The sequence below is a fragment of the Constrictibacter sp. MBR-5 genome, assembly GCF_040549485.1.
Taxonomy (GTDB): domain Bacteria; phylum Pseudomonadota; class Alphaproteobacteria; order JAJUGE01; family JAJUGE01; genus Constrictibacter.
Genome location: NZ_JBEPTK010000007.1, coordinates 225,918 through 282,358, shown reverse-complemented (window position 1 = coordinate 282,358; position 56,441 = coordinate 225,918). Strand labels below are relative to the sequence as shown.

47 protein-coding genes and 1 other RNA gene (1 of these 48 only partly in view) are annotated in these 56,441 nt (G+C 70.5%); 36 read left to right on the top strand and 12 right to left on the bottom strand.

Annotated features, from left to right (window positions below; genetic code table 11):
- Window positions 1–84 precede the first annotated feature (84 nt).
- The 18 genes from ABIE65_RS16630 to ABIE65_RS16545 all read left to right on the top strand — a co-directional run bounded on the left by ABIE65_RS16630 (window position 85) and on the right by ABIE65_RS16545 (window position 24,291).
- Window positions 85–483, top strand: coding sequence for a hypothetical protein (locus tag ABIE65_RS16630; RefSeq protein ID WP_354079163.1), 399 nt, complete (start codon window positions 85–87; stop codon window positions 481–483).
- A 2-nt stretch (window positions 484–485) separates the two neighbouring features.
- A complete protein-coding gene (locus ABIE65_RS16625) occupies window positions 486–1,811 on the top strand; it encodes a Pvc16 family protein (protein ID WP_354079161.1) in 1,326 nt (441 codons plus the stop codon).
- A gap of 4 nt (window positions 1,812–1,815) precedes the next feature.
- Window positions 1,816–3,939, top strand: coding sequence for an AAA family ATPase (locus ABIE65_RS16620; RefSeq protein ID WP_354079159.1), 2,124 nt, complete (start codon window positions 1,816–1,818; stop codon window positions 3,937–3,939).
- Window positions 3,936–4,202 carry a hypothetical protein gene (locus ABIE65_RS16615; protein WP_354079157.1) on the top strand — a complete coding sequence of 89 codons (267 nt, stop codon included), beginning with the start codon at window positions 3,936–3,938 and terminating at the stop codon, window positions 4,200–4,202. The genes ABIE65_RS16620 and ABIE65_RS16615 overlap by 4 nt, the downstream gene beginning before the upstream one ends.
- Window positions 4,203–4,204: 2 nt before the next feature.
- The gene (locus ABIE65_RS16610; protein WP_354079156.1) at window positions 4,205–5,449 is read left to right on the top strand and encodes an eCIS core domain-containing protein; all 1,245 of its coding nucleotides are present in this window, start codon (window positions 4,205–4,207) and stop codon (window positions 5,447–5,449) included.
- A gap of 8 nt (window positions 5,450–5,457) precedes the next feature.
- The gene (locus ABIE65_RS16605) at window positions 5,458–7,629 is read left to right on the top strand and encodes an eCIS core domain-containing protein (protein ID WP_354079154.1); all 2,172 of its coding nucleotides are present in this window, start codon (window positions 5,458–5,460) and stop codon (window positions 7,627–7,629) included.
- Between the two features lie 3 nt (window positions 7,630–7,632).
- Window positions 7,633–8,583 (top strand): hypothetical protein, encoded by a 951-nt coding sequence (locus ABIE65_RS16600; RefSeq protein ID WP_354079152.1) that lies wholly within the window; start codon window positions 7,633–7,635, stop codon window positions 8,581–8,583.
- Window positions 8,584–8,591: 8 nt separating this feature from the next.
- Window positions 8,592–9,245 carry a hypothetical protein gene (locus ABIE65_RS16595; protein WP_354079150.1) on the top strand — a complete coding sequence of 218 codons (654 nt, stop codon included), beginning with the start codon at window positions 8,592–8,594 and terminating at the stop codon, window positions 9,243–9,245.
- 25 nt (window positions 9,246–9,270) lie between these two features.
- Complete coding sequence (locus ABIE65_RS16590) at window positions 9,271–9,564, top strand: LysM peptidoglycan-binding domain-containing protein (protein WP_354079148.1); 294 nt, start codon at window positions 9,271–9,273, stop codon at window positions 9,562–9,564.
- A 3-nt stretch (window positions 9,565–9,567) separates the two neighbouring features.
- The gene (locus ABIE65_RS16585; RefSeq protein WP_354079146.1) at window positions 9,568–10,701 is read left to right on the top strand and encodes a phage late control D family protein; all 1,134 of its coding nucleotides are present in this window, start codon (window positions 9,568–9,570) and stop codon (window positions 10,699–10,701) included.
- Between the two features lie 33 nt (window positions 10,702–10,734).
- Window positions 10,735–11,448, top strand: a complete 714-nt coding sequence (locus tag ABIE65_RS16580; RefSeq protein ID WP_354079144.1) for a phage baseplate assembly protein V — start codon at window positions 10,735–10,737, stop codon at window positions 11,446–11,448.
- Window positions 11,449–11,461: 13 nt separating this feature from the next.
- A complete protein-coding gene (locus ABIE65_RS16575; protein WP_354079142.1) occupies window positions 11,462–11,755 on the top strand; it encodes a hypothetical protein in 294 nt (97 codons plus the stop codon).
- Window positions 11,756–12,127 carry a GPW/gp25 family protein gene (locus ABIE65_RS16570; protein ID WP_354079140.1) on the top strand — a complete coding sequence of 124 codons (372 nt, stop codon included), beginning with the start codon at window positions 11,756–11,758 and terminating at the stop codon, window positions 12,125–12,127.
- A 21-nt stretch (window positions 12,128–12,148) separates the two neighbouring features.
- Complete coding sequence (locus ABIE65_RS16565; RefSeq protein ID WP_354079139.1) at window positions 12,149–14,728, top strand: baseplate J/gp47 family protein; 2,580 nt, start codon at window positions 12,149–12,151, stop codon at window positions 14,726–14,728.
- A 2-nt stretch (window positions 14,729–14,730) separates the two neighbouring features.
- Window positions 14,731–18,246 carry a putative baseplate assembly protein gene (locus tag ABIE65_RS16560; RefSeq protein WP_354079137.1) on the top strand — a complete coding sequence of 1,172 codons (3,516 nt, stop codon included), beginning with the start codon at window positions 14,731–14,733 and terminating at the stop codon, window positions 18,244–18,246.
- A complete protein-coding gene (locus tag ABIE65_RS16555) occupies window positions 18,243–20,507 on the top strand; it encodes a hypothetical protein (RefSeq protein WP_354079135.1) in 2,265 nt (754 codons plus the stop codon). The genes ABIE65_RS16560 and ABIE65_RS16555 overlap by 4 nt, the downstream gene beginning before the upstream one ends.
- A gap of 80 nt (window positions 20,508–20,587) precedes the next feature.
- Window positions 20,588–23,611 (top strand): DUF6519 domain-containing protein, encoded by a 3,024-nt coding sequence (locus tag ABIE65_RS16550; RefSeq protein WP_354079133.1) that lies wholly within the window; start codon window positions 20,588–20,590, stop codon window positions 23,609–23,611.
- A 2-nt stretch (window positions 23,612–23,613) separates the two neighbouring features.
- Window positions 23,614–24,291 carry a hypothetical protein gene (locus ABIE65_RS16545; protein WP_354079131.1) on the top strand — a complete coding sequence of 226 codons (678 nt, stop codon included), beginning with the start codon at window positions 23,614–23,616 and terminating at the stop codon, window positions 24,289–24,291.
- Between the two features lie 12 nt (window positions 24,292–24,303).
- Here ABIE65_RS16545 and ABIE65_RS16540 read toward each other — a convergent pair whose 3' ends face one another.
- Complete coding sequence (locus ABIE65_RS16540; protein ID WP_354079129.1) at window positions 24,304–25,071, bottom strand: TerC family protein; 768 nt, start codon at window positions 25,069–25,071, stop codon at window positions 24,304–24,306.
- 267 nt (window positions 25,072–25,338) lie between these two features.
- Between ABIE65_RS16540 and gltS the strand changes: the two genes are divergently transcribed.
- The 6 genes from gltS (at window position 25,339) to ABIE65_RS16510 (ending at window position 33,408) form a co-directional block, all read left to right on the top strand.
- Complete coding sequence (gene gltS, locus ABIE65_RS16535; protein WP_354079127.1) at window positions 25,339–26,553, top strand: sodium/glutamate symporter; 1,215 nt, start codon at window positions 25,339–25,341, stop codon at window positions 26,551–26,553.
- Window positions 26,554–26,566: 13 nt separating this feature from the next.
- Window positions 26,567–28,078, top strand: coding sequence for a TAXI family TRAP transporter solute-binding subunit (locus ABIE65_RS16530; RefSeq protein WP_354079125.1), 1,512 nt, complete (start codon window positions 26,567–26,569; stop codon window positions 28,076–28,078).
- A 126-nt stretch (window positions 28,079–28,204) separates the two neighbouring features.
- Window positions 28,205–29,614, top strand: coding sequence for a PAS domain-containing HWE histidine kinase family protein (locus ABIE65_RS16525; protein WP_354079124.1), 1,410 nt, complete (start codon window positions 28,205–28,207; stop codon window positions 29,612–29,614).
- 2 nt (window positions 29,615–29,616) lie between these two features.
- Window positions 29,617–29,997 carry a response regulator gene (locus tag ABIE65_RS16520; protein ID WP_354079123.1) on the top strand — a complete coding sequence of 127 codons (381 nt, stop codon included), beginning with the start codon at window positions 29,617–29,619 and terminating at the stop codon, window positions 29,995–29,997.
- A gap of 137 nt (window positions 29,998–30,134) precedes the next feature.
- The gene (locus ABIE65_RS16515) at window positions 30,135–31,394 is read left to right on the top strand and encodes an acyl-CoA dehydrogenase family protein (protein ID WP_354079122.1); all 1,260 of its coding nucleotides are present in this window, start codon (window positions 30,135–30,137) and stop codon (window positions 31,392–31,394) included.
- A 799-nt stretch (window positions 31,395–32,193) separates the two neighbouring features.
- Window positions 32,194–33,408 (top strand): NADP-dependent isocitrate dehydrogenase, encoded by a 1,215-nt coding sequence (locus ABIE65_RS16510; protein ID WP_354079121.1) that lies wholly within the window; start codon window positions 32,194–32,196, stop codon window positions 33,406–33,408.
- A gap of 108 nt (window positions 33,409–33,516) precedes the next feature.
- On the opposite strand, the gene ABIE65_RS16505 is transcribed toward ABIE65_RS16510, so the two are convergent.
- Window positions 33,517–34,143 (bottom strand): hypothetical protein, encoded by a 627-nt coding sequence (locus ABIE65_RS16505; RefSeq protein WP_354079120.1) that lies wholly within the window; start codon window positions 34,141–34,143, stop codon window positions 33,517–33,519.
- Window positions 34,144–34,305: 162 nt separating this feature from the next.
- On the opposite strand from ABIE65_RS16505, the gene ABIE65_RS16500 reads away from it, so the two are divergent.
- Window positions 34,306–34,983 (top strand): glutathione S-transferase family protein, encoded by a 678-nt coding sequence (locus tag ABIE65_RS16500; RefSeq protein ID WP_354079119.1) that lies wholly within the window; start codon window positions 34,306–34,308, stop codon window positions 34,981–34,983.
- Between the two features lie 27 nt (window positions 34,984–35,010).
- On the opposite strand, the gene mltA is transcribed toward ABIE65_RS16500, so the two are convergent.
- Both mltA and ABIE65_RS16490 read right to left on the bottom strand, forming a co-directional pair.
- Window positions 35,011–36,195: a murein transglycosylase A gene (mltA, locus tag ABIE65_RS16495; protein ID WP_354079118.1), complete on the bottom strand. Its 1,185-nt coding sequence runs from the start codon at window positions 36,193–36,195 to the stop codon at window positions 35,011–35,013.
- A gap of 11 nt (window positions 36,196–36,206) precedes the next feature.
- Window positions 36,207–36,869, bottom strand: coding sequence for a Tim44/TimA family putative adaptor protein (locus ABIE65_RS16490; RefSeq protein ID WP_354079117.1), 663 nt, complete (start codon window positions 36,867–36,869; stop codon window positions 36,207–36,209).
- A 159-nt stretch (window positions 36,870–37,028) separates the two neighbouring features.
- On the opposite strand from ABIE65_RS16490, the gene ABIE65_RS16485 reads away from it, so the two are divergent.
- On the top strand, window positions 37,029–37,607 hold the full coding sequence (locus ABIE65_RS16485) for an FxsA family protein (protein WP_354079115.1): 579 nt from the start codon (window positions 37,029–37,031) through the stop codon (window positions 37,605–37,607).
- Window positions 37,608–37,632: 25 nt separating this feature from the next.
- Here ABIE65_RS16485 and ABIE65_RS16480 read toward each other — a convergent pair whose 3' ends face one another.
- Entirely contained in the window at window positions 37,633–37,932 is a 300-nt protein-coding gene (locus ABIE65_RS16480; RefSeq protein ID WP_354079114.1) for a hypothetical protein, read from the bottom strand.
- A gap of 198 nt (window positions 37,933–38,130) precedes the next feature.
- Here ABIE65_RS16480 and ABIE65_RS16475 point away from each other — a divergent pair, with 198 nt between their 5' ends.
- On the top strand, window positions 38,131–38,460 hold the full coding sequence (locus ABIE65_RS16475) for a hypothetical protein (RefSeq protein WP_354079113.1): 330 nt from the start codon (window positions 38,131–38,133) through the stop codon (window positions 38,458–38,460).
- A gap of 13 nt (window positions 38,461–38,473) precedes the next feature.
- Here ABIE65_RS16475 and bcp read toward each other — a convergent pair whose 3' ends face one another.
- Together bcp and ABIE65_RS16465 are read right to left on the bottom strand one after the other, a co-directional pair.
- A complete protein-coding gene (gene bcp, locus ABIE65_RS16470) occupies window positions 38,474–38,938 on the bottom strand; it encodes a thioredoxin-dependent thiol peroxidase (RefSeq protein ID WP_354079112.1) in 465 nt (154 codons plus the stop codon).
- A gap of 4 nt (window positions 38,939–38,942) precedes the next feature.
- Window positions 38,943–41,915: a bifunctional [glutamine synthetase] adenylyltransferase/[glutamine synthetase]-adenylyl-L-tyrosine phosphorylase gene (locus tag ABIE65_RS16465; RefSeq protein WP_354079111.1), complete on the bottom strand. Its 2,973-nt coding sequence runs from the start codon at window positions 41,913–41,915 to the stop codon at window positions 38,943–38,945.
- Window positions 41,916–41,989: 74 nt separating this feature from the next.
- Between ABIE65_RS16465 and ABIE65_RS16460 the strand changes: the two genes are divergently transcribed.
- The 4 genes from ABIE65_RS16460 to ABIE65_RS16445 all read left to right on the top strand — a co-directional run bounded on the left by ABIE65_RS16460 (window position 41,990) and on the right by ABIE65_RS16445 (window position 48,136).
- Window positions 41,990–45,541 carry a YhdP family protein gene (locus tag ABIE65_RS16460; protein WP_354079110.1) on the top strand — a complete coding sequence of 1,184 codons (3,552 nt, stop codon included), beginning with the start codon at window positions 41,990–41,992 and terminating at the stop codon, window positions 45,539–45,541.
- Window positions 45,542–45,683: 142 nt separating this feature from the next.
- Window positions 45,684–46,655: a thioredoxin-disulfide reductase gene (trxB, locus tag ABIE65_RS16455; protein ID WP_354079109.1), complete on the top strand. Its 972-nt coding sequence runs from the start codon at window positions 45,684–45,686 to the stop codon at window positions 46,653–46,655.
- Between the two features lie 96 nt (window positions 46,656–46,751).
- Window positions 46,752–47,642 (top strand): LysR family transcriptional regulator, encoded by an 891-nt coding sequence (locus ABIE65_RS16450; RefSeq protein WP_354079108.1) that lies wholly within the window; start codon window positions 46,752–46,754, stop codon window positions 47,640–47,642.
- Window positions 47,643–47,932: 290 nt separating this feature from the next.
- Window positions 47,933–48,136 carry a hypothetical protein gene (locus tag ABIE65_RS16445; RefSeq protein ID WP_354079107.1) on the top strand — a complete coding sequence of 68 codons (204 nt, stop codon included), beginning with the start codon at window positions 47,933–47,935 and terminating at the stop codon, window positions 48,134–48,136.
- A 69-nt stretch (window positions 48,137–48,205) separates the two neighbouring features.
- On the opposite strand, the gene ABIE65_RS16440 is transcribed toward ABIE65_RS16445, so the two are convergent.
- The 3 genes from ABIE65_RS16440 to ssrA form a co-directional block, all read right to left on the bottom strand.
- A complete protein-coding gene (locus ABIE65_RS16440; protein ID WP_354079106.1) occupies window positions 48,206–49,813 on the bottom strand; it encodes a fumarate hydratase in 1,608 nt (535 codons plus the stop codon).
- Window positions 49,814–49,917: 104 nt separating this feature from the next.
- Window positions 49,918–50,418, bottom strand: a complete 501-nt coding sequence (locus tag ABIE65_RS16435; RefSeq protein ID WP_354079104.1) for an SspB family protein — start codon at window positions 50,416–50,418, stop codon at window positions 49,918–49,920.
- Between the two features lie 24 nt (window positions 50,419–50,442).
- Window positions 50,443–50,760, bottom strand: a transfer-messenger RNA (tmRNA) gene (gene ssrA / locus ABIE65_RS16430).
- A 54-nt stretch (window positions 50,761–50,814) separates the two neighbouring features.
- Between ssrA and thyX the strand changes: the two genes are divergently transcribed.
- The 5 genes from thyX to ABIE65_RS16405 all read left to right on the top strand — a co-directional run bounded on the left by thyX (window position 50,815) and on the right by ABIE65_RS16405 (window position 55,646).
- On the top strand, window positions 50,815–51,753 hold the full coding sequence (thyX, locus tag ABIE65_RS16425) for an FAD-dependent thymidylate synthase (RefSeq protein WP_354079102.1): 939 nt from the start codon (window positions 50,815–50,817) through the stop codon (window positions 51,751–51,753).
- Between the two features lie 209 nt (window positions 51,754–51,962).
- Window positions 51,963–52,850: an OmpA family protein gene (locus ABIE65_RS16420; RefSeq protein ID WP_354079101.1), complete on the top strand. Its 888-nt coding sequence runs from the start codon at window positions 51,963–51,965 to the stop codon at window positions 52,848–52,850.
- 267 nt (window positions 52,851–53,117) lie between these two features.
- The gene (locus tag ABIE65_RS16415) at window positions 53,118–54,551 is read left to right on the top strand and encodes a TadE/TadG family type IV pilus assembly protein (RefSeq protein WP_354079100.1); all 1,434 of its coding nucleotides are present in this window, start codon (window positions 53,118–53,120) and stop codon (window positions 54,549–54,551) included.
- Window positions 54,548–55,063, top strand: coding sequence for a TadE/TadG family type IV pilus assembly protein (locus tag ABIE65_RS16410; RefSeq protein ID WP_354079099.1), 516 nt, complete (start codon window positions 54,548–54,550; stop codon window positions 55,061–55,063). The genes ABIE65_RS16415 and ABIE65_RS16410 overlap by 4 nt, the downstream gene beginning before the upstream one ends.
- Window position 55,064: 1 nt before the next feature.
- Window positions 55,065–55,646, top strand: coding sequence for a TadE/TadG family type IV pilus assembly protein (locus tag ABIE65_RS16405; RefSeq protein ID WP_354079098.1), 582 nt, complete (start codon window positions 55,065–55,067; stop codon window positions 55,644–55,646).
- Between the two features lie 21 nt (window positions 55,647–55,667).
- Here ABIE65_RS16405 and ABIE65_RS16400 read toward each other — a convergent pair whose 3' ends face one another.
- Both ABIE65_RS16400 and ubiA read right to left on the bottom strand, forming a co-directional pair.
- Window positions 55,668–56,354 carry a class I SAM-dependent methyltransferase gene (locus ABIE65_RS16400; protein ID WP_354079097.1) on the bottom strand — a complete coding sequence of 229 codons (687 nt, stop codon included), beginning with the start codon at window positions 56,352–56,354 and terminating at the stop codon, window positions 55,668–55,670.
- Window positions 56,347–56,441 carry the end of a 4-hydroxybenzoate octaprenyltransferase gene (ubiA, locus tag ABIE65_RS16395; protein ID WP_354079096.1) on the bottom strand. Its footprint extends 850 nt past the window's final position, so only the last 95 of its 945 coding nucleotides appear in the window; its start codon lies beyond the right edge, outside the window; its stop codon occupies window positions 56,347–56,349. Before ubiA ends, ABIE65_RS16400 begins: the two co-directional genes overlap by 8 nt.

Sequence of the window (56,441 nt, the reverse complement as noted above, 5' to 3'; positions counted from 1 at the left end):
GGTCCGGCTGCGGGCGGTGGGGGGGGGGGGGGGGGGCGCCGCCCCGCCCCCCCCCCCCCCCCCCCCCCCCCCAGGGGGGCGCCCGTGACCGTGGAGCCGGCCGAGCCCGAGCGCGTCGTAGTGCCGCGACCGGAATCGCCGGCGCCGGTCGGCGCGAGTCGCGCAGCGGGTAGCGAGCCGATCGTCGCGGCGCGGGCTGCGCCGGACGGAAGCGCTCGCAAGGCTCAGTCCTCGGCGCCGACCCCGGCGCCTTCGGCCGCCACGCTGCGGCCGCGCGTGGCGGCCGAACAGCCGCTCCCCCGGCAGCAGGCGATGGAACGCGCCGCGGCACCGCCTCCGCCGCGGATCGAGGTCCGCATCGGTCGCATCGACGTCGAGATCGCAGCGCGGCCGGCGGCGACGCCGGCCGCCCCCGCCCCGGTACGCGAGCGGCCGCGCGGCTTCGACGCCTATGCGCGGCTGCGCGCCTACGGGGAGCGATAGAGATGGCGGACCATACCGCCATAGCCGGGGTCAGCCGCAGCCTGCGGACGCTGCTGCGCGACCGGATGGCCGCACCGGTGGCGGTCACGCTGGCGCCGCCGGACGTGACGGTGGCCGGCATCAACGACGCGCGGGTGAACCTCTATCTGTTCCACGTCGGCGAGAATCCGGAGCTGCGCAACCAGGACCTGCCGGGCCGCGGCCATCCGGGACGCTATGGCCGGCCGCCGCTGTCGCTGAACCTGCGCTACCTGCTCACCTGCCACGGTGCGACGGAGGACCAGGAGGAGTCGGATCTCAACGCGCAGATCGTGCTGGGCGACGCGATGCGCGCGCTGCACGACCATGCCCTGATCACGGAGAGCCTGGTCATCGGGCGGCCGGCGGCCGGCACGGTCGGCGACCCGATCCTCGATCTCGCCCTGCGCGGCCAGGTGGAGCGGGTGAAGGTGACGCTGGTCCCCTCCGGCCTGGAGGAGATGTCGAAGCTCTGGTCGACCATCCACGACGTGAATTTCCGCCGGTCGGTGATCTACGAGGCGACCGCGATCCAGATCGAGAGCCTGGCCGAGCGCCGGCTGGCGCCGCCGGTGGCGGTGCGTCGCATCTTCATGTCGACGCGTGCGCGCCCGGAGATCGCCGCCGCCTATCACGAGCCGGTGCCGGGCGACCCGCCGCGCGACGCGCGGGTGCGGCCGGGCGAGACCGTGGTGATCGAGGGCCGGAACTTCGTCGCGGACCGCACCTTCGTGCGGTTCGGCGAGCTGGAACCGATCCGCGTGGTGCCCGCCGGAGCGGAGCGGATCGAGATCGCGGTGCCGGACGATGCGTATCCGATCGATCTCGACAACCCGGCGCCGCGGCCGATCGCCGCCGCCGACAGGCTGCAGCCGGGGCCGCTGCTGGTGCAGGTCCTGATCGAGCACGGGGTGGAGGGTGTGGAGGGCGCCCTCGACCGGGGCACGCCGATCAGCGAGCCGCGCAGCTTCCGCTCCAACCAGGTCGTGCTGGAACTGGTCCCGACCGTGACGGGCATCGACCCGGCCGACGGAACCGCTGCCGGCCTGCTGCGCGTCGACGGCGAGCGGCTGTGGGACCCGGATCTGGTCACCTATGTCATCGTCGGCGACGTGCCGATCGAGGTGCGCGAGCCCGGCGTTGGCGATCCCTGGGCGGCGCCGACGGCGACGAGCGTGCAGGTGCCGCTGGGCCTGCTGGCCGACGCGCTGCCGACGCCGCCGGCCGGCGGGCAGCCCTATGCGGTCAGTGTGCAGGTGAATGGCGCACGCAGCCGCGCCGACGGCACCACCTTCCTGTTGAGGCCGTGAGCGGATGACCGAAGCCGCCGCCAGACGCGCGAGGGACGGGGACGCCGGGGCTGCCGCCGAGGCGGCGTGGCTCGACCTGTCGCTGGCGGCGCTGCGCCTGCGGCTGGAACGGCGGGTTCTGTGGCTGCGTGCCGCGCCATGGACCGACGACCGGCTGCACGGCTATGGCGAGCAGGTGGTCAGCGACACGCGCGCGGACTGGCTGCTGCGCGGCGTCGGCGGCGCCGCCTACGCCGGGTTCCTGGAGCGCGATGCGGACGCATGCGCCCTCGGCCGACGCATCGCGGCGGCGGAGGCGGACGCAGAAGCCCTGCGGCGGCGGCTCGTTCGCGACGGCCGGCCCGCGCCGATCGACCGTGTCGCAGGCCTGTTCGGCCTGTCGCCGCTGGAGCAGACGATCCTGCTCACGGCGCTCGCGCCGAAGCTCGATGCCGGCCTCGGGCAGCTCTACGGCTATGTCCACGACCGCATCTCGGTGGCGCACGCCACGCCGCACCTGATCGAGGCGCTGCTGGCGCCGGACGTGGCGGCGCTGGACGTGCGCCGGGCGCTGCTGCCGACGATGCCGCTGCGGCGTTTCCGCCTGGTCGAGTGTCCGGGTGACGGCGGGCCGCTGTCGCCGATCCTGCTCGACGAGCGGATGGTGGATGCCCTGTGCGGACTGGACTACCTCGATCCGCGCGCCCGCGACGTGCTCCAGCCGGCGTCGCCGGCGGTGCCGGCGCCCTGCCACCTGCCGCTGGTGGCGCCGCTCGTCGCGGTGCTGGCCGAGGCGGCGCGGCCGGCGGTGAACCTGATCGGCCCACCGCGCAGCGGCCGGCGCGGCGTCGCCGCCGCGGTCGCCGACCGGGCGGTCATGGGCCTGCTCGAACTGCGCCTGGACCGCCTGCCCGCGGAGCCCGCCGCGCGCCTCGCCGTATTGGCGCTGATCGAACGGGAGGCGGCATTGCTGCGTTTCGCCGTCCTGCTCGACGCCGATGCGGCCAGGGAGCCGGAACTGGCGACTGGTCAGGCAACGGCGCTGGCGGATGCGGTGGAGCGGCTGGAAGCCTTCCTGATCGTCGTCGGCGAGCGAGCCGTCGCCAGCGACCGCGAGATCCGCCGCCTGGAACTGACGCCGCCCGACGCAGCCTCGCGCCGTGCCATCTGGGCGGGGGCGCTGGCGGAGAGCGGGGGCGCCGATGCCGATGTCGCCGCACTCGCCGCGCATTTCGACTTCGCCTCGACCGACATCCTCCGCGTCGCCCAGGACGCCGCTGCCGCGGGCGCCGAAACGATCTGGCGGATCGCCCGGCGGCAATCGGGAGCCGACCTGGGCGATCTCGCCCAGCGGATCGAGCCGCGCAACGGCTGGGACGACCTGGTCCTGCCCGATGCGGTGGCGGCGCGGCTGAAGTCGGTGGCCGCCCAGGTGGCGCAGCGCGGCCGGGTCTACGAGGAGTGGGGCTTCGCCCGCCGCATGAGCCGCGGCCAGGGCATCTCCGTCCTCTTCGCCGGGCCGAGCGGTGTTGGCAAGACGCTGGCGGCGGAGGTGATCGCCGGGAGCCTGAACCTCGACCTCTACCGCATCGACCTCGCCGGGGTAGTCAGCAAGTATATCGGCGAGACCGAGAAGAACCTGCGCCGCATCTTCGACGCCGCCGAGCGCAGCGGTGCCATCCTGCTGTTCGACGAGGCCGACGCCCTGTTCGGCAAGCGCAGCGACGTGAAGGACAGTCACGACCGCTACGCCAACATCGAGGTCTCCTACCTGCTGCAGCGGATGGAGGAGTATCGCGGCCTCGCCATCCTCGCGACCAACATGAAGACGCACCTAGACCAGGCCTTCCTGCGCCGGCTGCGCTTCGTCGTGAACTTTCCGATGCCGGACAGCGTGCTGCGGCGGCGCATCTGGGCCATGTCCTTTCCGCCGGACGCGCCGGCCGAGGGCATCGACCTGGACCTGCTGGCGCGGCTGGAGGTGGCCGGCGGCAACATCCGCAACATCGCGCTCAACGCCGCCTTCCTGGCGGCCGAGCACGGCCGGCCGCTCGGCATGCGCGACATCGCGGAAGCGGCGCGCGCCGAGTTCGAGAAGATCGACCGGCAGATGCCGCTGGCCGAGTTCGCGGGGGAGCGGCGGGCATGACCGGCGAGAGCGCACGGATCGAGATCGGCCGGGTAAGCGTCGCAGGCGCGCCCGCGGCGCTGCACGACGGCGCGGGTTTCGGCCGGGCGCTGGAGACTGCGCTGGTGCAGGCGCTGCGCGGGGTGGAGACGGGGGTGTCCGGGATCATCGCCGTGGACGCCCTGAAGATCCGCCTCCCCGAGGGGGCGGGTGCCGGCGACATCGCCGCGGCCGTGGCCGCTGCGGTCGCCCGGGCAGCGGCCGGCGCGGCGAGGGAGGGATAGCCATGCGGAGCATCCGTCAGACACGTCGTTCACGGCACGGCACCACATCCGCGGGCCATGCGACGGGCCCGCGGCAGCAGGCGGCGGTAACGGCGGAGAGCAATCAGCGCACCCAGGCGATACTGGCCGCCGGTCCCGCGATGAGCGTGAGCCGCCCGGGCGACGCCGACGAGATCGCCGCCGAGCGGGCGGCCGATGCCGTGATGGGTTCGGAGACGGGTTCGGGGCGGATGCCCGCGCTGGGATGGATCGGCGCCGGCGGCATCCAGCGGATGACCGCCGAACTGAGCCCGCGCGAGGAGGATGCGCAGGTCCGCGGCGGCGAAGCACCGCCCGAGGAACGGCTCCAGCGCAAGGCGCGCGGCAGCGGCGGCGCGGAGACCGCACCGGCCGGGGTGGCGGCGCGGGTCGCCGCCCGTGCCGGCCAGGGCCGGCCGCTCGACCGGCAGGTGCGGTCCTTCATGGAGCGGCGGTTCGGCCGCGACTTTTCGGCGACCCGGGTGCACGAAGGCGCCGAGCCGGCGCGGCTGGCCGAGGCGGTTTCGGCGCGCGCCTTCGCCTGGCGCTCCGATCTCTATTTCGCGCCCGGCGAATACCGCCCCCAGAGCGCGGCGGGCAGGCGGATCATCGCGCACGAACTGGCGCACGTGGTGCAGCAGACGTCGCCGCCGGCGCGGCGCGGCGATGCGGGCGACCGTGCGTCCGTCAGCCGCGCCGCCGCCCCAACTGCCGGCCACGCCGCCGCCGCGGCACCGGCACGGATCGCGCGCCTCTCCGCGCCGCGCCGGATGGTCGCCCACGACGTCCACCCGTGGCGCGACGATATCTCCGGCTCCAACCTGGAAGCTGCGACCGATGGCGGCGGCACCGTTGCCGGCTGGCAGGCCTATTCGCCCTGGCAGATCCAGTATCACTACTGGTGCCACGGCCTTTCGCTCGGTTCGTTCGAGCGGTTCGGCTATTCGGTCTATTCCGGCCCGCCCATGGAACAGGTCGTGCGCGACGAGTGGCAGGCGGTTCCGGCGCACACGGCGCGGCCCGGCGACATCGCCGTCTGGACGCCGACCTACGACCATTCGGCCCGCTTCACCTCGGTATCGGCGCCGGGCGGCCGGCTCGACGAGGACGCCAGCCGGCTCGACACCAAGAACGGGCAGCAGCCGCTGACCAATGCGAGTCTGGCGGAGATCCGGCGCGCCTATGCCGGTATCTCCACCGGCTCGCCGCAAGTCTTCCGGCGGAAATAGGGGCGGCCATGCGATCCAGCACCGCCACGGCGAAGACCGCAGCCGGCCCCGTTTCGGGGAAGGCATCGGGCGACGCGCGGTCCGTGGCCGCGGAGCGCGGCCGCGCCGGCGTCGGCAACCAGATGGCGCTGGCGCGCCTCGGCGACGGCCAGCCGCTGCCGTCGTCGCTGCGCGCGTGGTTCGAGCCGCGACTCGGCACCGATCTCGGCGGCGTCCGCCTGCATCACGGTCCCGCGGCGTCGGTCGCCGCGAAGTCGCTCGGCGCGCAGGCCTTCACTGTCGGCAGCGACGTCGTGTTCGGCAGTGGGCGCTATCGGCCCGAGACGCCGAAGGGACGCTGGCTGCTCGCACACGAACTCGCCCATGTCGGCCAAGCTCGAATCGGAGGGGCGCGCAGCGCTGCCGCGCCGTCGGCCGACGCGGCGGTCGAGCGGGACGCGGATCGGGCCGCCAGCGACATGATGCGGGGCCGCCCGGCACGCCTGTCCGTGGGGCGGGACGCACGGCGCCCGCATCTGTTCGGCGAGCCGCAGCACGTGCCGGAGACGACCTACATCGCCGGGCAGGACCCGCGGAACGACGGCTTCCTGCAGGACGCGACCGCCTATCACCAGGCCTGGGGACTGCGCCCGCGGATCGTCAACTCGGTGGAAGAGATCGTCGATCATCTGCGCGGCGGCCGCGGCAAGGTCGGGCGGATTCGGATCATCACCCACGCGAGCACCAACAACCTCTTCACTGCACTGTTTCGCGGCGGCACGCCCGGCATCCTGGAGCCGGTGCTCAGCGGCTTCGCCGCCGGCGACCAGGCGGGCCTCGAAGCGCTGTATGGCGGCGGCCTGCTCGTCGCCTCGACCTATACGGGCATCCTGAACGATCTGCGGACGAACAATCCCGCCGTCCTGCGCCCGTTCGGCCTGGATACGCCGACGAGCACACCGTCCGGCGCGGTGCAGCGGCTGATCGAGCGCAGCGCGGATCTGCTGATGTTCACCGCGGGGCAGGTCGACCCTGCGGCTCCGCAGGACGAGCAGACGACTGCCGCCGGGCAGCGCGGGACGTTCCAGACGGCGTTGCGCACGATCCTGGCCGGGCTGCGACAGCAGGTTCAGCAGCCGGCTCCGGCGGGCGCCGGCGTGACGGCACAGCAGGCTCAGGACCTGCAGGACGCCATCCTCGCGAATACCGCGTTCACCTTCACGCTGGGTGCGCAGCCCGCCGATTTCGCCGGCGGGATCGCGACGGCCAACGCTGCGATCGGCCGCGGCTTCCGTGCCCACCTCGACGGGGCGCGCGCGCGGTTCGACACTTCGAGCTGGATCGACATCCGCGGCTGCCGGGTCGGCGGCAACCTCACCTATCTGCAGGCGGTGTCGAACTTCTTCGGGGCCGGTGCCGACAAGCCGCACGTGTCGGCACCCGACTGGTGGCAGAGCTTCCCGACGGTCGGCTTCCAGACGCTGGTCGATGCCGACATCGCCACCCAGGCTGCGGACACGGACGTTCAGACGGCGCTGGATCACTGGTTCGGCGTCACCGGTGTCCGCTCCTACATGCTGGGCCAGATCATCTATTGGATGGACCTGCTGATCCGCGAGCAGCGGGAGCGTGCGCCGGAGGGGCTGCGCCTGTCGGGGCCGCAGCCGGGCGGTGCGTTGCTCGGCGGACTGGTGCCGCCCGACGGGCTGGGCCTGCTGCCGCCGCTGCTGCCGCGCCTGGGCGGCATGCAGTTGGAGCCGCCCGGCCTGCTCGGGACGCGCCCTGCGTCGCCCGGCGTCGGGCTGGGCCTGCCGCAGATGCGCAATCCGATCTATTCGCTGGCGGAAGGCGAAGTGGCGCGGCTTCAAGCCGAACTGGCGCGGATAGACGCGTTCACGACGGAGGAGAAGCTCCGCTACTATCTCGACATGGCGCTCGTCCTGCCGGTGCAGGCGGCCGCCGATCCCCAGAACATCCGCCTGTTCATGAAGCATTCCCTGCGCGGGCAGGCCATGAACAACTGGCTGGGCAGCATCTGGTCGACGCGCGCCCCGGGGCTGGCGGCGCTGCAGCGCGGCGGCGTCGCGTCGGGCGATTCGCGGCGCGTCGAGGCGGTGGTCGACCAGGACCCGCAGCGCGCCGTCACCGAGATGTACATCTCGCCTGACCCGCGCTACGCCGAACACATCAAGAGCATCTGAGCCATGAACGACCGGGTCAGGGATCTCTCGATGCGGAAGCCGGCGCCGGCAAGCCATGCGGCGCCCACCGGCACGACATGGTCGGCGCCGCCGGCCGTCGGGAACCAGGCCACCATCGGCGGCATGCAGAGCCCGTTCCCGATGCTCAGCCATGCGCAGCTCCAGGCGATCATCGCCGAGAGCGAACGACCGATCCGGGAGTGGCTGAAGGCGAACACGAGCCGCCTCCATATCCGATCGCTGAGTTCGATCGTCGCCGAGGTCTATCGCGAGGTGCCGAAGGCGGCGGGGCAGGGGCGCGGCACGATCGAGTATCTGGTCAAGGAGTGGGCGGCGTCGGCCGGCGTCACCCTGGCGCCGGAGCCGATTCCGCCGGCGCCCGCCGGGCCCTCCATCGCCGACAGTTCGATCGTCTCCAGCGTCAAGGGCGCGATCGAGACGATCGTCGACGGGGTCGGCGTCGAGCGCAGCCACGGCTACGCGAAGATCAAGGTGGGCGGGCCGACGATCGGCCTGCGCGGCAAGGGCTTCGAGGCGGCGGGCAGCGTCTCCTGGAGCGGCGGGTTCGCGGTGGAGACGTCCTACGAGGGATTCCACTTCTCCGGCAGCATGGAAGCCGACAAGTGGGAGATGAGCCTCACCTTCCCCGGCGAAGACTATACGCCGGACCTCAGCCGGCTCTCCGACGTGTTCGGCAAGGGCGAGAAGGCGATGCGCGCGATCCTCGCCCAGACGGCGGGCTTCGAGCGGATCGAGGACATTCCCGAAATCGCCAAGGCCGTCTCGCCGCACCTGGAGCCGGTGAAGGAGGCGGTCAAGGCGGCGCAGGGAGCGGCGGCGACCAAGGCGGGCGTGAATTTCGGCATCGAGGCGAGCGGCCCCGGCCCCATCCCCGATCCGGCCGGCGGGCCGCAGGGGGTCAAGGTCCTGGGCGTCCTGACGATACGGTTCTGAGGTGGATGATGGCGTCCGATTTCCCGCGCAGTCCCCGGATCCTGAAGGGCGCCCTGGTCGCCTACCAGCTGCCCGACCTGATCCCGACCATCATCGTCTTCCAGTACAACCCGGACGAGGTCAGCCGGAACCTGCAGGGCCGTGCGACCGCCGGCGGCGGGCGCGGCGATGCGGGCCGCACCAACGGGCCGCCCAGCGAGACCATCTCCCTGAGCGTCGAGATCGACGCGACCGACCAGCTGGAGCATCCGGGCGAGAACGGCGTGGCGGTCGACAACGGCCTGCATCCGGTGATCGCTGCGCTGGAAGGGCTGATGTACCCGTCCTATCCGGTCGTCATCGCCAACCAGATCATGGCGCTGGCGGGCAGCGCGATGATCCTCGGCGAGCCGGCGCCGCTGGCGCTGCTGATTTGGGGACCGAAGCGCGTCCTGCCGGTGCAGGTGAGCAGCCTCTCCATCACCGAGCAGGCCTTCGACACCAACCTGAATCCGACGCGGGCGAAGGCCGACCTGTCGCTCAAGGTCATGACCTACCGCGACCTCGATCCGACGAGCCCGGCCTACTGGGTCTACATGGCCGCCTTCACCCAGAAGGAGGTGATGTCGGCGATCAACACCATCGGCAACATCCAGTCGGTCCGGCAGATCCTGCCGTTCTGAACCAAGCCCCAGACGGAGCGTCACCATGTTCTTCCGCGGCAGCCGATACGAAGGGGTCCCCGAGGCCGAACTCGCCACGGCCGATGGGCGCACGATCCGCTACAAGCGCATCCGTTTCATCCCGGACACGGGCGGGACGACGGCGGGCACGGTGCCCTATCGCGTGCAGCCGGACGACCGCCCCGACCTCGTCGCCTACAAGACCGCCGGCGATCCTGAGCTCTTCTGGCGCCTGTGCGACGCGAACCGCGTGATGCGCCCGGACGAACTGACCGACGAGCCGGGCAGCTTGATCCGCATTCCGGCGCCGGGGAGCTGACCCGTGCCGCTGCTGCCATCCTTCTTCACGGTGCAGGTGGCGTTCGCGCCGCTGCCGCCGCCCTTCATGTTCGCGCTGCGCCAGATCGAGGTCGAATGTTCGATCGAGCGGGCGAGCATCTTCCGTCTGCATTTCGACCTGAGCCGGACGATGCTCGGCGACTGGGATCTGCTGCAGTTCGACATCTTCCGGCCGCTGGTGCCGATCCGCATCTCCGTCGCCTTCGGGCTGGGCCTGCCGCAGACGCTGATCAACGGCTATGTCCGCGACGTGGAGGTGAAGAACAGCAATCAGCCCGGCGCCTCCACCCTGGACGTGGTCGGCCTGGACGCCACGGCCACGCTGATGAACCACATCCAGCAGCCGATGACCTGGCCGAACCTGCCGGACAGCGAGGTGGTGCGCACCATCTTCGCCAAGTACGCGATTCTGCCCTTTGTCCTGCCGACGCCGCCGCTGCGCACGATGGTCGACGTCACGACGACGCAGCGCGTGCCGGACATCCGCTATGTAAAGCAGCTCGCGGAGCGGAACGCCTACGAGCTCTACGTGCAGCCGGATCCGCTGGCGGGGATGGATGTCGGCCATTTCCATCCGCCGCAGACGGTGATGCCGCCGCAGGGCGTGCTGTCGGTCGATCTCGGCATCGAGACGAACCTGCTCGATTTCAACGTATCGAACGACACGCTGCGGCCGACCTCGGTCGCGAAGGCGTCGATCGATCCCCTGACGAAGGCGCCGATCCCGGCCATCGCGCCGACGCCGATCGAGCCGCCGATGGGGCTGGAGCCGACGCTGGCACGGATCATCCCGCCGCCGATCTCGCGGCCCGGTCCGTCGGATGCCGCAAGTCCCGCCGAGGTGCAGGTCCGCGCCCAGGCAGAGGTGAATGCGGCGAGCCGTTCGGTGCGCGGCTCGGGCGAGGTCGACTCGCTGAAATACGGCCGGCCCGTGCGGCCGGGCCTGCCGGTGCTGATCCGCGGCGCCGGCCGGCAGCACAGCGGCCTCTACTACGTGACCGAGGTCACGCACACGATCTCGGAAGACGGCTATTCACAGAACTTCCAGGCGTCGCGCAACGCGGTCGGGCTGACGGGGGCGGAGATCTTCGTCGACCCCCTGGCGGCGATCGCGTGAAGGCGAGCGCATGACGGGCGGAAGGAGATAGGCATGCCCGATTCCGGCGCATCCGATCCCGGCGGCAGCGGCGCCACCGAGCGCCACTACGGCAAGTATCGCGGCCTCGTGCTGAACAACATGGATCCCCTGAGCCAGGGCCGCATCCAGGCGACGGTGCCGGAGGTACTGGGCGAGATCCCCACCGGCTGGGCGTCGCCCTGCGCGCCGTTCGCCGGGATGCAGGCCGGGTTCTACGCGATCCCACAGGTCGGCTCCGGCGTCTGGATCGAGTTCGAGGCGGGCGACGTATCGCGCCCGATCTGGGTCGGCGGCTGGTGGGGCACGGCGGAAGTGCCGATGAAGCCGATGGGCGTGCCGACGACGCCGACCACCAAGATCCTGCGCAGCGACTTCGGCCTGATCGCGGCCTTCGACGACGTGGCGCAGACGATCACGCTGTCCGATGCGGCGGGCATGAACCAGGTCGTGGTGGACGCGGCGATGCAGACGGTGACGGTCAAGGGACTGGCACGCGTGGTCGTCGATTCCGCGCTGATCCAGGTGGGCAGCCAGGGGGCGGCGCATCCGGCGGTCTTCGGCGATCAGCTGCTGGCGTATCTCAACCAGATCGTCGCGATGTTCAACGCGCACGTCCATCCGGGCGAACTGGCCGGCGGGTTCCTGCCGGTGACGCCGGCGCCGCCCGTGCCGCCGCTGCCCGCGGCGACGCCGAGCCTGCTCTCGGTCAAGGTCCTGCTGGAATAAGGATGCGGATGGCATGGCGATCAAACCCGGCAACCTCGGTTCCAAGGTCGACCCGCTCCCGATTCCGACGGCGTTCGCCAACTCGATGGCCGCCGCGATCGAGGCCGAACTGAACGCCCTGCTGATCGCGGACGGGCTGCCGGCCCTCGACATCGACAACACGCCGGAATCGCGCGACCGGCGGCGCCTGTTCGCGGCGATCGCGCGCGGCGTCGTCCGCCACCTGCACGACAATCTCGATGCCATCAAGGTGCAGCGGCTGGACGCCAGCCAGGTGTCGCCGACCATGACGGTGGAGGGCCTGTAGATGGCCGAGCTTCGCTATCTCGACGTGCCCTTCGGGCTCGACGCATCGGGGCGCACCGCGGAAACCGACGCCGACGATCATGTGCGCGATCTCATCCGCCAGGTGCTGTTCACCAACCCCGGCGAGCGGGTCAACCGCCCGGACTTCGGCTGCGGCCTGCGCCAGCTCGTCTTCGCGCCGAACTCCGATGCGCTCGCCGCTGCGACGCAGACGCTGGTGCACGGCGCGCTGCTGCGCTGGCTGAACGACGTGATCGCCGTCGACGCGGTGAAGGTGACGGCGCGCGACGAGGTGCTGGAGGTCACCGTCGGCTACGTCCGGCGGGAGACCGCCGAGCGCCACGAAGACGTCTTCCGGCGGCCCACGACATGACGGCGACGGGATGAAACGGCCATGACCATCGACGCTTCAGGGCTGATGTGGTGCCGCGACGATCGCCGCAGGGGCGACGTCGTCAATCATCCGGGCGCGCTCAACGGGCTCGACTTCGTCGAATATTTCGAGGACGACGCCGCCCCGCCCGGCCAGCAGCATCGGATCGAGGCGACGTTCCTGAAGCCACCGCCCGCCGCCCTGGTCGGCAGCCCGGGCAGCTTCGCCGTCAGCGGCGGGGCGCGCATCGTCGGCATCGCGGTGCTCGACGTCACGGCGCATGCGATGGAGCCGCTGCGGCTGAACGTCTTCGTCGACCGGGCGGGCGATTTCTCGACCTACCTGCTGTCGGTGATGCATGCGGACATGGATCCGCAGCTCGCCGCCGCACCCTTCGGCTTCAAGGCATCCTGCCCGACGGATTTCGACTGCCGCACCGATACGGAGTGTCCGCCCGACGCGCCGCCGGAGCCGCTGATCGACTATCTCGCCAAGGATTTTCAGAGCTTCCGCCGCCTGCTGCTCGACCTGATTCCGCAGCGCAATCCGCGCTGGCTGGAGCGCAATCCGGCCGACCTGGGCATGGCGCTGGTCGAGCTGTTCGCCTATGCCGGCGACCATCTCTCCTATTTCCAGGACGCCGTCGCGACCGAGGCCTATCTCGACACGGCGCGCCACCGCATCTCGGCCAAGCGCCACGCGCGGCTGGTCGACTATCGCGTCCATGACGGGCGCAACGCCTGGACCTTCGTGCAGTTCGAGGCCGACGGGGCCGGCGTGGTGCCGCAGGGAACGCAGCTGCTGACGCGGGTCGCGCGGCCGCTGCGCGGCCAGCCGGCGGCACCCGGCCCGGTGATCGCGCCCGGCCTGCTCGACTTCGACGGCGACGCTGCGCTGCAGTCGGTGACCGTGTTCGAGACGGCGGCGCGCACCACCGTCGATCCGGATCACAACGAACTGCGCTTCCACACCTGGGGCGACGCCCAGTGCTGCCTGGCGCGGGGTGCCATCGAGGCGTGGCTCTACGGACTGCCCGCGGGCGGCGGCAACCAGGATGCCTACCGGCCGCAGCTTGCAGTGGGCGACTATCTGCTGATCGAGGAGGTGCGGGGGGTCGTCACCGGCGCGCCGGCCGACGCCGATCCGGCGCATCGTCAGGTCGTGCGGATCGAGGCGGTCGAGGATACCGAGGATCCCGTCTACGGCGTCACGCTGACGGACGGGGCGCTGAACCTGCTGGGCGCGCCGGGCGATCCGGCACTGCCGCTGCAGCGGGTGGTCTGGCGCGCGACGGACGGGTTGTCCTTTGCCGCCTGCCTGTCGGTCGATACGCCGGAGACGGGGCCGATCGCCAACCTGACGGTGGCACGCGGTAACGTGGCGCCCTGCGACCACGGACGGACGGTTATCCGGGCTTTGCAGCCGCCGGCGTCGAGCAGCGGCCTGAACGGCGTGACCGAACTGCCGCTGCCCGACGGGCCGCTGACGCTGCAGGCCGCGCCCGCTGCGCCGACCTTCGACGCGGACGGGCGGATGGTGCAGGGCCGGCACGACCTGGGCGCGGACGTGCGGACGGTCTCGCCCGCAGCGGTGCTCATCCTCGCGTTTCCGCCGGCCGAGATCGAGATATGGACGCCGGTCCCCGACCTGCTCGACAGCGGCGCGTTCGACCGGCACTTCGTCGTCGACATCGACAATGACGGCGGCGCGGTGCTGCGTTTCGGCGACGACGCCTATGGCGCCCGTCCCCTCGGCGCGGTGGCGGCGACCGCGCGCTACCGGATCGGCAACGGCAGGGCCGGCAACCTGGGCCATGGCGCGCTCGTGCACGTCGCGACGCCGTCGGCCGCGGACCTGGTCGATCCGGCGAATCCGGGGGCACCCGCGGCGCCGTTCCCCGGCATCCTGCGCGTCCGGCAGCCGCTGCCGGCGCGGGACGGGACCGACCCCGAGACGATCGAGGAGGTGCGGCAGCTGGCGCCGCGCGCCTTCCAGGCCGAGCAGTTCCGGGCGGTCACCGAGGCCGACTACGAGAAGGCGGCGCTGAAGCTGCCGGAGATCGCGGCGGCCAAGGCGACCTTCCGCTGGACCGGCAGCTGGCACACGGTGTTCGTCGCGGCGCATCCGGTGTCGCGCGACGATCTCGTGGTGCTACCAGGCGGCGGGGCGGAACTGGCGGAGGCGCTGCGCGAGCGGCTGACGGCGCACCTGATCGGCTACAAGCTCGCCGGCTACGACCTGCGGGTTCGCGCCGCGCAGTATGTGCCGCTGGAGATCGCCATCGAGATCTGCGTGGCGCGCGGCCACTTCCGCGGCGACGTGCTGGAGGCCGTGTCGAAGGCGCTGTCCGGCTTCTTCGCGCTCACGCAGTTCGCCTTCGGCCAGCCGGTCTATCTGAGCCGTCTCTACGCCGCGGTGGAAGCGGTGGAGGGCGTGGATTCGGCGCACGTCACCGTCTTCAAGCGGTACTGGGAGGCGGCGAACGGCGAGATCGGCAAAGGCCTGATCGCCATGGGCGACTTCGAGATCGCCCGTTTGGACAATGATCCGAACTTCCGCGAGAACGGCGTGCTGCGGCTGACCGCGGTGGGAGGGCTGTGAACATGGCACAGATGCTGCCCCATCCCGCCTTCTGCGCCTGCTGCGCACCCGGTGTGGCGCCGGCGCCGGGCCTGCTGTTCAACCGGCCGGGCCTCTCGGCGCTCGCCTACCGGATCGGCACGTTCGGCTCGTTCCGGGCCGCCATGCTGCAGGCGATCGCCGAGGAACCCGCGCTCGCGGGCCTGACGACGCGCGAGAGCGACGACTACGCGATCACCATCCTGGAGCTTTGGGCGGCGGTCGGCGACGTGCTGACCTTCTACCAGGAGCGCAACGCCAACGAGTTCTTCCTGCGCACGGCGCGGGAGCGCGATTCGGTGCTGCGGCTGGCGCGGCTGCTCGACTACCACCTGCGCGCCGGGCTCGCCACGACGACGCAGTTCGCCTTTACCCTGGACAGCGGTGCTACGACGCGCATCCCGGTCGGCCTGAAGGTGATGAGCGTTCCCGGCCAGGACGAGCGTCCGCAGTTCTTCGAGACGATCGAGGAGATCCGTGCGCTCGCGGCCCTGAACCGGGTGCGGGTATTCGCGCCGCCCCTGCTCTTCAACGCAGTGGCTCCGGGTGGGACGCGCGCGCCGATTCTCGCGGCACCGGACGGATTGGCGCCGGGCAACAAGCTCGTCTTCTTCACCGCCTGGGCGGCGGAGGAGAAGACGGCGACGTCGCTGGAGAACCGCGACGGCGGGCGGGAGCTCGGCTGGGCGCCGGGCATCCAGGCGGCGAACTGGCGCGCGGACGCGGCGCACGCCGCGAAACTGAAGCGCAGCCTCGGCTTCTTCGGCCGCGGGGCGCCCGACAGCTATTCCTTCTACGACGCGAACCCGGCGATCCCGCCGGCGCAGCGCTGGAAGACGGTGACGGCCGGGTCCGGCGGCTATCTCATGGGATTGCCGGCGACGGGCTTCCTGCCGCTCGAATCGCGTGCGCCCGACCTGGAGCCGGGGGCGCTGATGCTGGTCGACGCCGGTGCGGGCAGCGTGCCGCGCATGCGCCTCGCCCGCGTCACCGAGACGAAGGACGAGCCGGCCAAGCTCGGCCAGATCCAGGACACGGTCACCCATGTGGCACTGCGCCAGGTGATCCACGGCCGGCCGGCGGCGGTGTCACGGGCGCCGGGCGCCTATGCCGTGTTCGCCCGCAGCGGCACGGATGCGGCGCTGTCGATGATCCTCGACGGCGGCGTCGGCGACGGCAGCTGGCAGGCGCGCGACGGCGGCATCCTGACGACGCCGCCCGTGGCCGTCTCGTCGGCGCTCGACCGGATCGAGCTGTTCGGCCGCGGCCTCGACAATGCGCTCTGGGTCGACACGATGGGCCCCGGCGGCTGGAGCGGCTGGTCGTCGCTCGGCGGCGGCCTGACCTCCGGACCGGCGGCGGTGTCGCACACCGGCGGCGCGCTGCACGTCTTCGTGCGCGGCTTCGACCTGGGGCTCTGGTATCGCAGCCGCGTCGGCGGCGCGTGGGGCGGCTGGCAGCCGCTCGGCGGCGTGCTGATGTCGGAGATATCGGCGGCCTCTTGGGGGCCCAACCGGATCGACGTGTTCGTCCGCGGTGTCGACCGGGCCATCTGGCGGCGATCGTGGAACGGCGTGTCGTGGGCGGCGTGGCAGTCGCTGGGCGGCACGGCGGCATCGCAGCCGGTCGCGGTGGCGCGCGCCGCCAACCGCCTGGACCTGTTCGTGCGGGCCGACGACGGCAGCGTGACGTGGCGCGCCTGGAACGGCGCCAAATGGTCGGACTGGACGTCGCTGGGCGGCGACATCGTCGAAGAGCCGGCGGCCGTATCGACCGGCGCCAGCCGCATCGACCTGTTCGCCCGCGGCAGCGACGGCGCGCTCAAGACGGCCTATTGGAACGGGGTCAAATGGAGCGCCTGGACGTCGCTCGGCGGGACGCTGGGATCGGCGCCGGCGCCGATCGCCGTCGGCACCGCGATCTACGTCTTCGTACGGGCCGCCGACGGAACGCTGCTGCAGCGCAGCTGGAACGGCAGCTCCTGGACATCGTGGATTTCGCGCGGCGACGGCATCGGCGGCATAGCCGACCGGCGCAAGGCGCGGATCTGGCATCTGGAGTCGCCGGAGATCGCGTTCCGCGGCTTCGACTATCCGGAGCGGATCGAAACGGGCCGCGTCGTGGCGCCGCTCGCCGATCTCGCCACGATCGAGAAGGGCCGGCGCATCATCATCGAGGATGGGGCGGCGACGCCGCACGTCGCCACCGTGACGGCGGCGACGCCGGTCGCGGCGATCTGGGGCGGCGAGCCGTCGCATCTCGCCATCGACTTCACGCCGGCACCCGCGACCCCGCTGTCGTCGGCGACGGCGGTGCTGCTCGGCAACGTGGCGCAGGCCAGCCATGGCGAGACGGTCGCCGACGAGCCGCTCGGCAACGGCGACGCGACCCGCGCCTTCCAGCGCTTCGTCCTGCGCAAGCCGCCGCTGACCCGCCTGCCGAGTTCGAAGTCGGTGGCCGGCGCCAGCACGCTGACCCTGCGCGTCAACGGCGAGGCCTGGACCGAGACGGACAGCCTCTACGGCCAGCCACCGAACGCGCGCGTCTTCACCGCGCGGCAGAACGACGACGGCGGCACGGTGGTGCAGTTCGGCGACGGGCGGACGGGGGCACGCGTGCCGACCGGGCAGGGCAACGTCGTCGCCAGCTATCGTCAGGGGCTCGGTCTCGGCGGCCGGATGGCGGCCGAGCAGCTCTCCATCCTGCTGACCCGGCCGGTCGGGCTGCGCGCGGTGCGCAATCCGCTGCCGGCCGAGGGCGGCGCGGATCCGGAGCCGCTGGAGACGGCGCGCGAGACGGCACCGACGACCGTGAAGACCTTCGGCCGTGCGATCTCGCTGGGCGACTTCGAGGCGCTGCTGGCGACCTCCGGGCTGGTGGCGAAGTCGCGGGCGACCTGGGTCTGGAAGGGGCTGGAGAAGGCCGTCCACCTGACCGTGGCGGCGCAGGAGGGGGCGACGCTGTCGGCCGACTCGCTGAAGTCGCTGCACGATGCGCTCGACACCCAGCGCGACATCAACCGGCGCCTCGACATCGCCAACCTGATCCGCGTGCCGGTCGTCGTGCGGGCGAAGATCGTGGCGGATCCGGCACGGGTCGCCGACGAGGTGCGGGCGGCGGCGCTGAAGGCGCTGCTCGATCATTTCGCCTTTGCCGCGATGCCCCTCGGCCGGTCGGTGCATGCGAGCGACGTCTTCGCCGTGCTGCAGGGTGCGCTTGGCGTCGTCGCGGTCGATCTCGACGTCTTCCGCTGCAAGGGAGCCGAAACCTGGACCGCGGCGCAGCGCGCGCTGCGCGGTGCCACGGCGGCGGCACAGCAGCGCCATGTGCGGATCTTCGACGCGCGGCCGAACACGGGCGGCGCGCTCGCCGGCGATCCGGTCGTCGCCGGCGTCTTCGGCGGCGCGCCGCCGGCGGTGATACCCGCCGAACAGGCCTTCATCGAGAGCCCCGACACGGACGTGACCCTCACCATCGTCGAAGGACTGGGCGGGCAATGAACGGCACCGAACAGAACGAAGACAAGCTCTACAACCTGCTGCCGGCGCTCTATCGCGAGCAGGACGCCGAGCAGGGCGAGCCCCTGCGCGCGCTGCTGCGCATCGTCCAGCGCCAGGCGGACGCGATCGAGGCGGACATTGGGGCGCTGTGGAACAACGCCTTCGTCGAGACGGCCGCCCCCTGGGTCGTCCCCTATATCGGCGACCTGGTCGGGACGACGCCGCTGTTCGACGCGTCGCACATCCGCCAGCCGGACACGGCCAAGGCGCTGTTCCCCGACCTCGCCGGGCCGACCCTGGTCCCCGAAGTCGCGCTCCGCGCGCGGGCCGACGTGGCGAAGACGATCTACTACCGCCGGCGCAAGGGCACGTTGCCCATGCTGGAGGAACTGGCGCGCGACGTGACCGGCTGGGCGGCGCATGCCGTCGAGTATTTCGAACTGCTGGGCTGGACGCAGTTCGTGCGCAACCACATCCGCGAGCATGCGCTGCTCTGCCCCGACATCCGCTCGCCCGAGGCGATCGACCGGCTGAACGGCCCGTTCGATCATGTCGCACACACCGCCGACGTGCGCGCCATCGCCCAGAACGAGGGCTGGTGGAACATCCGCAACATCGGCTTCCACCTGTGGCGCCTGCGCAGCTTCGAGGCGGAGCGGGTGACGCCGCGGCGCGTGACGGCGGCCGACGACTGGCGGCTGCATTTCAGCCCGCTCGGCCAGGACGCGCCGCTGTTCTCGCGGCTGCGGCGCGAGGGCGACGCGCGCGGCCTCGCCACCGAGTTCCACGTGCCGCAGGCGATCCGGCCGGCGCTGTTCTACGAGGATCTGGAGGCCTATGGGGGGGTCCTGCCGCCGCCGGGCTTCACCGGCTTCTACGGCCTGTTCGACGTGGTGCCGGGATCGCTGCTGCCGCAGGCGCCCGACGCCAGCCTGATGGTCTTCCTCGATGGCATACCGGTGCCGCCGGAGCGGGTGCGCTGCTCCAACCTGTCGATCTGGTCGCAGCCGGCGGACGACACCATCGCCGTCGACGTGGCGCGGGGCCGTCTGGCGTTGGGTGCGCTGTTCGATCCGGCGCTGCCGGTCGAGGTCTGGTTCCATCACGGGTTCCCGGCCGACCTGGGCGGCGGTCCCTACCGGCGTCGCGCCTGGCAGGTGCGGCGCGACCTTCAGGACCGGACCCTGCCGGTCGACGGCAGCGGCGATCCCGGCACGTTCGCCACCATCGCCGACGCCCTGGCGGAGTGGGTCAATCTGGGTCGGCCGAACACGGTCGTCTCGGTGCGCGACAACCGCACTTATGCGGACGCCCTGACCATCGAGCCGGCGGATGGTGCGTGGCTGGCGATCGAGGCGGCGGACGGCGTGCGCCCGCATCTGCGGCTGCCGGCACCGCTGACGATCACGGGGATTCACGAAGGCGCGTCGGTCACGCTGAGCGGCCTGCTGATCGAGGGGACGGTCCATGTGGAGGGCTCGCTCGACCGGGTGCGGCTGCTGCATTCGACGCTGGTGCCCGGCGGGAGCATCGCCGAGCCGGATCCGGACCTGCCGCCGCCGGCAGCCGGCCCGACGCCGGCCGCGATCCTGGTCGAGGGCGAGGCCGGCGGCGAAGAGATCAACCAGGACCTGCGCATCGAACTGGCCTTCTCGGTGACCGGGCCGCTGCGTCTGCCGCGCCACATCGAAGGTCTTTGGGCGCTCGATTCGATCATCGACGGGGTCGACGTTTCGGCGATCGCCGATCCGGCGGCCGACGATGCGCCGGGGCCGCCGGCCTGGTTGGAGCGGGTGACCGTCATCGGTGCGACGCACGTCAAGGAACTGACGCTCGCCAGCGAGGTGATCTTCGACGGCGTCGTCCTGTGCGAGCGCCGCCAGACCGGCTGCGTGCGCTTCTCCTGGCTGGCGTCGGGGTCGGAGACGCCGCAGCGCTATCGCTGCCAGCCGGACCTGCGCATCGCCGAAGAGATCGAAGCGGCCGGCGGCGATGCGCTCGGCCAGGCGCAGAAGGACGCGATCCGCGACCGGGTCCGGCTGTGGCTGACGCCCGAATACACCTCCGAACGCTACGGCCAGCCGGCCTATCGACAGCTCCACCTGAACGGGCCGGCCGAGATCGCCAAGGGGGCGGAGGACGGATCGGAGATGGGGGCCTATTGCCATCTGAAGCAGCCGCAGCGCGAAGCGAACCTCCGCCTGCGGTTGGAGGAATACCTGCCGTTCGGGCTGGAGCCGGGAATCATCTACGCGACGTGACGCGGCGCACCGCTTCGTACCGCATCGACGCGCGATAACAGACTGCCGCGATCGGCAGCCAGAGGGTCGGGGACAGGGCCATGACAGGCGACTACACACGGTTCACGCACCGCCCGGATCGGCGCTATGCCGGCGTCCTGATGCAGCAGGGCCGGGTCACGCTGGACGCCGACTGGAACGAACAGACGGCGATCACCGCGCGCCAGCTGCGCATCCAGGCGCTCGACACGTTCGGGCCGGCCGCGGTGGCCTGGCTGAACACGCCGGACGCCTTCCTGATCGCGCCGCTCGCCGGACCGCCGGCCGACGTCTCGATCGGGCCCGGCCGGCTCTATCTCGACGGGCTGCTCGCCGAGGCGTTCGAGGCGGAGGCGCCGACCTACCTGTCGCAGCCCTTCCTGCCCGATCCGCCGCCGCTGCCGGCGCAGGGCGACGTCATCGCCTATCTCGACGTCTGGCTGCGCGAGGTGACCTATGTCGAGGACCCGCTGCTGCTGGAGAAGGCGCTGGGCGGGCCCGACACGACGACGCGGGTGCAGCGCGTCTGGCAGGTGAAGTGGGCGGCGGTCGAGGGCGAGGCGGCGTGCGGCGTCGACCTGGACGCAATGTTCCCGCCGTCCGCGGGGCGCCTGACGACCTCGGCCTTCGCGCCGCCGCCGAGCGGCGACCCCTGCATCCTGTCGCCGACCGGCGGCTATCGCGGGCTCGAGAACCGGCTCTACCGGGTCGAGGTGCAGACGCCGGGGCCGCTCGGTACCGCGAAGTTCAAATGGTCGCGCGACAACGGCTCGATCGTCTCGCCGGTGGAGGCGGTCGCGGTCAGCGGCACCGAGACCGTGCTGACCGTGGCGCGCATCGGCCGCGACAAGGTCCTGCGCTTCCGCGCCGACGACTGGGTGACCGTCACCGACGACCATCGCGAGCTGATGGGTGAGCCCGGCGAGATGGCACGGGTCGTCGACACGGACGAGGCGGCGCTGACCATCACGCTGGATCGGGCGCTGCCGACGGGCGGCGGCCGGGCCTTCGGCGCGAACGCGACGGAACTGGCCGAGCGCCATACGCGGGTCCAGCGCTGGGACCAGAATTCCAGCAATGCGACGATCGACGCGGATGGCCTGATCGACGTCGTAGCGGGGCCGATCGCGATCGAGGACGGCGTGAACGTCGCCTTCTCGGTCGATCCGGCCGGCGGCGCGTTCCGCCTCGGCGACTACTGGGTTTTCGCCGCGCGCACGGCAGATGCCTCGGTCGAGATCCTGACGGACGCCCCACCGCGCGGCATCGAGCACCACTATCTGCAGATCGGCGTGATCAGCGGCCTGGGCGGCGCGATGGAGGTGCAGGACTGCCGGCCGCGGCCGCAGGACTGCGCCTGCTGCTGCACCGTCAGCGTCGGCAGCACCGAGAATCAGCAGGGCGACTATCCGACCCTGGCGGCCGCCGTCGCGGCACTGCCGGGTATCGCGCCCGACGAAGAGGTGCCGGTCACCATCTGCCTGCTGCCCGGCATCCACGAGATCGAGGCGCCGGTCGTCATCGACCGCGCCCGCGTCCGGGTCCTCGGCTGCGGACCGGAGTCGCGGCTGAGCATCGGGCGCGGTCCGGGCCTGATGATCGCCGGGGAAGGGGACGTGCTGGAATCCTTCTCGGCGGTGGCGGAGAACGAGGCGCCGATCGTCCTGCTGCGCGGCGAGGGCCAGCGGCTCCTGGACCTGGACCTCTGGAACCAGGGATCCGGTGCGGCCGTATCGGCGGAGGGCGTCACCGACTTCGCCATGGAAGACTGCCGCATCCGCGCATCCGGCGGCGTCCAGCTGCTCGGCGAGCGCATCGTCGTCGCGGGCAACCGCATCGCCGAGGGACCCGTGCGCGTCGCGGAGGGCGCGGACACCGTGCGGATCGAGGACAACGACCTGACCGGCTCGCGCTCCAGCGCCATCCACCTGGGTGGACGCAAGCCGGCCTACGACGTCGAGATCCTGCGCAACCGCATCCGCGGCGCCATGGAGAACGGCATCGCCGGCGGCTTCTTCGATCCCCAGGGGGTCGAGGACGGCATCGTGATGGGGCTGCGGATCGTCGGCAACGAGATCATCGACTGCGTCTCGGAGCAGGTGGAGCGGGAGAACGGAGCACCGTTCGGCGGCATCGTGCTCGGCCGCGTCTACGACCTGGAGATCCACGACAACCGCATCGAGCGCAACGGCGGTCAGGCGCGCGTGGCGGTGTGCGGCATCTTCGCGGCGCACAGCCGCAACGTCCAGATCACCCGCAACCTGCTCCGCGACAACGGCCGCCTGCCCGACGGCGAACTGCTGCCCGGGCCGCAGGCGGGCATCATGCTGCGCAATGCGGGCACGACGGCGGTGATCGACCCGCACGGCAAGGAGAGCGGAACCTTCCGCGTGAGCGCGGTGGCGGCCGTGCGGATCGACGGCAACGTGGTCGAGAGCCGGCGCGGGCCGGCACTCTGGATCGCCGGCATGGGCGCGATGCAGATCCGCGACAACCGGCTCGCCGCCATCGACATCCTCGCCGACCTCCAGGACGAGATCACCGACGCCGCCGACGCCTATGTCGGGAGTGTCTATCTGATGAACCGCGGCCTGCCGGGCTACATGGCCGGCTGGCTCGCGGCGCTGGGCTTCGACGGGCTGAAGGAGGGCTTCACGCTGCAGGGGCAGCCGGTCGAGCGGCTCGTCGTCGGCGGACAGGTGCAGTTCACCGGCAATCAGGTGAGGCTCGATCTCACGGCGCCGACCTCGGAGCTGGCACTCGCCAACATGCTGATCTTCTCGCTCGACGACACCTCGGTGGCCAACAATCAGAGCGAGGGCGTGCTGGGCCGGGACCTGCTGCTGTGCGACCTGCTGAACTTCGCCATCACGACCCGGGTCACCGGCAACGGCTTCATGTCGACGCCGCTGCTCACGGCCTTCTCGATCCTGTCGCTCGGGCTGTTCAACCACTGCACGAACAACCAGGCGACCAGCTGCATCCGGGCCTTCGGCTTCTCGCCGAAATCCTTCATCGGCAACAACGCGGTCATCTGGCCGCACCCGCAATATTGCGCTGAAGACAACATCATCGGGGCGATGTGACCATGGCCAAAGCAGCCAGCAAGACCGTCGGCGGCGCGCGATCCGAGGCGCTCGGCGCCGTGGCCCGCGAGCCGACCGCAGTGGCGACGCTCACCGCCGCCTTCGACCGCATCGAGGACGAGCGCCGCGAGCAGGTGAAGCTCGACGCGGTTCGCACCCGCGCCGAAACCGCGATGCTGACCGAGGAAGTGCAGCGCTTGACCAAGGCGCACGGCAAGGATCACCCGCGCGTCATGCGGGTGACCGCAGCGCTGGAATCGGTCGAGCGGCAGGCGAAATCGGCCGAGGCGCTGGCGCGGCGGATCGAGGCGACGGCGGCTCCCGCCGCCGGTGGCTGGACGGCCACCGGCCGCGTCCGCGAGGCGGCCGGCAAGCCGCTCGCCGGCGTGGAGGTGGGCTTCGTCGCGGCGACCGGCAAGCAAGCGGAACTGGCGCCGGCGACGACGGACGAGGACGGCGAGTTCTATGCGACCTATCCGGCCGACCTGGTGAAGAAGCTGATCGAGGCCAAGGCGCAGTTCTCGCTCGTCGTCCGCCGCGGCCGCACCATCATCCACCGCGACCCGGAGACCTTCATGCTGCAGGCCAACGCCGTCCGGCAGTTCCGCGTCGAGATTCCGTCCGGCAAGGAGCCGCCGCCGAAGGAACCGCCGTCGAAGGTCCCGCCGAAGCAGAGGTGAACGCGGGCAGCCTCAATGCGCGGCCGGAGGCGTGGACGCGGTGACTGACGCTCGCCGCTGGCGCGCTCGCCGGGAGAAGATGTTCAGGACTTCGACCAGGGCCGAGAAGGCCATCGCGGCGTAGATGTAGCCCTTGGGCACGTGGGCGCCGAAGCCGTCGGCGATCAGGGTGGTGCCGATCAGCAGCAGGAAGCCGAGCGCCAGCATCACCACGGTCGGGTTGGCGTGGATGAAGTTGCCGAGCGGATCCGCGGCCAGCAGCATCACGCCGACTGCGACGAGGACCGCGATCACCATGATCGGCACGTGGTCGGTCATGCCGACCGCGGTGATGATGCTGTCGATCGAGAAGACGAGGTCGAGCAGCAGGATCTGGCCGATGGCCGCTGCCGCGGTCATCGTCACCTTGCCGCCGAACATGTCCGGGCCCGGATCCGGGTCGACGCTATGGTGGATCTCCTTCGTCGCCTTCCAGACGAGGAAGAGGCCGCCGGCGATCAGGATGAGGTCGCGCCAGGAGAAGCCGTGGCCGAAGGCGGAGAAGATCGGCTCCGTCAGCTGCACGATGATCGCCACCGTGCCGAGGAGGCCGAGACGCAGCACGAGGGCGCCGCCGATGCCGATGCGCCGGGCTCGCGAGCGCTGCTCTTCGGGCAGTTTGTTGGTCAGGATCGAGATGAAGATGAGGTTGTCGATCCCGAGCACGACCTCCATCACCACCAGGGTGACGAGGGCGATCCACGCGGCGGGATCGCCGGCAAGGGCAATCAGATAGTCCATTTGACGGCACACCCCATCGATTTGCTGCGCGGTTCAACGAGCCCGCGCGGGATTCGATCCTGCCCGGAACGAAAAGAAAAGTCCGCCTCGGCGACGCGAGGCGACAGATGCCGAGCCGCCGTCGCCCGACGCCGTCGTCCCCACGGCCCCGTCCCACGTCTTCGGTCCCACGTCTTCGGTCCCACGTCTTCGGTCCCACGTCTTCGTCTGGCCGGGCCGGCCCTGCGGCCTATCTGGTTAGGACGGCACGGGTGCAGGGACGGTGGGATGCAGTTCGAAATCGACGTGATGACGACGCTGGTCGCGACCATCGTCGTTCTCCTGATCGGCCGTCTCCTCATCGCCCGGGTCGCCCTCCTGCAGCGCTACAACATTCCGGAGCCGGTGGTGGGCGGACTGCTGGCCGCGGCGGCGATCACCGCCGCGCGCGCCGGGCTGGGCGCCGAGATCACGTTCGACATGTCGCTGCAGGCGCCGCTGATGCTGGCGTTCTTCGCCACGATCGGGCTGAGCGCCGACGTGCGCACGCTGCTGCGCGGCGGCCGCAGCGTCGTCGTGTTCCTGCTGGTCGTCGTGGTCATGCTGGCGCTGCAGAACATCGTCGGCGTTGCGGCCGCCTGGGGGCTCGACCTGCATCCGCTCACCGGCCTGCTCGCCGGATCGATCACCATGTCGGGCGGGCACGGCACCGGCGCCGCTTATGCCACCCGCTTCGCCGACGTGGACAATCTGCAGGGGGCGATGGAGCTGGCGATGGCCTGTGCCACCTTCGGGCTCGTCCTCGGCGGCATCGTCGGCGGGCCGGTGGCGCAGCGGCTGATCGCGCGCCACAAGCTGGCGCCCGCCCAGGGCGAGGGCGGCGCCAAGGACGCCGTTCCCGGCGAGATCGCCGCCGCCACGCGCCGCACCCTTTCGCCCGAGACCTTTGCCGAGACGCTGCTGCTGATCGTGCTCTGCATCGTCGCCGGGCGCACCATCGCGGCCCTCCTGGACGGGGCATGGCTGACCCTGCCGGCCTTCGTCTGGACGCTGATGACCGGCGTCGTTCTGCGCAACCTGCTGACGCTGACGGGGCTGCGCCGGGTCGACGACGCGACCGTCGACCTGCTCGGCACGGTGTCGCTGTCGCTCTTCCTCGCCATGGCGCTGATCGCCCTGCGCCTGTGGGAGCTCGTGTCCCTGGCGCTGCCGATCCTGCTGATCCTGACGGCGCAGCTCACGGTCGTGGCGCTCTATACGACCTTCGTCACCTTCCGGGTGATGGGCCGCGACTATGATGCGGCGGTGATGGCGGCCGGCCATTGCGGCTTCGGCATGGGGGCGACGCCGACCGCGATCGCCAACATGCAGGCGGTGACGGCGCGCTACGGCCAGTCGCGGCAGGCCTTCCTGATCATCCCGATCGTCGGCGCCTTCCTGATCGACATCACCAACGCCTTGATCATCCAGGGCTTCCTCGCCCTGCCGATGTTCGGTCTCTGAGCGGGAGGCCGCCATGACCCGCCCGTTCGTCCGCCTCTTCGCCCTTCTGGCCCTGGTTCTGCCGATCGCATTCCTCGGCGCCTGCAGCCCGGCGCCCGACGAAGCCGCGGTGCGCGCCACGGTGCAGGAGCGCCTCGATGCCGCGTTCGCCGACCCGGTCCTGGAGATCGCGGACTTCAAGCGCCTGGGCAGCGGCCCGCTGGCCGACGGCGAGGACGGCGCGGAACGGCGCATCGTCTATTACAACGCCAGCTTCACCCTGTTGCGCGACTATGCGTTCGGCGACTGGGAGGCGCTGAACGCGGCGGCCCTGGCGAGCCTGCTCGGCGCGGCGGACCGCGGGCTGGAAGGGATCCGGCCGGGTGGCAACGCGCGCGGCGACGTGCTGCGGGTGCGCGGTGCGGTGTCGTTCGTGCGCACCGGCGACGGATGGCGTGCGGCGCCCTTCGTGGCGCCGCCGGTCGAGGCGCCGCCACCGCCCGACAATACGGGCCCGCCGGCGCTCGCCCGCAGCCTGATCGAGAGCATCGCCGCACTGTTCGACGACCCGCCCGGCCGGGAGACGGAAGCGCGGGCGATCATCACCGAAGAACTGGCGGCGGCGCACCGGCTGATCAGCCTGCGCCTCGACCGGCTGCAGCGCGCCTTCGTCGTCGCGGGCGGTCCGGCGGGCGGCGAATACGATCTGGTCGCCCGCGCCATCGCCGCCGGTAACGAAGCGGCCGGCATCCGCTCCACCGGCGTCTCGACCCAGGGCAGCGTCGAGAACGTCCAGCTGCTGCTCGACGGTTCGGCCGAGGTGGCGATCCTGCAGAACGACGTGGCGGCCATGGCGGCGACCGGGCAGGGACTGTTCGGCGGTCGCGGACCGGCACCGTCGCTGCGGGCGCTGGGGAGCCTGTTTCCGGAGCCGGTCCATATCGTCGTGCGCGCCGACGGCCCGATCCGCAGTGTCGCCGACCTGCGCGGCCGGCGGGTGGATCTGGGCCTGCCCGACTCCGGGTCGCGTCCGACGGCGCTGGCGGTGCTCGCGGCGCACGGGATCGGCCCGGAGGACCTGGGCACGGCCGGCGGGTCGGGGCCGGTGCGCGCTGCGGCGGCGCTGACCGCCGGCGAGATCGACGCCTTCATCAGCGTCATCACCGCGCCGGCGCGCGTGATCCAGCGCCTGTCGGCACGCACACGGATCCGGCTGCTGCCCCTGGACGCGGCGGCCGTCGCGGCCCTCGCGGCGGAGGATCGCAGCTTCGTCCCGCTGGTCCTGCCGGCCGCCACCTATGCGGGACAGGCCGTCGCGGTGCCAACGGTGGCCGTGACGGCGGTGCTCGCGGCGCGCACCGAGATGCCGGCGGTCGAGGTCGAGGCGGTGCTGCGCACGGTGTTCGAACGGGTCGACTTCGTCGCGGCGGGCAGCGCGGCCGGCGCGCTCGTTTCGGCCCGCCGCGCCCGCACCGGCCTGACGCTGCCCCTGCATCCTGCGGCGGAGGCCTATTTCGCCGCCCGGCTCCCGGAAAAGGGGCGGTAGGGCGGCTGGGCCGGGCCGGGGAGGGTCCGGCGGCGAGGAGCCGGAACTTCCTGATCGAGGAGCGATTATCTCCTGCGAGTACGGCGAGGCGACGTGTGATGCCGGCCGAACAGGAGGAGGCCGGCGTTGCGCGGCACAGGTGACGAAGCGGACGAGGGATGGGCGATCGACAGAGGCGAGCTGCTGGAACTCGTCGTCGAGAGCGCGGCCGATTTCGCGATCTTCACCACCGATCCCGACGGCATCGTCACCAGTTGGAACACGGGTGCCGAACGTTTGGTCGGGTACACCGAGGAGGAGATGCTCGGGCGGCCCGCCGACGCGATCTTCGTGCCGGAGGATCGTGCCTCGGGGGCTCCGGAGCAGGAGCGTCGCATGGCCGTGGCCGAAGGCCGGGCGACCGACGAGCGGTGGCATCTGCGCCGCGACGGCACGCGCTTCTGGGGGTCCGGGCTGCTGATGCCGCTGCGCGGCGGGAACGCCTTGCGCGGCTTCGCCAAGATCGTGCGCGACCGCACCGAGCACCACCTCGTCGGCGAGCGGCTGCGCGAGAGCGAGGCGCGCTTCCGCCTGCTGGCGCGGAGCATTCCGCAGCTGGTCTTCGCCACCCGCGGCAACGGCGACCGAACCTGGGGCAGCCCGCAATGGTGCGACTTCACCGGACTGTCCGAGCCGGACAGTCTGGGATATGGCTGGCTGGACGCCGTGCATCAGGACGACCGCGAGGCGACGGTCGAGGCTTGGCAGGTCGCCCCTGCGGCCGGCGAATATTATGTCGAGCATCGTGTTTTCCGCGCCGCCGACGGCACCTATCGCTGGCACCAGACCCGGGCCAAGCCGCTGGTCGACAGCGGCGTCGGGGGCGAATGGGTCGGCACCTCCACCGACATCCACGAGATCCGCGGGCTGCAGGAGCGTCAGCAGGTCCTGCTGGCCGAGCTGCAGCACCGCACCCGCAACCTGCTCGCCGTGGTTCAGGCGATCGCGCACCAGACGCGGCGGACGAGCGGCTCGCTGGATGATTTCGAGGTCGAATTCGAGAACCGGCTGCGCGCGCTGAGTCGCGTCCAGGGGCTGCTGCCGCATGCCGAGCGGGGCGTGGTCGACCTGCGCACGTTGGTCGAGGCGGAACTTGCAGCCCTGGGCGGCAACACCGACATCGCGGGCAAGGTGACCGTGGGGGGACCCACCGTGGGCCTGCCCGCCGGTGCGATCCAGGCCCTGGCGCTCGCTCTGCATGAACTCGCCACCAATGCGGTGAAATATGGAGCGCTCGGTCAGCCGTCCGGGAAACTGACGGTGACGTGGCGGGTCGCCGCGGAAAGCGACCAGTCCTGGGTGGAGCTGGACTGGCGCGAGGCGGGCGTCCGCATGCCGCCGGCCGAAACGCCCCGGCGGCGCGGCTACGGCAGCGAACTGATCGAGCGGGCCTTGCGCTACCAGTTGCGGGCCCGGACGCGGCTGGATTTCCGGAACGACGGGGTCCGGTGCTCGATCTCCATTCCAGTTCCGGCGAACGAGGGGGGACGGCCGTGACGATGCGAAAGAGCGACGGCCTCCAGGAGCGCCGTGTGCTGGTGGTGGAAGACGATTACCTGATCGCCAGCAGCCTCGCCGGGACGTTGGAGACGCACGGCGCCGAGGTGATCGGCCCGGCCGCTTCGGTCCAGGAGGCCCTGCAGCTGATGGCCGGAGAGGCGCGGCTCGATGCTGCGGTGCTGGACGTCAATCTGGCCGGCGACCGGGTCTACAGGGTGGCGGACGCCCTGTTGGCGCGCGACGTGCCCTTCGCCTTCGCTACCGGCTATGACGCCTGGATCATCCCCGACGTCTATGCCGGGGTACCGCGCATGGAGAAGCCGGTGGACCCGGAAGCGCTGATCCGGACCCTCGCCGCGGAGGTGGCGCGGCGGGCATAGCGTGCGGGGGCCGCGAGCCCCGGCGTCATGGCGCCGCGGCGCGGGCGATGCCGTCGCGGGGCGGTTGCGCGGGCGGGCCGGCCGTGCAAGATCGGGCGCGGATCGCACGACGAATGTCGCCCAGCAGGAGCACGCCCATGGATTTCGCCTATACGGACAAGGTCAAGGAGCTGCAGCAGCGGCTCACCGACTTCATGGCGAAGGAGATCGTGCCGCGCGACCATTCCTGGCACCAGCAGGCGGAAGCCGGGCAGTTCCCGCCCGACTTCTACTGGGACCTGAAGGAGAAGGCGTTCGAGCAGGGCCTGTGGAACATGTTCCTGCCGGGCCTGAAGGACGACGAGCCGGGCACGCGCTGCACCAACCTGGAATATGCGCCGCTGGCCGAGATCATGGGGCGCGTCTACTGGTCGCCCGAGATCTTCAACTGCAACGCGCCGGACACGGGCAACACCGAGATCTTCCACATGTTCGGCACGCCCGAGCAGAAGGAGAAATATCTGAAGCCGCTGCTGCACGGCAAGATCCGCTCGGCCTTCTGCATGACCGAGCCCGAGGTCGCCTCCTCCGACGCGACCAACGTGCAGACCTCGATCCGCCGCGAGGGCGACGAGTGGGTGATCAACGGCCGCAAGTGGTTCATCACCAACGCCGCGCACCCGCTGCTGGGCGTCATGATCGTCATGGGCGTCACCAGCCCCGACGCCGAGGTGCACCGGCGCCAGAGCATGGTGCTGGTCGATCCCGGCACGCCGGGCGTCACGATCGCGCGCAACATCCCGGTGATGCACCACATCTCGCCCGAGGGCCATTGCGAGGTGGTGTTCGAGAACGTCCGCGTGCCGGCGTCGAACATCCTGGGCGAGGAGGGGGCGGGCTTCGCCATCGCCCAGGCGCGGCTCGGGCCGGGACGCATCCACCACTGCATGCGCACCATCGGCCAGTGCGAGGTGGCGCTGGAGCTGATGATCGACCGCGGCCTGAACCGCAAGACCTTCGGCAAGCGCACCATCGACCACGACACGGTGCGCGAGGCGGTGGCCCTGTCGCGCATCGAGATCGACCAGGCGCGCCTGCTGGTGCTGCGCGCGGCGTGGCGCATCGACCAGGAGGGCAACAAGGCGGCGCGCGACGACGTCTCGGCGATCAAGGTCGTGGCGGCGCGCCTGCAGACGACGGTGACCAACCGGGCGATGCAGGTGTTCGGCGCGATGGGCCTGACCCCCGATACGCCGATCTCCTATCTCTGGACCTGGGGCCGCGCGCTGCAGTTCATCGACGGACCCGACGAGGTGCACCTGCGCACCATCGCCCGCGGCGTCGTCCGCCGGCAGGAGCAGAACGGCATGAGCCGCGTCATGCCGCACTCGTTCAAGCAGAGCGCGTTGTTAGGCTGAGCCGCTGCCTCCTGTTTCACCGCCGTGCCCGCGTCACTGTCATGCCCGGACTTGATCCGGGCATCCAGGGCCGCGGCCCGAGCGCCCGCCCTGGATTGCCGGGACGAGCCCGGCAATGACAGTGAAGAGGATCGGTGCGATTCCCGTCTGCTTCCCCGGACGCGCAGCGATCCGGCGTCCATGGTCGTGCCGCATCGCCGCCGACAGGCCCGGGCGGAAGGGTGGACCCCGGATCTTCGCTGCGCTCCGTCCGGGGAAGCAAAGGGGGCGGGGACCGACCTCGTGCTTCGAGACGGCCGCTGCGCGGCCTCCTCAGCATGAGGCCACTGTGTCCGCCGGGTAGAACAACCGCGTCCTGAGCCTGAGCGCTTGCCGTGGGTTGCCGGGTCGAGCCCGGCAATGACAGTGACGAGGATCGGTGCGGTTCTCGTCGGCTCCCCCGGACGCGTAGCGATCCGGGGTCCATGGTCGTGCCGCATCGCCGCCGACGTCCGGGCGGAAGGGTAGACCCCGGATCTTCGCTGCGCTCCGTCCGGGGAAGCAAAGGGGGGACCGGCCTCGTGCTTCGAGATGGCCGCTGCGCGGTTTCCTCAGCATGAGGCCTACTGTGTCCGTCGGGTAGGACAACCGCGTCAGCGGGCGTCTCGAAGGGCGGGGGTGGCCGGTCCACAGGGACGCCCCAGCCGCCGGTTGCCACCTTGCGTGGCGGGGCGGCGGTGGTAAGGTTCGCGCGGCTGCGCCGGCACCCCGTGCCGGCGGTTTTCTACTGCGCGCGATAGACTCCGAGGGAGCTCCAGGAATGGCGAAGATCAAGGTCGTAAACCCCGTCGTCGAACTCGACGGCGACGAGATGACGCGGATCATCTGGCACTTCATCCGGGAGAAGCTGATCCTGCCCTATCTCGACATCGACCTGAAGTATTACGACCTGGGCATGGAGAAGCGCGACGAGACGGACGACCAGATCACGGTCGACGCCGCGAACGCGATCAAGAAGTACGGCGTCGGCGTCAAGTGCGCGACGATCACCCCGGACGAGCAGCGGGTCGAGGAATTCGGCCTGAAGCAGATGTGGAAGTCGCCGAACGGCACGCTGCGCAACATCATCGGCGGCACGATCTTCCGCGAGCCGATCATCTGCAAGAACGTGCCGCGCCTCGTGCCGGGCTGGACCCAGCCGATGGTCATCGGCCGCCACGCCTTCGGCGACCAGTATCGCGCGACGGACTTCGTCGTGAAGGGTGCGGGCAAGCTGACCGTGACGTTCCAGCCGGCCGACGGCAGCCCCGCCGAGGTGCGCGAAGTCTTCGACTTCCCGGGCGGCGGCGTGGCGATGACCATGTACAACCTGGACGAGTCGATCGCCGGCTTCGCCCGGTCGTCGTTCAACTACGGCCTGCAGCGCGGCTATCCGGTCTATCTGTCGACCAAGAACACGATCCTCAAATATTACGACGGCCGCTTCAAGGACATCTTCCAGGAGATCTTCGACAAGGAGTTCGCCGACCAGTTCAAGGCGAAGGGCCTAACCTACGAGCATCGCCTGATCGACGACATGGTCGCGGCGGCACTGAAGTGGTCCGGCGGGTTCGTCTGGGCCTGTAAGAACTACGACGGCGACGTGCAGTCGGACACGGTGGCGCAGGGCTTCGGCTCGCTGGGCCTGATGACCTCGGTCCTGCTGACGCCGGACGGAAAGACGGTCGAGGCCGAGGCGGCGCATGGCACGGTGACGCGCCACTACCGCCAGCACCAGCAGGGCAAGGAGACGTCGACCAACCCGATCGCGTCGATCTTCGCCTGGACACGTGGCCTGAACTATCGCGGCCAGTTCGACGGCACGCCGGACGTCAGCCACTTCGCCGAGACGCTGGAGAAGGTCTGCATCGATACGGTCGAATCCGGCTACATGACCAAGGACCTGGCGCTGCTCGTCGGCCCTGACCAGAAGTGGCTGACCACGACCCAGTTCCTCGACAAGCTGGACGAGAACCTGAAGAAGGCGCTCGCCTGATCGTCCTTACCCCGTGTCGTGCCCGGACTTGATCCGGGCACCCGGGGCCGGAGACGCGGCCGTGAATCGCCGGGTCGAGCCCGGCGATGACAGTGGGAGTGGCGAGACCTACAGCAGGTTCTTGAAGATGTTGCTGCGCAGGATCGTCGGCTCGATGACGACGATCAGCGTCTCGCCGTCCTTGAGGTAAGCGCCGCCGGCCGGCGTTCCGGTCGGCAGGCTGAGGTCGCGGCTGGACCGCGGCGGCGCCTGGAGTTCGTGGGCGTTCTGCTGGTTCAGCACGACGATCCGAGTGACCGGCTGGTACCGGTCGCTGCGGTCGAGATCGACGAACAGCCGTTCTTCGCCGAGATAGGCGGTCCCGACCCGGTCGCGCTCCTGGATGTCGTCCAGGCTGTAGCGGTGCTGGAAGAGTCCGCCAACCACCGGCGCGCCGCTGAGCCGCAGCCGGTTCTGGTCGATCGTGGCGACCCCGTCGGCCGCCGATGCGGCCAGGGTGCCCCGCCCGGTGCGGATGACCACCTCGCGAACCTGTGCCGTCTCGCCGCTACCGGTCAGCAGCGGGATCGTGCCTTCGTGCGCCCGCTTGAAATAGTTGAGTTCGACGCCCTGCGGATCGTCGTGCGAGGTGCCCGACGGCGCCGCTGTCCCGGCGCTCCGCCCGCCGAGGCCGTCCCCGGTGCAGGCGCTGGCCGCGAGGGCCGCCGACAAAGCGAGCATGGGCAATCTGGGCATCGGACTCTCCCGCCGCGGACGTGTCGCTCCGCAAGGATGAGATGGGGACGCCGACGCCGCTCGGCATCCGTCGGATCGCACGCAGGGCGCCGATGCGGCGATGCGTGCCGCGTCCTGTCGTGCTACCTTCGGCAGCATCGACAGGGCAGAGGAGCATCCCGCGTGAGCGTTCGCTATCATCTGGTGAGTTCGATCACCTGACCCTGGGTACAGCGGGCCGTGATTGCCCTGCGTGCCAAAGGGGTCGCCTTCGAGACGACCTATATCGACCTTCGCGACAAGCCGGACTGGTTCCTGCGAATCTCGCCGCACGGCAAGGTCCCCGTGCTTCGGGTCGACGACGTCCCGCTCTTCGAATCCAACGCCATCGCCGAATATCTCGACGAGACGGTGTCGCCGCGGCTGCACCCGGAGGATCCACTGAAGCGGGCCCGCAACCGGGCCTGGACGGACTTCGTGCCCGACTTCGCACGTGCCCTGAGCGGCGTCTACTACGCCACCTCCGAGGCGGCGATGCAGGAAGGGCTGAAGTCTGCGCCATCGGCCCTCGGGCGGGTAGAGAAGGCGTTGGCGGAGGAGCGGGGCAACGACGGCCCCTACTTCAACGGCGAGCGGTTGAGTCTCGTCGATGCCGCCTACGCGCCGTTCCTGCAGCGCTTCGGTCTGGTCGAGCGGCGGCTGCAGAGCGGCCTGCTCGGCCCGTTCGCGCTGATCCGCGCCTGGTCGGAAGCGCTGCTTGCCGACGAAACCGTCCGCGGCTCCGTGCCGGACGGCTTCGAGGAGGCCTTCGTCGCGACGCTTACGCGGCGCGGCGCCCACGCCGCGACCCTGCTCCGCTGACGCGGGGGAGGGCGCGGGGAGCGGGGGTCACTTCGGCAGCAGGAGGTAGTAGCCGCCGCGCGACTTCATGCGCCCGGCGGCGGCCTCGGCCTCGGCGCCGGCGCCCCAAAACAGGTCGCCGCGGACGGGGCCCCGGATCGCGCCGCCGGTGTCCTGGGCGACCAGCAGGCGGCGGATCGGGCGGTCGTCCGTCAGTGGATGGTCGGCGTCCAGCCAGACCGGCACGCCATAGGGTACGAAGCGCGGATCCACGGCGAGGCTGCGGCCGGGGGTGAGGGGGGCGCCCTGCGCGCCGATCGGACCCTCGCCCGACAGCTCGCGGAAGAAGACGTAGGACGGATTGCGCCGCATCAGGGCGGGCGCTTCGTCGGGGTTGGCGCGCATCCAGTCGCGGATGGCCTGGAGCGACATGTCTTCCTTGGCGACGGCACCGCGCTCGATCAGGTCGCGACCCACCGCGAAGTAGCGATGGCCGTTCTGCGCGGCGTAGCCGACCCGCACCGCGCCGCCGTCGGGAAGCACGACGCGACCCGACCCCTGGATGTGCAGGAAGAAGGCCGCGACCGGGTCGTCCACCCAGAGCAGTTCGAGGCCGCGCCCGTCGAGAGCGCCGGTCTCGATCGCAGCCCGGTCTGCATAGGGGCGGAGCGCGCCGTCGACGATGCGGCCCGCAATCCGCTCGCCCTTGAGGCTGTCGCGGAAGGCGCCGAGATCGACGGTCACGAGATCCGGCGGGCGCTTCATGAGGGGGATCGTGTAGGGACCCTGCCGGGTCCGCGATCCGCGCAGCTCCGGCTCGTAATAGCCGGTGAACAGTCCTTCGGCCTCGTCGCCGTTCGCCGCACGCCAGGGGCGGAAGCGATCCTCGAAGAAGCGGCGGGCCGCTGCGGCGTCGGCGGGCTTCGCGGCCGCGGCCTCGCGACAGATCGCCTGCCACCGGCCGGCGCTGCCGAACTCGCGCAGGTCGCCCATCGCGCGGTCGGCGGGCAGGCCGGCCATGCGGCTGCAGGAGCGGAGGAAGGCGCCGAGCGCCTTGCGGGGATCGTCGGCGCCCCAGCCCGGAAGGGCGTCAAAGCCGACGGCCGCCAGCGTCAGCCGGTCCGGTTGTTCGGGGGCGGTCGTCTCGGTCTGCTGCTCCCTGCCGCAGGCGACGGCGAGACACAGAAGCGACAGCGCCGCGAGGCGCCGCAGCCCCCGGATCGCGAACGGCATCGGGGAACGACCTATTCGGGCGTGCGGGTGGCGATCAGGTACCAGTTGGGATCCTGCGAGCGGATGTCGCGCGCGAAGGTCCAGATGTCCGTCACCTCGTCGACCAGATCGGTGCGGCCGGAGACCACCTCGCCCTCGCCGTCACGGGTGACGTTCACCTGCTCGGAGACGAACTTCACGGTGATGTGCGCCTCGCGTTCGTCGATGCCGGCACCGACGATGTCCACCGACTTCACGCCCACCAGGGTGGAATCGAGCGCATGTCCCGCGGCTTCACGCTCACGGATGACGCTCTCCAGATTGGCATAGACCTCGCCGCTGGTGAGCGGCCGCAGGGTGTCGCGATCGCCGTTGGCGAAGGCGGTGACGATCATCTCGAACGCCGCGCGGGCGCCCTTGAGGAACTCGGCTTCGCTGAAGGCGGGTGCGGCGATCTTGATCTGGGCCAGCCCGGCCGCCGCGGGAGAATCGGCCGCGACGGTCGACTTGCTGCGGTCCGGCAGCGCGACCACATTGTCGTTCGCTCGCGAGTCGGCGGCAGGTTTCCCATAGCCGGCGTTGCGGGGCCGCTCGTTGCCGGTACGACGGCCGAGCACACTCCGCAGGCGCAGCACAAGAAAGGCGGCGACCATCGCGAAGAAGATGATGTCGACGAAGGGAAATCCGCCTTCCATTACGACCGCTCCGGTGGGACGGTGTCGTTCGGGGGACGCCCGAGAAATCCGGCGCCGGCAACCAGAACGCCCGTTGCCTTGCATGCCGAGACGACAGGCCGGCAGTGCGGACGACTAGGGCTCGAAGAGACATAAGTGGTCGCCCCGGAAAGGGCAAGGATGGCATACGCAGTGCTCTTGGCGTTCGTCGCCGTACCGATCATCGAGATCGCGATTTTTATCCAGGTCGGCGGACTGATCGGCCTGTTCCCCACCCTGCTGATCGTGCTGGCCACGGCCGTCGCCGGTACGGCGCTGCTGCGATCCCAGGGCTTCCGGGCGCTGCAGAGTGCCCGCGCCACCCTGGACCGCGGGGGATTTCCGGCGCGTGAGCTGTTCGACGGGGTGTGCATCCTGATCGGCGGCGTGCTGCTGCTGACGCCGGGCTTCTTCACCGATGCCGTCGGCCTGCTTCTGCTGCTGCCGCCGGTTCGCGAGGTACTGCGAGCCTATGCGATGCGGCACGTCACTCTGCGGCCGGGGCCGGGCATGACGGGCGGCTTCGGCGGCGGTGGCGGCCCCGACCCGGGGCCCTTCGGCGGTACCCCCGGCGGCAGCCCCTGGGGGCGGGGGGCGGGGGCAGCGCGTGACGACCGCACCGGGCCGATCATCGAAGGCGACTTCGACGAGGTCGATCCGCGGGAGCCGCCGCGCCGGCCCGACGACGAGCCGCCCCGGCGGGACCTGCCGGACCGCTAGATCGCACCCATTCGACGGGAGCCGGTCAGGCCGCGGATACGACCCGCGGGCTGCGGCGCGGCATCGGCGCGGGAGCCTCCGGGGTTTCTCGCCGGACCGGGGCGGCGGTGGTGGTGACGGCGAGGTTGCGGAAACGCCGAAGTTCCTCGGTGAGCGCTTCCGAATGGTCGCGCTGCGCGTCCGCGATGGAATCCAGGCGCCGCCGCACGCCGAACACGGAGAAGGGCACGCAGGCCCAGAGGCCCGCCACCGCGACGATGGCCGCCTGGATCAGGATGTCGCCGAAGCCGGCGTGGATGACGGTGAGGGTGGTGGCATGGTCCATCGTGGGTACTCCGTCTGCGCTGTCGTGGCGGGCTAAGCAATCGACGGACCAAATGGGCCGGCACGGGAACCGTTGGATTCCCGCGCTGTTCTCCCTCTCAACCGACTTCCGGCGGCGCGGATCGCGTCGCAGATTGCAACGCTCCATGCGACGCGGCCGACATCCAACCCCGCGGCTGGACGTCCACGGCGATCCTCGATGTCCATCAACCCGGCATACCGACTGATGCACGGCCGCCCGATCATGGCGCGCCCGCCTTGGTACGGACCCGATCCACTGACGAACCGCACCGCCGGCCATCCCCGCTGCGACTGCCAACGCGACGGGGAGCCGCTCGGCGGGTCGGTGCCGGAGGGTCGCGAGACCGGCGAGGCGCCCCCGATGGCCACGGAGGCGCCAGCGGCACTGCGCACCTCCCGCCCGTCGGCGGTGCAGCGCGAGGTGAGCCCCTATCTGCTACGCCGTCTCCGGTCGCTGGAGGAGGTGTTGCAGCAGCGCGCCGGCAACAGCGCCAAGGAAGACGAGTGATCGGCTGCCGGACTCAGCCGTCGCGTGCGGCGGCGAGCACTTCCTCCACATGGCCCGGCACCTTCACCTTGCGCCAGACGGCCTTGAGCTGCCCGGTCTCGTCGATCAGGAAGGTCGATCGGTCGACGCCCATATACTTGCGGCCGTACATGCTCTTCTCGACCCAGGAGCCGTAGGCCTCGGCGACGGCATGCTCGGCGTCGGAGCCCAGCGTGAAGGGCAGCTGGTACTTCGCCTTGAACTTGTCGTGCGACGCGACGCCGTCCGGTGAGACCCCGATCAGCACCGTGTTGGCCGCCTCGAAATCCGCGATGCTGTCGCGGAAGCCGCAGGCCTCCTTGGTGCAGCCGGGGGTGTCGTCCTTCGGGTAGAAATACAGCACCACCTTCTTGCCGCGCAGGCCGTCCAGCGAGACCTCGCCGCCGCCGTCGGTCTTCATCGTGAATGCCGGTGCGGGCTTGCCGGGTTCGACGCTCATCCCCTCACTCCGTCCTGTCCGTGGTGTCGTCCGCGATCTCCGCCGCCGGGCCGGCGACGATCTCCTCGTAGAGCGAGCGGGCGCGTTCGGCATAGTGCGCGAAACGCTCGCTCAGATCCGCGAAGTCTACGCAGCCGGCGCCGCGGGAGATCAGTTCGCGCAGCGCCTCCGGCGCCTGTTCCGCATCGAAGCGCTCGTCGGCGGTGAGGCGCAGGATCTGCTGGGTCCGGAGCCACAGCGCGTGAGCGGCGACCAGATCGTCGGCGGCCGTCTGCGACAGGACATCGGCGGCGGCGAGGCGCCGGAAGGCTTCGGGTGTCTCGACGGCGATGACCTCCGGATGCGCGCGGGCATGCCGGAGGATCAGGTACTGCGCGATGAACTCGACGTCGATGAGGCCGCCGCGCATGTGCTTGACGTCCCACGCCTGGGGCGTGCGGTTCGACTTCGCGATCCGCTCGCGCATCCCCGCCACGTCCGCCAGCAGGCGCAACGGGTCGCGCTCGGCGCGCAGCACCTCGTCGCGCAGCGCCCTGATCCGTTCCTGCAGGGCGGCTGGGCCGCTGATCGGCCGGGCCCGGGTCAGCGCCATATGCTCCCAGGTCCAGGCGGACTGGCGTTCGTAGGTGCTGAGATAGTCGAGGTGGGTCGCCAGCGGCCCGTCGTTGCCGGCCGGCCGCAGCCGCAGGTCGGCCTCGTAGAGCTTGCCTTCGCCGGTCTGGCTGGTGATCGCGGTGACCAGGCGCTGGGTCAGCCGGATGTGATAGGGCGCCGCGGCCAGCGGGCGGGGGCCGCCGGAGCGGGCGTCGACCGGCGCATCGTAGACGGTGACCAGATCCAGGTCTGACGTCACGGTGAGTTCGCGGCTGCCGAGCTTGCCGAAGGCGACGACGGCGAGCCCGTCGTCGGGGAAGTCGCCGTGCTGTGCGGCGAAATCGGCGGTCACCGCGGCCTGCAAGCGCGCGATCGCGATGTCGGCGACGTCAGAGAGCGCCCGGCAGGCGTCGAGCGGGTCCAGCGTGCCGCGCAGCATCTGCACGCCGATCTGGAACTTGCGGTCGTTGGCCCAGCGCCGCGCGGCATCCAGCGCGTCCTGTAGGTCGCCGACCAGCCCGAACGCCTCGTTCAGTTCGGCCTCGATCTCCGCCTTCGGCGGCGGTGGCGCGAAAAAGCCCTCGGTCAGCACAGCGTCGAGGACCACCGGGTGGCGGCTGAGCCGGTCTGCCAGATGGCGCGACGCGCCCATGATCTCGGCGACGAGGGAGAGCAGGCTGGGATTGGCGTGGAACAGCGAGAAGAGCTGCACGCCCGCCGGAAGGCCCGCCAGGAAGGCATCGAACTTGCGGATCGCCGCGTCCGGGTCAGGAGTCTTGGCGAGCTCGCCGAGAAGGGTCGGCATCAGCTCGGTCAGGAGCTCGCGGGCGCGCACGCTACGCGTCGGCCGCACGCGGCCGTGATGCCAGCCGCGCACCATGCCGGCGACCGTGGCGGGTTCGCGGAACCCCATGCCGCGCAGGGTCTCGATCGTGTCGGGATCGTCGTCGGCGCCGGTGAAGACCAGGTTCCCCGGTCCGCTCAGCGAGGCTTCCTCCTCGAACAGGACGGCGTAGTGTCCCTCGACGGTCTCCAGCCGCTGCCGGATCTCGCGTTCAAAGGCCGGGCCGTCGGCATAGCCCAGAAAGCGCGCGATCGCCGTCAAGCCGTCGGCGGCGGGCAGGCTGTGGGTCTGCTGGTCGGCGACCATCTGCAGCCGGTGCTCCACCCGGCGCAGGTAACGGTAGGCCTCGGCCATCTCGTCGCGCGCGGCGTCGTCTATATGGCCGGCCGCCGCCAGGGCGGCGAGGGCGGGCACCGTGGCGCGCTCGCGCAGGGCGGGATCGCGGCCGCCCCAGATGAGTTGCTGCGTCTGGGCGAAGAACTCGATCTCGCGGATGCCGCCGCGGCCGAGCTTCACGTTGTGGCCGGCGACCGCGATGCTCGCACCGCCGCGGTGCGCGTTGATCTGCCGCTTGATCGAGTGGATGTCGCGGATCGTCTCGAAGTCCAGGCTGCGGCGCCAGACGAACGGCCGCAGGTGCTGCAGGAAGGCCTCGCCGGCAGTCCGGTCGCCGGCGACCGGACGCGCCTTCAGCATGGCGGCACGCTCCCAGTTCTGCCCCATGCTCTCGTAATAAGCCTCCGCCGCCTGGGTCGACATGGCGAGCGGTGTCGATGCCGGGTCCGGCCGCAGCCGCAGGTCGGTGCGGAAGACGTAGCCGTCGGCGGTGCGCTCGCTCATCAGGCGGACGAGGTTGCGGGCCATGCGCACGAAGGTCTGGTTCAGCCGGTCGGGCTTCGACGTCCGGACCCGCTCCTCGTCGTAGAGAAGGATGAGGTCGACGTCGCTGGAATAGTTGAGTTCGCCGGCGCCGAGCTTGCCCATGCCGAGCACGATCAGCCCGCAGTCCGGTAGCGGGTCGCCCTGTTCCGGCATGTCTATCCCACGCAGCTCCGCCGCCTCCCGCAGCACCCGGGCGACGGCCCCGTCGAGCGTCGCCTCGGCGAGCCGGCTCAGGGCGTCGGTCACCCGTTCGAGCGGCCAGGTGCCGGTGATGTCGGCGAGCGCGATCGCAAGGCTGCCGCGTCGCTTGCCGCGGCGGAGCGCCGTCATCACGGCATCGTTCGGCAGCGGCGTCGCCGGCAGGGCCGCGAGTTCCGCCATCGCGGCGTCGAACGCGGCATCGGGCCCGGTCTCGAGCAGGCCGCAGGCGAAGGCCGGGTCGCGCGTCATCTCGGCGGTGAGGTGGGGGCTGCAGCCGAAGATGCCTTCGAGCAGCGCCCGGCCCGCCGGATGCACGGCGACGGCCTCGGCCCGGGCGGCCAGTGCCGCATCCTCGCCCCGCCGTGCCGCATCCGCCCAGGCGGTGAGACCGGTCGCCGCCGCCTGCGCGCTGGCGGGCAGCGGCATTTCCTTGATGCCGTCCAGGAACATGGCCATCTTGTCGAAATCTGGAGGCACACTGAGCGAAAGCGGCGAGCGCGGTCAAGCTCGTCCTGGGGCGAAACCTCATCTTGAGATCCCGGATTTTCCGCTCGCTGGCATGGAGTCTGGCCGCCGGCGTCACGGGGCTGCTCGTGCTGGTCGGGCTTATCGCCTGGCGGATGTCGCAGGGTCCGATCGCATTGGATCTCCTCGTCGCGCCGATCGAGCGCGCGCTGAGCCAGCCCGAGCGCGGCCTCTTCGTGCGGGTCGACCGCGTGCTCGTCGACCCCGTCGGCTTCCTCCAGCTTCAGGCCGAGGGCGTGCGGGTCGTCGACGGCGCGGGCGTTTCGGTGGCGGGCACGCCGCGGCTGCGCCTGACGCTCAGTTCGCGGGCTCTCGCGCGGGGGATGATCGCGCCGCAGGCGATCGAGCTGAGCGGGGTGCGGGTGCGGCTGTCCCGCTCCGAATCTGGTTCCGTCCAGTTGGGCCTCGACCAGCCTGCCGATCCGCCGTCGGGGGAAGCCGTGAAGGCCGACGCTGCCGCGGCGGGCGAGGAGAGCGCCGCCGCCTGGATCATCGCCGATCTGCTGCAGCCGCCGGACCCCGACCGGATCACGGGATATCTGCGCCGGGTATCGGTCGACGATGCCGACGTGCTCATGCGCGACGCGCAGCTGAAGCGGTCCTGGCGCATTCCCGACGCCGATTTCGAACTGCTGCGCGGCGACAGCGACGTGGTGGCTTCGATCGGCGGCGTGCTCGACGTGGACGGCCGCCCGCAGCGCACCCAGATCAAGGCGCGGCTGGACCTGGCCACGGCCGTCGCCGAGGTTTCGGTGTCGCTCGGCGACGTGCGCCCCGACATCGTCACGCAGATCCTGCCGGTTCTGGGCTTCCTCTCCGCCTTCGACGCGCCGATCTCGGGCGACCTCGCCTTCCGCGTGACACGGCGCGGCGGGATCGAGAACGCCGACGTGCATCTCACCGCCGGCGCGGGATCGGTCGGCGTCCCCGGGACGGGCCGGTCGCTGCCGCTGCGCGGGATGGTGCTGCGCGGGGCGACCGCGGGCGCGGGGCGCTTCGAGGTCGCGGAGTTCACGCTCGACGCGGCCGGGCAGCAGATCGCCGCGACCGGCGATCTGCGCTGGTCGGAGGAGGGGTCGCGAGCCGTGATCCGGTTCGTCGGGCTCAATCCGACCGTCCTGGCGGCGTTCGCGCCCGACCTGGCCCCGGCCGCCGGCATCGACCTGCCGCTGGACGGCTGGGTCGACGCCTTCATGCCCACGGGCGTGACGCCCGAGAAGATCGCGTTCGGCCTGCGGTCCGACGGCGGCCGGATCGCCTGGGGCGACTTGTTCCCGGAACCGGTGCGCATCTCCGGCCTCGAGATCGACGGCACCGCGGATCTGGCCGCCGGCCGGCTCCGGCTCGATCGCCTGTCGCTCGGTCTCGGCGGTCCGCGCGTCGAGGGCAGCGCCGTGCTGCAGACCGTGGACGGCGGCGCCGCGGTACAGGCGGCGGTGAAGGCACGCGACGTTCCGACGAACGAGTTGAAGCGGCTGTGGCCGAGGGGGGTGGCGAAAGGCGCCCGGGGGTGGGTGCTGGAGCATCTGTCGAACGGCGGCGTCAGCGAGGCGAATGCGCGCGTCGCGTTGGTCCTGGCCGGCGAAGGGCCGTCGGTCGCCATGGCGAGCGTGTCGGGCGAGATGCGCATCGACGGCGTCACCGCGGTCTACTGGGATCCGCTGCCGCCGTTCGAAGATGTCGGCGGGACCGCCACCTTCACCGAGGATCGCTTCGACTTGCATGTCGACGGCGGCCGCTACCGGAACATCCGGGTGCGCGGCGGCGACATGGCCTTCACCAACCTGAACGACGGCCGCGACCGCGAATTCGCGGACATCAAAGTCGACATCGAGGGCCCGCTGTCGGAGATCATCGCGGTGCTCGATCGGCCGCCGTTGGGTTACGCGAAGTGGCTCGGCGTCGCGCCGGCTGAAGTCGGCGGCACGGCCCGGGCGAGCCTCGGCGTACAGCTGCCGCTGCTGCAGCATGTTTCCCTCGATCAGATAGAGATCGCCGCGAATGCCGACCTCTCGGGCGTTCGCTGGCCCGATGCGGCGCTGGGCCAGGATCTGCGGGACGGCGCGCTGAAGCTCCGGCTCGACAAGGCGAGCATGGACCTCGTCGGCCGGGGGACGCTGGCCGGTGCGCCGGTGGAACTGGACCTGCACGAGGTGTTCGCCGGGGGAACGCGGCTGAAGGCGCGCGCCACGGTGGACGATGCCGCCCGGCGGCGCCTCGGCTATGATCTCGTTCCCTATCTCACCGGCCCGGTCGACGTGCGGGTCGACATGGAGGGCCGTCGCAGCCGGTCGGCCATCACGGCGCGCGCCGACCTGTCGCAGGCGGCGCTGGCCGTGTCCGAGGCCGGCTGGAAGAAGCCGGCCGGCGTCGCGGCGCAGGCCGAGGCCGACATCGTCTTGACCGACGGCAGGATGTCGGCGATCGACCGCTTCGCCCTGACCGCGCCCGGCGCATCGGTGGACGGCCGTGCCGCCGTCGATCCGGCGACCGGTGACTGGCGGCGCATCGACGCGCGACGGCTCCGGCTCGGCGAGCGCACCGATCTGGCCCTGTCCGTGAGCCGCGGCGCCGATGCGGGCCTGCATATCGACGCGCGTGGTGCTGCGATCGATCTGGCCCCGCTCATCGCCGCGCGGGACGAGGGGGATGGGCCGGCCGGCGATCGGGCGGTGACCGAGGAGCCCGCCGGCGAGCCGGGACCGCCGATTGCCGTCGTCGCCGATATCGGCCGCGTCTGGGTGAGCGATGCGCTGCCGATCGACCGCGTCGCCGGCCATGTAAGGTGGCATGACGGTCCCGGACCCGGCGACCTGCGCGGCCTCGTCGGCGGTACCGCACCGGTCCGCTATCTGGCGAGTGCGGCGGACGGCCGCCTTCACGTGGCGCTGACCGGGCAGGATTTCGGCCGGACGCTGCGGGCGGCGGGCCTGTTCGACACCATCGCCGGCGGCCCGTTCACGCTGTCCGCGACACGTCCGCTCGCGGCGCCGCGTACCTCGTCGTCGGGTGCAGGGGGGGCGCGTTACGTGGGCAAGCTCGACGTCGAAGCGTTCCGGCTGGTCAAGGCGCCGCTGGCGGCCCGCCTTTTCGCCGCGGCGGCACTCACCGGCCTCGCCGACCTGGCCTCAGCGGACGAGGGGGTCGCCTTCGCCGGCCTGACCGCGCCCTTCACCTACGGCGAGGGCAAGCTGGACCTGGAGCCGGGCCGGGCCTTCGGCTCGTCGGTCGGGATGACGTGGCGGGGTGGGCTGGATTTCCGCGCGGAGACGGCCGACGTCGTGGGAACTCTCGTCCCCTTCTACGCGGTCAACCGCGTGCTCGGCGCCGTGCCGCTGCTCGGCGACATCCTCACGGGTGGCGAAGGCGGTGGCCTGTTCGCCGTCACCTATGCGCTGGAAGGCCCGCTGGATGAGCCGGACCTGTCGGTGAACCCGCTTTCGATCCTGGCACCCGGCTTCCTGCGCGGCCTTTTTGGGGCGATTACCGACGGCAGGCGCGAGGATTGGGACCCTTCCGCCGACCCCGCCTGGCAGGACTCCGGCAAGCCGAACTGACACGCCTTGGGCGGGGCCCCGGGCGGCCGGGCGGTCGGGCCCCTGGGCGAGATGGTTACCCCCCGGATCCGGCGGGTTGTTTCGGTCCGCCTTCATGCCTAATTCTGAGGGCTGATTCCTCCGCGAATGGAGCGGCAGCCGTATGGCGCAGACGCATCGCAGCAAGGTGCTGATCATCGGATCTGGCGCCGCCGGCTACACGGCCGCGGTCTATGCCGCCCGTGCCGGACTGTCGCCTGTCGTCGTCGAGGGGCTGCAGCCGGGCGGCCAGATGACGATCACCACCGACGTCGAGAACTATCCCGGTTTCGCCGAGGTCATCCAGGGGCCTTGGCTGATGGAGCAGATGCGCGCCCAGGCCGAGCATGTGGGCGCGCGGCTGGTCTCCGACGTGGTCGTGAAGGTCGATTTCAGCGCCCGGCCGTTCAAGGCGTGGGGCGACGGCGGCGACACTTACGAGGCGGACGCCGTGATCGTCGCCACGGGCGCCCAGGCGAAGTGGCTGGGCCTCGAGAGCGAGAAGAAGTTCCAGGGCTTCGGCGTCTCGGCCTGCGCCACCTGCGACGGTTTCTTCTTCCGTGGCAAGGAGGTCGTGGTCGTCGGCGGCGGCAACACCGCCGTCGAGGAGGCGCTCTACCTGACGCACCATGCGTCGAAGGTGACGCTGGTGCATCGTCGCGACCATCTGCGGGCCGAGAAGATCATGCAGGAGCGCCTGTTCCGGAACCCGAAGATCGAGGTGGTCTGGAACGCGGTCCTGGACGAGGTCGTGGGCAATCCCATGCCCCCGGAAGTCACCGGCGTGCGCCTGCGCGACACCCGGACCGGTGAATTGCGGGATCTGGCCGTCGACGGCGTCTTTGTCGCCATCGGGCACCGGCCCAACACCGAGATCTTCGCCGGCGTCCTCGACACCGACGGCGAGGGCTATCTGGTGACGGCGCCGGACAGCACCGCGACCAACATCCCGGGCGTGTTCGCCGCCGGCGATGTGCAGGACAACGTCTATCGTCAGGCGATCACCGCGGCGGGCTTCGGCTGCATGGCCGCGCTCGACGCAGAGAAGTTCATCGCGGCCATGGAGGACGAGGCGGTGGCCGCCGCCGCGCAGTAGCTACGTCGTCTCTCAACAGACAACCGCCACAAAGGCGGGACACACCGGGGCGGGCGCCGCGGGCGCTGACCGACTCCGGGCTGGAGAACAGGGGACATGGACTGGGACAAGCTGCGCATCTTCCACGCCGTGGCCGAGGCGGGGAGCTTCACCCATGCGGGTGAATCGCTGAATCTGAGCCAGTCGGCGGTCAGCCGACAGATCCACTCGCTCGAGGACAGCCTCGGCGTCTCGCTGTTCCATCGCCATGCCCGCGGCCTGATCCTGACCGAGCAGGGCGAGGTGCTGAACCGCAACGTGCGGGAGATCTTCGCCAAGCTCTCGATGACCGAGGCGATGATCTCGGAGAGCAAGGAGCGGGCGAAGGGGCCGCTCAAGATCACCACGACGGTGGCCTTCGGTTCGACCTGGCTGACGCCGCATATGAAGGAGTTCCTCGATCTCTACCCGGAGATCGAACTGAGCGTCGTGCTCCTCGACACCGAACTCGACCTGTCGATGCGTGCGGCGGACTGCGCCATCCGGTTCACGCCGCCGCGCCAGCCCGACCTGATCCAGCGCAAGCTGAAGCGGGTGCGGTCGCGCATCTACGCATCCCCGGATTATCTCAGCGAGCACGGCATCCCGAGCGAGCCGGCCGATCTCGACCGCCACCATCTCATCGTCTACGGCGAGGATGCGCCGCAGCCGACGCGGACGATCAACTGGCTGCTGTGGCAGGACCGCGAGGGCGAGCCGCGCCACCCGGTGCTGAAGGTGAACAACATCTACGGCATCTACCGCGCGGTCGTCTCCGGACTCGGCGTGGCGGCGCTGCCCAGCTACATGGCGCGCATGACGCGCAACCTGGTGCACGTCCTGCCGGAGCTCGAAGGCCCCGAGACGATGGCCTATTTCGTCTATCCGGAAGAGCTGCGCCATTCGAAGCGAATCGCCGTCCTCCGTGACTTCCTGGTACGCAAGATCGCCGAGGACGATCAGGGCTGAGCGCTGCGCGCGGGGCTCATGACTAGCCATGCGGCATGTGCATGGCGGCACTGCCAAATACGAGGTGGTGCCGGCCGGCGGTAGGTATACATTTCCCACAGTCAGACGTTGCGACCCCGCAATATTTGACCTCTTGTTCCCCTTTCGGGCGCAAGCTCGACTTTCGAGGTTTTTTCCTCGGAGTCTCCCAGACGTGAAGCCTCCCTGTTCTACTTGGCCGGAGCCTCTGCTCCGGCCAATTTTTTTGTCTTGGGGCACCTCCGGCGCGTCCTCTCCTTGCGCTGGCGGCGGTGCTGCACCGCTTCGCCTATCGGAAACAGGCGCTGGCCACCCTGCCGATCTTCATCGGCGGCAAGGCCTGCACTGCCGATCTGCGCGGCTGGGAGAGGGTGTCGCCGGAATGGTCCCTGGCGATTACCTTCCTGATCCTGGGCACGGGAATCGCGTACTCGATCCGCCGGACGCGGGCGGTGGAGAAGGCACGGGCAGACTGACCCACAGGCGGCCGCTACGTTCTGCGGAGCGGCCAGCCGCAGGGACGAGAGATCTGATGGAGCGTCCGCTCAGGTGCCGAAGAAGTCGTTGCCCTTGTCGTCGGTGACGATGAAGGCGGGGAAGTCCTCGACCTCGATGCGCCAGACGGCTTCCATGCCGAGTTCCTCGTACTCGACGACCTCGACCCGGCGGATGTGGTCCTGGGCGAGGCGGGCGGCGGAGCCGCCGATGGAGCCGAGGTAGAAGCCGCCGTGGGTCTTGCATGCGTCGACGACCTGGCGCGAGCGGTTGCCCTTGGCGAGCATCACCTGGCTGCCGCCCTTCGACTGGAAATAGTCGACATAGGAGTCCATGCGACCCGCGGTGGTCGGGCCGAAGGAGCCCGAGGCGTAGCCGGTCGGCGTCTTGGCCGGGCCGGCATAGTAGATCGGGTGGTTGCGGAAATAGTCCGGCATCGGCTCGCCGCGGTCGAGCCGCTCCTTGATCTTGGCGTGCGCCAGGTCGCGGGCGACGATGATCGGGCCGGAGAGGGCGAGGCGGGTCTTGATCGGGTGCTGCGACAGGGTGCGGCGGATCTCGTCCATCGACTGCGTCAGGTCGATCTTCACGATGCCGGTGTTCAGCGTGGCGGGGTCGATCTCCGGCAGATACTGCGCCGGATTGGTCTCCAGCTGCTCAAGGAAGACGCCCTCGCGGGTGATCTTGCCGAGCGCCTGGCGGTCGGCTGAGCAGGACACGCCGAGGCCGATCGGCACCGAGGCGCCGTGGCGCGGCAGGCGGATCACCCGCACGTCGTGGCAGAAGTACTTGCCGCCGAACTGCGCGCCGATGCCCATCTGGCGCGTCATCTCCAGCACCTCGGCTTCCATCTCCAGGTCGCGGAAGGCGTGGCCGTCGCGGCTGCCCTTGGTCGGCAGGCCGTCGAGATAGTGGGTCGAGGCGAGCTTCACCGTCTTCAGGTTCATCTCGGCCGAGGTGCCGCCGATGACGATGGCGAGGTGGTAGGGCGGGCAGGCGGCAGTGCCGAGGGTGCGGATCTTCTCGTCGATGAACTTGCGCATCGCGGCGGGATTCATCACCGCAGGCGTCTGCTGGAACAGGAAGGTCTTGTTTGCCGACCCGCCGCCCTTGGCGCAGAACATGAACTTGTAGGCGTCGCCCTCGGTCGCGTAGATGTCGATCTGCGCCGGCAGGTTGGAGCCCGTGTTGGTCTCCTCGAACATCGAGAGCGGCGCCAACTGGCTGTAGCGCAGCCAGTCCTCGTTGTAGGAGCGGAAGACGCCGCGCGACAGCGCCTCCTCGTCGTTGGCGCCGGTCCAGATGCGCTGGCCCTTCTTGCCCATGATGATCGCAGTGCCCGTGTCCTGGCACATCGGCAGCACGCCGCCGGCGGCGATGTTGGCGTTGCGCAGCAGGTCGACGGCGACGAAGCGGTCGTTGTCCGACGCCTCGGGGTCGTCGAGGATCGCGGCGAGCTGCTTCAGGTGCGCCGGGCGCAGCAGGTGCGAGATGTCGTGGAAGGCTTCGCGCGTCAGCAGCGTCAGCGCTTCCGGAGCGACGGTGACGACTTCCTGGCCGGCAAATTTCTCGACGCCGACATGGTCGGTGGACAGACGGCGATACGGCGTCTCGTCCTTAGCCAGCGGGAACATCTCGGCGAATGAGAATTCGGGCATGGGTCGACCTCTCCCGGCGGGACTGGGCGGGTTGGGACATGCTCGCGCGCGCGGAGGCGGAGGCGCGCTCGCGTGGAGCCGAAGCGGTAACGGGAGAGGCGATATTACTTTTTGCGGAAGGCGTCCAGCGAGACGACCTTTTCGGCCGGCGGCGCATCGGCCGCCGGTTCGGCGGCATCGGCGCCGGAGGTGGCCTCGGCAGCGGGCGGATCGGCCGGGTCGGCGATCGCGCCCGGCATCTCGCCGGCCTCACCGGTCTGGAACTGCAGTCCGAAATTGACCGAGGGATCGACGAAGGCGCTGACAGCCTGGAACGGCACGCGCAGCCGCTCGAGGCTGCGGTTGAAGCTGAGCGTCACCTCGAAGGCGTCCTCCTTCAGTTCCAGTCCGAAGAACTGATGCTGGAGGACGATCGTCATCTCGTCGGGATAGGTCTCGCGCAGGCGCTGCGGGATGTTGACGCCCGGATGCCGCGTGCGGAAGGTGATGTAGAAGTGATGGTCGCCGGGCATGCCCTCGCGCGAGACGCGGGTCAGGACCTCACGCACCACGCCGCGCAGCGCGTCCTGGACGATGAGTTCGTATTTCAACAAATCCTGACTCATGCCCCATCCGACCGCGAGCGTGCGAGTGGGGGGCTTCTGTTGCCCGGTGCCCCCCGAACCGCGCTTATTGCTTAGGCAGCAACAGCGAGTGCGTCGTTATCGTTCGCACTTAGAAAATGGCCCGATATCGGTGGTACCATGCCGAGCAAAAACCACATCTTTACCGCGCGCGTCGATCCTGTTTCGCCCCCATGACTGCCGGCCGCGAGGCCGGCGTAGATGGTGGAGGCGCCGGGTACCGCCCCCGGGTCCGCAACGCTTATTCCATGTGGCGTTTATCGCCATAGTCGGGTGCTACCCGACGAGGGTTAATATAGGCGGTCGCGGATTTTCCGAAAGGGGTTCCTGCCCGCTGGGCACTGCGATACTACCGTCCGCCGCCAACATCGAGGTTCCATGCCACTCACGCCCGGCCAGTCCGAAGAGATCGAGCGTCTCCGCGCCGAGAGCACGCAGACGCGGCGCGCCACGGTGCCGGCGCTGGAGGAGATCCTCTACGAGGCGATCCCGGTGCTCGACCACGGGTTCGTGCGGGTCGTCGACTATATGGGGGACGACGGCGCGGTGGTGCAGGCGGCGCGCGTCTCCTACGGGCGCGGCACGCGGCAGGTGCGCGAGGATGCGGGGCTGATCCGCTACCTGTTGCGGCACCGGCACACGACTCCGTTCGAGATGTGCGAGATCAAGCTCCACGTGAAGCTGCCGATCTTCGTGGCGCGGCAGTGGATCCGCCACCGCACCGCCAACGTGAACGAGTATTCGGCGCGCTACTCCGTGCTCGACCGCGAGTTCTACCTGCCCGCGCCGGAGCAACTGGCGGCGCAGTCCACGGCGAACCGACAGGGCCGCGGCGACGTCCTGCAGGGGGACGAGGCCAGGGACGTGCTCGAGGTGCTGAAGGCCGATGCGACCCGCGCCTTCGATCACTACGAGGCGATGCTGAACGAGGACGCCGAGGGCGGGCGGCTCGTCGAGGACCGGGTCGGCCTCGCACGCGAGCTGGCGCGGATCAACCTGCCGCTGTCGGCCTATACCCAGTGGTACTGGAAGGTCGACCTGCACAACTTCATGCACTTCCTGGCATTGCGTGCCGATTCGCACGCCCAGTACGAGATCCGCGTCTATGCCGACGCGATGATATCGGTGTTGGAGCGATGGGTTCCGGCCACGTTCGCCGCCTTCCGCGACTATCGGCTGGACGCGGCGGAGCTTTCGGGGCCGGCGGTCGCGGTGGTGCGCCGGCTGCTGGCCGGGGAGGCCGTGGAGCCGGGGAGTAGCGGGCTCGCACCGCGCGAATGGCGCGAGCTGATGCAGCTGCTCGGGCGCGAGGCCTAGCAGCGGCTCGTGACCAAAATCACACAGTGTGCCGATCCGGCACGGTTGACAGTGGGCTGCCGCTTTACCCGCTGGCCGATTCGCGCGTAAGAGTTCAACGCGGACATGGGGTTTGCCCCTTCGAGACCTCACCGGTCGTCGGTCTGGAACAACGACGTACTGCTGTCGTTAGAAGCGGTGGCGGTATCGTCGGCATAATGGAGATTCGAATGAAATTCGCTGGGAAGGTGCTTGGAAGCGCGGCAATGCTGCTGGCCGTGGCGGCCTGCGGCGGCGGCACGCAGTATGGTGGCGGCCCGATGTCGGCCGAAGGCGACATGCGCGCGGCTCAGAAGAGTGCAGCAGGCTCTCCGTTCAACGAGAACCTCCGGAAGGGCTATCTCGAGCTCGCGACCAACGGCAAGCGCCAGGCAGACTGGATCGATTCCGGCATCTTCGCCCGCAAGGCGCGCCTGGCCGCCGAAGGCAAGGACGTCCAGCCGGTGATGCCGTCGCAGTGGGGCGACGACCCGAGCATGGGCGGCAGCACCCCGGAGACGCGCGCCGAACTCGAGGCGGCCCGTTCCGAGCTGATGGGCGTCCTGCCCGCCGCCCGTACCGCCAACCCGACGCAGGCCGCACGGGCTCAGGTGATGTACGACTGCTGGGTCGAGAAGGCCGAGTCGGTCTACTGGCTGGTCGACGACTGCAAGGCGAAGTTCTACGAGGCGATGAACGCGCTGCGTGGCCGTCCGGCAGCGGCACCGGTCGCACCGGCCGCACCGCCGGCGCGTGACTATCTCGTGTTCTTCGACTTCGACCGCTCGAACATCCGCCCGGATGCCGCCGACGTGCTGCGCCGCGTGAGCTCGGCCTACCAGTCGCTGAACTCCAACCGGGTCGACCTGATCGGTCACGCCGACCGCTCCGGCTCGGACGCCTACAACCAGCGCCTGTCCCAGCGCCGTGCCCAGTCCGTTCGCGACTATCTGTCGCGTCAGGGCGTGCCGGCCGCGAAGATCACGGCCACCGGCCGTGGCGAGGCCGATCCGCGGGTCCCGACTCCGGACGGCGTGCGCGAGCAGGAGAACCGTCGCGTCGAGATCCGGCTCCAGTAACCGGCCGACACTTTCGGTTCAGACGTGTCTACCAGGCGGCGCCCCACGGGGCGCCGCCTTCTTTTTTGCGCGTGCCGGCGCTCGCTTTCTCGCGCCTTGCCGCCGCTCGCCACCGCCCGCCTCTCGGGTTAAGCCATCGCCCTGCCGGCGCTTAACCAACTGCGTTCAGTTGCGATTAACGCTCCCGTCGCATCCTGTCGGTCGACTTTGGGGCGAATTGCGGACGGTGGACTTACGGTGGACAGGCTGGCGGGTTGGATGCACGCGATGCGCTCGGGCATCGGCGCCGCGTTGCGCGGCCGTGGCCGAACCCTCGGCCGCGACCGGCGCGGGAACACGGCGGTCGTCTTCGCCTCTGCGCTGGTCCCGCTGGTCGGCGTCGCCGGCGTCGCGACGGACGGCCTGCTCGGCTATCTCGTTCGGGACCGGATGCAGACATCGCTCGACTCGGCGGCCCTCGCCGCCGGGCGGGTCATGACGGGCGACAACTGGCAGGCCGACGCGCGCCGCTATTTCGACGCCAACTTTCCGCCTGGCTATCTCGGCACGACGATCACGTCGTTCACGGTCGTCCCGGACGCGAACCTGGAGACGTTGACGGCCCGGGCGTCGGTGTCGCTGCCGACCCGCTTCATGCATCTGTTCGGATACGACACCACCAGCGTCGACGTCGCGACGGTCGTCGCCAGGAGCAACCGCAGCGCTGAACTGGCGCTCGTCCTGGACGTCACCGGCTCGATGCGTTCCGGGGACAAGATCGGGGCGCTGAAGACCGCGGCGCACGACATGCTGGACATTCTCTACGGCAACGCGGAAACGCGCGACGACCTGTACGTCGCCGTCGTGCCCTATGCCGTAACGGTGAACATCGGCAAGGCGAACGACGACTGGCTGTCGATGGCGGACCGGGTGCACACCGACCCCGGTTCGTTCGCGCCGTCGACCTGGAAAGGCTGCGTGATGGCGCGCGGCAGCGGCAACGACAGGACGGATGCGACCCCGGCGGAGGCGCCGTTCACCAGCTTCTATTACGCCGCCGACACCGACAACCGGTGGCGCGACGAGGACGGGAAGCCGATAACGCCGCTGAAGGAAGCCAACGACTTCCGGAACGCCGGCACCGGTCCGAACCTGGGCTGCGGCCCGGCCATCACCTCGCTCGTCCAGTCGAAGGCGACCCAGAGTGCCGCCATCGACGAGCTGTTGCCGTGGCATCGCGGCGGCACCCTGGGCAGCCTGGGGCTCGCCTGGGGCTGGCGTGCGCTGTCGCCGAAGTGGCGCGGCCTGTGGAAAGAGTCCGAGGCGAAGCTGCCGCTCGATTATCACACCGACGGCATGGACAAGATCGTCGTCATGATGACGGACGGCGAGAACCAGCTTCACGACGAGCCGCCGGTCGGCCCCCGCGGCTCCGACTTCGGGGCGTACGGCCGCTTGAACGACTTCGGCTATTCGAGCTGGTCCGCCGGGCGCGACGAAGTCGACCGCCGGATGGCGCAGACCTGCGAGTCGATGAAAGCCGCCGGGATCGAACTCTACACCATCACCTTCGGCCCGGCGCCGGGGGCGGCCGCCCAGGAACTCTACCGCGGCTGCGCATCGAGCGCCGCCCACTACTTCCACTCGCCAACGAACGAATCGCTCATCGCGGCCTTCCGCAAGATCGGCGGCGAACTGAGCCAGCTGAGGATCGTCCGGTGACAGGGATCGCCCATCTCGTCAGGATCGGCGGGCATCTGCGCCGTTGCCGCCTCGCGGCGTGCGAGGCCGGAGCGACCATCGTGGAATTCGCGATGATCGTGCCCGTGCTCATCACGCTCATGCTCGGGCTGATCGAGACGGGCCTGCTGCTCACCGCCCAGGGGATCCTGGACGGTGCCGCGACCAGTGCGGCCCGCATCGGGAGCACCGGCTACACGCCGGCCAATACGACGCGGTCGGCCTACATGGCCAACTACATCGCCGCCCAGGCCTATGGGCTGATCGATCCCGCCCGCCTGCAGGTCACCGCCAGATCCTATCCGAACTTCTCGGCGATCGGCGAGGAGGGGGCCGGGACGGTCGGCTACGGCGACGCCAACGACGTCGTCGTCTACAGCCTCACCTATCCCTGGCAGGGCTTCACGCCCTTCCTCGGCGCCGCCTTCGGCAACATCACGCTCAACTCGACCGTCACCGTACGCAACGAACCACCCCCGCCAGGAGCCAATTGAGATGATCGCCTTTCTGCGTGCGCGCCTTCGTCGTGCGTGCCGGGCCTTGCCGCCGAACCTCGGCGAGCGCGGCGTGGCTGCGGTCGAGACGGCCATCGTCATCCCGATCCTGGTGATCCTGCTGATCGGCGTGGCGGAGGTCGGGTCGAAGATCCTCACCGGACACAAGCTGAACACCACCGCCAGCCGCGTCGGCGACCTGGTGACGCAGCAGCAGATGGTCACCCAGGCGGGTCTGGACGACATCTTCGCCGCGGTGGAGCACATCGCCGGCGAGTCGTTCGACGACCACGGGGTGGTCATCATCAGTGCGGTCACCGGCACCGACGGTTCCCCTGTCGTCGCCTGGCAGCGGCGCGGCGCCGGAACGCTGCAGGAGCCGAGCCATGTCGGCGCCGCGGGCGCGGTGGCACAGCTGCCGGGCGACTTTACCGTCGCCGATGGCGAGACCGTCATCGTGGTCGAGGTGATCGTCGCCAACGGCGGTGTCGTGGCCGACCTGATGACGCCGCATTCGGTCATTGCGAAGACGTCGCTGCATCGCGGCCGCATCAACGACCTCGGCAGCATCACGGGCAGCTGACGCGGTCGGGCCGAACGCCGATCAGACGTCGGTGAGCCGCCAGACCCGCGTGTCGCGCACGATGCCGCTCTCGAGTTCGGTCGAGGTCGGGACGGCGTATTCGGCGACGAGTTCCAGGCCGGTGGTGGGCACATAGGCGCGGCCGGGATCGCCCAGCAGCACCTCGATCCCGGCGGCGCGGCGCTGCCGCAGCCAGCGCACGATGCGCTCCGCGCCCGCCTTCTCGTAGCAGACGTCGCCCGCGACGATCACCTCGATCTCCGGTTCGTCCAAGGCGGCGACATCCCGCTGCGCCGTCCGCACGGTCACCCCGTTGAGCCCGGCGTTGAGACCGACGGCGGCACAGGCGAAGGCATCCTCGTCGACCGCGACCGCGCTGCGTGCCCCCGCCATGGCGGCGGCGATGCCGACGAGGCCGCTTCCGGCGCCGAGATCCAGTACGCTCCTGCCGCGCACCATCCCCGGATTGTCGAGGAGGTGCCGGGCGACCGCCTGCCCGCCGGGCCAGGCGAACGCCCAGAAGGGCGGTGGCAGATGCGCGTCCTGCATCAGCTTCTCGCTGGCGTGCCAGAGCGGCGTCACTTCGGTCGCGAGATAGAGGCGCATCTCGGGCAGCAGCGAGGGCGCTGCGACCACGGTGTTCCGTTCGATGAAGGCGACGAGTTCGGCCGGCGTCCTGGCGAAGGGTACCGCGACCGGGTCAGCCATGGGCGAGGGTCCCGGCGAAGACGATGCCCGCCAGAACGATCCAGCCGACCCAGCGATTGGCCTTGAATATCGCGAGGCACGCGGCAG

Bases quoted from the DNA above. Each gene is read 5' to 3' on its own strand.
- ABIE65_RS16600 (WP_354079152.1), top strand. From the start codon at position 7,633: ATGAACGACCGGGTCAGGGATCTCTCGATGCGGAAGCCGGCGCCGGCA.
- ABIE65_RS16595 (WP_354079150.1), top strand. From the start codon at position 8,592: ATGGCGTCCGATTTCCCGCGCAGTCCCCGGATCCTGAAGGGCGCCCTG.
- ABIE65_RS16550 (WP_354079133.1), top strand. From the start codon at position 20,588: ATGACAGGCGACTACACACGGTTCACGCACCGCCCGGATCGGCGCTAT.
- ABIE65_RS16435 (WP_354079104.1), bottom strand. From the start codon at position 50,418: ATGAGTCAGGATTTGTTGAAATACGAACTCATCGTCCAGGACGCGCTG.
- thyX (WP_354079102.1), top strand. From the start codon at position 50,815: ATGCCACTCACGCCCGGCCAGTCCGAAGAGATCGAGCGTCTCCGCGCC.
- ABIE65_RS16450 (WP_354079108.1), top strand. From the start codon at position 46,752: ATGGACTGGGACAAGCTGCGCATCTTCCACGCCGTGGCCGAGGCGGGG.
- ABIE65_RS16540 (WP_354079129.1), bottom strand. From the start codon at position 25,071: ATGGACTATCTGATTGCCCTTGCCGGCGATCCCGCCGCGTGGATCGCC.
- ABIE65_RS16590 (WP_354079148.1), top strand. From the start codon at position 9,271: ATGTTCTTCCGCGGCAGCCGATACGAAGGGGTCCCCGAGGCCGAACTC.
- ABIE65_RS16400 (WP_354079097.1), bottom strand. From the start codon at position 56,354: ATGGCTGACCCGGTCGCGGTACCCTTCGCCAGGACGCCGGCCGAACTC.
- ABIE65_RS16415 (WP_354079100.1), top strand. From the start codon at position 53,118: ATGCGCTCGGGCATCGGCGCCGCGTTGCGCGGCCGTGGCCGAACCCTC.
- ABIE65_RS16610 (WP_354079156.1), top strand. From the start codon at position 4,205: ATGCGGAGCATCCGTCAGACACGTCGTTCACGGCACGGCACCACATCC.
- ABIE65_RS16490 (WP_354079117.1), bottom strand. From the start codon at position 36,869: ATGGAAGGCGGATTTCCCTTCGTCGACATCATCTTCTTCGCGATGGTC.
- ABIE65_RS16475 (WP_354079113.1), top strand. From the start codon at position 38,131: ATGTCCATCAACCCGGCATACCGACTGATGCACGGCCGCCCGATCATG.
- mltA (WP_354079118.1), bottom strand. From the start codon at position 36,195: ATGCCGTTCGCGATCCGGGGGCTGCGGCGCCTCGCGGCGCTGTCGCTT.
- ABIE65_RS16625 (WP_354079161.1), top strand. From the start codon at position 486: ATGGCGGACCATACCGCCATAGCCGGGGTCAGCCGCAGCCTGCGGACG.
- ABIE65_RS16510 (WP_354079121.1), top strand. From the start codon at position 32,194: ATGGCGAAGATCAAGGTCGTAAACCCCGTCGTCGAACTCGACGGCGAC.
- ABIE65_RS16565 (WP_354079139.1), top strand. From the start codon at position 12,149: ATGACCATCGACGCTTCAGGGCTGATGTGGTGCCGCGACGATCGCCGC.
- ABIE65_RS16515 (WP_354079122.1), top strand. From the start codon at position 30,135: ATGGATTTCGCCTATACGGACAAGGTCAAGGAGCTGCAGCAGCGGCTC.
- ABIE65_RS16505 (WP_354079120.1), bottom strand. From the start codon at position 34,143: ATGCCCAGATTGCCCATGCTCGCTTTGTCGGCGGCCCTCGCGGCCAGC.
- trxB (WP_354079109.1), top strand. From the start codon at position 45,684: ATGGCGCAGACGCATCGCAGCAAGGTGCTGATCATCGGATCTGGCGCC.
- gltS (WP_354079127.1), top strand. From the start codon at position 25,339: ATGCAGTTCGAAATCGACGTGATGACGACGCTGGTCGCGACCATCGTC.
- ABIE65_RS16420 (WP_354079101.1), top strand. From the start codon at position 51,963: ATGAAATTCGCTGGGAAGGTGCTTGGAAGCGCGGCAATGCTGCTGGCC.
- ABIE65_RS16575 (WP_354079142.1), top strand. From the start codon at position 11,462: ATGGCGATCAAACCCGGCAACCTCGGTTCCAAGGTCGACCCGCTCCCG.
- ABIE65_RS16615 (WP_354079157.1), top strand. From the start codon at position 3,936: ATGACCGGCGAGAGCGCACGGATCGAGATCGGCCGGGTAAGCGTCGCA.
- ABIE65_RS16485 (WP_354079115.1), top strand. From the start codon at position 37,029: ATGGCATACGCAGTGCTCTTGGCGTTCGTCGCCGTACCGATCATCGAG.
- ABIE65_RS16560 (WP_354079137.1), top strand. From the start codon at position 14,731: ATGGCACAGATGCTGCCCCATCCCGCCTTCTGCGCCTGCTGCGCACCC.
- ABIE65_RS16620 (WP_354079159.1), top strand. From the start codon at position 1,816: ATGACCGAAGCCGCCGCCAGACGCGCGAGGGACGGGGACGCCGGGGCT.
- ABIE65_RS16405 (WP_354079098.1), top strand. From the start codon at position 55,065: ATGATCGCCTTTCTGCGTGCGCGCCTTCGTCGTGCGTGCCGGGCCTTG.
- ABIE65_RS16530 (WP_354079125.1), top strand. From the start codon at position 26,567: ATGACCCGCCCGTTCGTCCGCCTCTTCGCCCTTCTGGCCCTGGTTCTG.
- ABIE65_RS16545 (WP_354079131.1), top strand. From the start codon at position 23,614: ATGGCCAAAGCAGCCAGCAAGACCGTCGGCGGCGCGCGATCCGAGGCG.
- ABIE65_RS16605 (WP_354079154.1), top strand. From the start codon at position 5,458: ATGCGATCCAGCACCGCCACGGCGAAGACCGCAGCCGGCCCCGTTTCG.
- ABIE65_RS16570 (WP_354079140.1), top strand. From the start codon at position 11,756: ATGGCCGAGCTTCGCTATCTCGACGTGCCCTTCGGGCTCGACGCATCG.
- bcp (WP_354079112.1), bottom strand. From the start codon at position 38,938: ATGAGCGTCGAACCCGGCAAGCCCGCACCGGCATTCACGATGAAGACC.
- ABIE65_RS16480 (WP_354079114.1), bottom strand. From the start codon at position 37,932: ATGGACCATGCCACCACCCTCACCGTCATCCACGCCGGCTTCGGCGAC.
- ABIE65_RS16440 (WP_354079106.1), bottom strand. From the start codon at position 49,813: ATGCCCGAATTCTCATTCGCCGAGATGTTCCCGCTGGCTAAGGACGAG.
- ABIE65_RS16555 (WP_354079135.1), top strand. From the start codon at position 18,243: ATGAACGGCACCGAACAGAACGAAGACAAGCTCTACAACCTGCTGCCG.
- ABIE65_RS16580 (WP_354079144.1), top strand. From the start codon at position 10,735: ATGCCCGATTCCGGCGCATCCGATCCCGGCGGCAGCGGCGCCACCGAG.
- ABIE65_RS16520 (WP_354079123.1), top strand. From the start codon at position 29,617: ATGCGAAAGAGCGACGGCCTCCAGGAGCGCCGTGTGCTGGTGGTGGAA.
- ABIE65_RS16465 (WP_354079111.1), bottom strand. From the start codon at position 41,915: ATGGCCATGTTCCTGGACGGCATCAAGGAAATGCCGCTGCCCGCCAGC.